This window comes from Pectobacterium carotovorum (assembly GCF_033898505.1).
GTDB classification, from domain to species: Bacteria; Pseudomonadota; Gammaproteobacteria; order Enterobacterales; family Enterobacteriaceae; genus Pectobacterium; species Pectobacterium carotovorum_J.
On record NZ_JAXAFK010000001.1, the window covers coordinates 979,678 to 1,037,348 of the forward strand.

At 54.7% G+C, this 57,671-nt stretch carries 57 protein-coding genes and 1 riboswitch (1 of these 58 running past the window's edge); of the genes, 46 read left to right on the plus strand and 11 right to left on the minus strand.

The window, feature by feature from the left end; translation table 11 throughout:
- Nucleotides 1-169: 169 nt before the first annotated feature.
- Together uvrB and R9X49_RS04270 are read left to right on the plus strand one after the other, a co-directional pair.
- Complete coding sequence (gene uvrB, locus R9X49_RS04265; RefSeq protein WP_319847324.1) at nt 170-2,182, plus strand: excinuclease ABC subunit UvrB; 2,013 nt, start codon at nt 170-172, stop codon at nt 2,180-2,182.
- Between the two features lie 28 nt (nt 2,183-2,210).
- Nucleotides 2,211-2,642, plus strand: coding sequence for a glyoxalase (locus R9X49_RS04270; RefSeq protein ID WP_319848576.1), 432 nt, complete (start codon nt 2,211-2,213; stop codon nt 2,640-2,642).
- On the opposite strand, the gene yvcK is transcribed toward R9X49_RS04270, so the two are convergent.
- Nucleotides 2,618-3,550 (minus strand): uridine diphosphate-N-acetylglucosamine-binding protein YvcK, encoded by a 933-nt coding sequence (yvcK, locus tag R9X49_RS04275; RefSeq protein WP_319847325.1) that lies wholly within the window; start codon nt 3,548-3,550, stop codon nt 2,618-2,620. The two genes, R9X49_RS04270 and yvcK, sit on opposite strands and share 25 nt — an antisense overlap.
- A 286-nt stretch (nt 3,551-3,836) precedes the next feature.
- A riboswitch (molybdenum cofactor riboswitch) is annotated at nt 3,837-3,985 on the plus strand.
- Here yvcK and moaA point away from each other — a divergent pair.
- The 6 genes from moaA (at nt 3,973) to R9X49_RS04305 (ending at nt 7,565) form a co-directional block, all read left to right on the plus strand.
- A complete protein-coding gene (moaA, locus tag R9X49_RS04280; protein WP_010297668.1) occupies nt 3,973-4,962 on the plus strand; it encodes a GTP 3',8-cyclase MoaA in 990 nt (329 codons plus the stop codon). It overlaps the preceding riboswitch by 13 nt.
- Before the next feature lie 34 nt (nt 4,963-4,996).
- Nucleotides 4,997-5,515 carry a molybdenum cofactor biosynthesis protein B gene (gene moaB / locus R9X49_RS04285; protein ID WP_319847326.1) on the plus strand — a complete coding sequence of 173 codons (519 nt, stop codon included), beginning with the start codon at nt 4,997-4,999 and terminating at the stop codon, nt 5,513-5,515.
- 18 nt (nt 5,516-5,533) lie between these two features.
- Nucleotides 5,534-6,049: a cyclic pyranopterin monophosphate synthase MoaC gene (gene moaC / locus R9X49_RS04290; protein ID WP_319847327.1), complete on the plus strand. Its 516-nt coding sequence runs from the start codon at nt 5,534-5,536 to the stop codon at nt 6,047-6,049.
- Nucleotides 6,046-6,291, plus strand: coding sequence for a molybdopterin synthase sulfur carrier subunit (moaD, locus tag R9X49_RS04295; RefSeq protein ID WP_319847328.1), 246 nt, complete (start codon nt 6,046-6,048; stop codon nt 6,289-6,291). Before moaC ends, moaD begins: the two co-directional genes overlap by 4 nt.
- 2 nt (nt 6,292-6,293) lie before the next feature.
- The gene (moaE, locus tag R9X49_RS04300; protein ID WP_271873635.1) at nt 6,294-6,746 is read left to right on the plus strand and encodes a molybdopterin synthase catalytic subunit MoaE; all 453 of its coding nucleotides are present in this window, start codon (nt 6,294-6,296) and stop codon (nt 6,744-6,746) included.
- A 111-nt stretch (nt 6,747-6,857) separates the two neighbouring features.
- Entirely contained in the window at nt 6,858-7,565 is a 708-nt protein-coding gene (locus R9X49_RS04305; RefSeq protein ID WP_319847329.1) for a Bax inhibitor-1/YccA family protein, read from the plus strand.
- 71 nt (nt 7,566-7,636) lie between these two features.
- On the opposite strand, the gene R9X49_RS04310 is transcribed toward R9X49_RS04305, so the two are convergent.
- The 4 genes from R9X49_RS04310 to hlyD are packed head-to-tail and all read right to left on the minus strand — an operon-like array spanning nt 7,637 to nt 12,714.
- Nucleotides 7,637-8,773, minus strand: a complete 1,137-nt coding sequence (locus tag R9X49_RS04310) for an ABC transporter permease (RefSeq protein WP_319847330.1) — start codon at nt 8,771-8,773, stop codon at nt 7,637-7,639.
- Between the two features lie 9 nt (nt 8,774-8,782).
- Nucleotides 8,783-9,958, minus strand: a complete 1,176-nt coding sequence (locus tag R9X49_RS04315) for an ABC transporter permease (protein WP_319847331.1) — start codon at nt 9,956-9,958, stop codon at nt 8,783-8,785.
- Nucleotides 9,951-11,693 carry an ATP-binding cassette domain-containing protein gene (locus R9X49_RS04320; protein ID WP_319847332.1) on the minus strand — a complete coding sequence of 581 codons (1,743 nt, stop codon included), beginning with the start codon at nt 11,691-11,693 and terminating at the stop codon, nt 9,951-9,953. The genes R9X49_RS04315 and R9X49_RS04320 overlap by 8 nt, the downstream gene beginning before the upstream one ends.
- Complete coding sequence (hlyD, locus tag R9X49_RS04325) at nt 11,686-12,714, minus strand: secretion protein HlyD (RefSeq protein WP_319847333.1); 1,029 nt, start codon at nt 12,712-12,714, stop codon at nt 11,686-11,688. Before hlyD ends, R9X49_RS04320 begins: the two co-directional genes overlap by 8 nt.
- A 535-nt stretch (nt 12,715-13,249) precedes the next feature.
- Here hlyD and R9X49_RS04330 point away from each other — a divergent pair.
- The 7 genes from R9X49_RS04330 to rhlE all read left to right on the plus strand — a co-directional run bounded on the left by R9X49_RS04330 (nt 13,250) and on the right by rhlE (nt 21,785).
- Nucleotides 13,250-15,373: a TonB-dependent receptor gene (locus tag R9X49_RS04330; protein ID WP_319847334.1), complete on the plus strand. Its 2,124-nt coding sequence runs from the start codon at nt 13,250-13,252 to the stop codon at nt 15,371-15,373.
- Nucleotides 15,363-16,382: an iron-siderophore ABC transporter substrate-binding protein gene (locus tag R9X49_RS04335; RefSeq protein WP_319847335.1), complete on the plus strand. Its 1,020-nt coding sequence runs from the start codon at nt 15,363-15,365 to the stop codon at nt 16,380-16,382. The genes R9X49_RS04330 and R9X49_RS04335 overlap by 11 nt, the downstream gene beginning before the upstream one ends.
- Nucleotides 16,379-17,368 (plus strand): iron ABC transporter permease, encoded by a 990-nt coding sequence (locus R9X49_RS04340; protein ID WP_319847336.1) that lies wholly within the window; start codon nt 16,379-16,381, stop codon nt 17,366-17,368. Before R9X49_RS04335 ends, R9X49_RS04340 begins: the two co-directional genes overlap by 4 nt.
- Complete coding sequence (locus R9X49_RS04345; protein WP_319847337.1) at nt 17,361-18,392, plus strand: iron ABC transporter permease; 1,032 nt, start codon at nt 17,361-17,363, stop codon at nt 18,390-18,392. Before R9X49_RS04340 ends, R9X49_RS04345 begins: the two co-directional genes overlap by 8 nt.
- A 12-nt stretch (nt 18,393-18,404) precedes the next feature.
- Entirely contained in the window at nt 18,405-19,256 is an 852-nt protein-coding gene (locus R9X49_RS04350; protein WP_319847338.1) for an ABC transporter ATP-binding protein, read from the plus strand.
- On the plus strand, nt 19,246-20,055 hold the full coding sequence (locus R9X49_RS04355) for an IucA/IucC family C-terminal-domain containing protein (RefSeq protein ID WP_319847339.1): 810 nt from the start codon (nt 19,246-19,248) through the stop codon (nt 20,053-20,055). The genes R9X49_RS04350 and R9X49_RS04355 overlap by 11 nt, the downstream gene beginning before the upstream one ends.
- Before the next feature lie 296 nt (nt 20,056-20,351).
- Nucleotides 20,352-21,785: an ATP-dependent RNA helicase RhlE gene (gene rhlE / locus R9X49_RS04360; RefSeq protein WP_319847340.1), complete on the plus strand. Its 1,434-nt coding sequence runs from the start codon at nt 20,352-20,354 to the stop codon at nt 21,783-21,785.
- 37 nt (nt 21,786-21,822) lie between these two features.
- Here the strand turns inward: rhlE and R9X49_RS04365 are convergent, their stop codons facing one another.
- The gene (locus R9X49_RS04365; protein ID WP_319847341.1) at nt 21,823-22,722 is read right to left on the minus strand and encodes a DMT family transporter; all 900 of its coding nucleotides are present in this window, start codon (nt 22,720-22,722) and stop codon (nt 21,823-21,825) included.
- Nucleotides 22,723-22,836: 114 nt separating this feature from the next.
- Between R9X49_RS04365 and R9X49_RS04370 the strand changes: the two genes are divergently transcribed.
- Nucleotides 22,837-23,709 (plus strand): AraC family transcriptional regulator, encoded by an 873-nt coding sequence (locus tag R9X49_RS04370; protein ID WP_319847342.1) that lies wholly within the window; start codon nt 22,837-22,839, stop codon nt 23,707-23,709.
- A 42-nt stretch (nt 23,710-23,751) separates the two neighbouring features.
- Here R9X49_RS04370 and pepT read toward each other — a convergent pair whose 3' ends face one another.
- Nucleotides 23,752-24,981, minus strand: a complete 1,230-nt coding sequence (gene pepT, locus R9X49_RS04375) for a peptidase T (RefSeq protein WP_319847343.1) — start codon at nt 24,979-24,981, stop codon at nt 23,752-23,754.
- A 153-nt stretch (nt 24,982-25,134) separates the two neighbouring features.
- Here pepT and R9X49_RS04380 point away from each other — a divergent pair, with 153 nt between their 5' ends.
- The gene (locus R9X49_RS04380; protein ID WP_319847344.1) at nt 25,135-26,730 is read left to right on the plus strand and encodes an ABC transporter substrate-binding protein; all 1,596 of its coding nucleotides are present in this window, start codon (nt 25,135-25,137) and stop codon (nt 26,728-26,730) included.
- 46 nt (nt 26,731-26,776) lie between these two features.
- Here the strand turns inward: R9X49_RS04380 and R9X49_RS04385 are convergent, their stop codons facing one another.
- Entirely contained in the window at nt 26,777-27,448 is a 672-nt protein-coding gene (locus R9X49_RS04385; protein ID WP_319848577.1) for an epoxyqueuosine reductase QueH, read from the minus strand.
- A 232-nt stretch (nt 27,449-27,680) separates the two neighbouring features.
- Between R9X49_RS04385 and dusC the strand changes: the two genes are divergently transcribed.
- From dusC to pbpG, 8 genes are all read left to right on the plus strand, one after another.
- Nucleotides 27,681-28,613 (plus strand): tRNA dihydrouridine(16) synthase DusC, encoded by a 933-nt coding sequence (dusC, locus tag R9X49_RS04390; protein WP_319847345.1) that lies wholly within the window; start codon nt 27,681-27,683, stop codon nt 28,611-28,613.
- Between the two features lie 175 nt (nt 28,614-28,788).
- A complete protein-coding gene (gene mmuP / locus R9X49_RS04395; RefSeq protein ID WP_319847346.1) occupies nt 28,789-30,201 on the plus strand; it encodes an S-methylmethionine permease in 1,413 nt (470 codons plus the stop codon).
- Nucleotides 30,194-31,141: a homocysteine S-methyltransferase gene (gene mmuM / locus R9X49_RS04400; protein WP_319847347.1), complete on the plus strand. Its 948-nt coding sequence runs from the start codon at nt 30,194-30,196 to the stop codon at nt 31,139-31,141. The genes mmuP and mmuM overlap by 8 nt, the downstream gene beginning before the upstream one ends.
- A 16-nt stretch (nt 31,142-31,157) precedes the next feature.
- Entirely contained in the window at nt 31,158-31,706 is a 549-nt protein-coding gene (locus tag R9X49_RS04405; protein ID WP_319848578.1) for a hypothetical protein, read from the plus strand.
- 401 nt (nt 31,707-32,107) lie between these two features.
- Entirely contained in the window at nt 32,108-32,650 is a 543-nt protein-coding gene (cyaB, locus tag R9X49_RS04410; RefSeq protein WP_319847348.1) for a class IV adenylate cyclase, read from the plus strand.
- 60 nt (nt 32,651-32,710) lie between these two features.
- Nucleotides 32,711-33,067 (plus strand): FMN-binding protein, encoded by a 357-nt coding sequence (locus R9X49_RS04415; protein ID WP_319848579.1) that lies wholly within the window; start codon nt 32,711-32,713, stop codon nt 33,065-33,067.
- A 36-nt stretch (nt 33,068-33,103) separates the two neighbouring features.
- Entirely contained in the window at nt 33,104-33,613 is a 510-nt protein-coding gene (locus R9X49_RS04420) for a DUF6622 family protein (RefSeq protein ID WP_319847349.1), read from the plus strand.
- 150 nt (nt 33,614-33,763) lie between these two features.
- Nucleotides 33,764-34,711 (plus strand): D-alanyl-D-alanine endopeptidase, encoded by a 948-nt coding sequence (gene pbpG / locus R9X49_RS04425; RefSeq protein WP_319847350.1) that lies wholly within the window; start codon nt 33,764-33,766, stop codon nt 34,709-34,711.
- Nucleotides 34,712-34,789: 78 nt separating this feature from the next.
- On the opposite strand, the gene R9X49_RS04430 is transcribed toward pbpG, so the two are convergent.
- Nucleotides 34,790-35,476: a glutathione S-transferase family protein gene (locus R9X49_RS04430; protein WP_319847351.1), complete on the minus strand. Its 687-nt coding sequence runs from the start codon at nt 35,474-35,476 to the stop codon at nt 34,790-34,792.
- 396 nt (nt 35,477-35,872) lie between these two features.
- Between R9X49_RS04430 and bglX the strand changes: the two genes are divergently transcribed.
- Nucleotides 35,873-38,179, plus strand: coding sequence for a beta-glucosidase BglX (bglX, locus tag R9X49_RS04435; protein ID WP_319847352.1), 2,307 nt, complete (start codon nt 35,873-35,875; stop codon nt 38,177-38,179).
- A 100-nt stretch (nt 38,180-38,279) separates the two neighbouring features.
- A complete protein-coding gene (idi, locus tag R9X49_RS04440; RefSeq protein ID WP_319847353.1) occupies nt 38,280-38,819 on the plus strand; it encodes an isopentenyl-diphosphate Delta-isomerase in 540 nt (179 codons plus the stop codon).
- 273 nt (nt 38,820-39,092) lie between these two features.
- Here the strand turns inward: idi and R9X49_RS04450 are convergent, their stop codons facing one another.
- Both R9X49_RS04450 and R9X49_RS04455 read right to left on the minus strand, forming a co-directional pair.
- On the minus strand, nt 39,093-39,755 hold the full coding sequence (locus tag R9X49_RS04450) for a LysE family translocator (RefSeq protein ID WP_319847354.1): 663 nt from the start codon (nt 39,753-39,755) through the stop codon (nt 39,093-39,095).
- 52 nt (nt 39,756-39,807) lie between these two features.
- Nucleotides 39,808-40,653 (minus strand): AraC family transcriptional regulator, encoded by an 846-nt coding sequence (locus tag R9X49_RS04455; protein ID WP_319847355.1) that lies wholly within the window; start codon nt 40,651-40,653, stop codon nt 39,808-39,810.
- 216 nt (nt 40,654-40,869) lie between these two features.
- Here R9X49_RS04455 and dinG point away from each other — a divergent pair, with 216 nt between their 5' ends.
- From dinG to R9X49_RS04550, 19 genes are all read left to right on the plus strand, one after another.
- Nucleotides 40,870-42,969: an ATP-dependent DNA helicase DinG gene (gene dinG, locus R9X49_RS04460; protein WP_319847356.1), complete on the plus strand. Its 2,100-nt coding sequence runs from the start codon at nt 40,870-40,872 to the stop codon at nt 42,967-42,969.
- Nucleotides 42,970-43,613: 644 nt separating this feature from the next.
- On the plus strand, nt 43,614-45,044 hold the full coding sequence (locus R9X49_RS04465; RefSeq protein WP_319847357.1) for a serralysin family metalloprotease: 1,431 nt from the start codon (nt 43,614-43,616) through the stop codon (nt 45,042-45,044).
- Nucleotides 45,045-45,148: 104 nt separating this feature from the next.
- Nucleotides 45,149-45,460 carry a protease inhibitor Inh/omp19 family protein gene (locus R9X49_RS04470; RefSeq protein ID WP_319848580.1) on the plus strand — a complete coding sequence of 104 codons (312 nt, stop codon included), beginning with the start codon at nt 45,149-45,151 and terminating at the stop codon, nt 45,458-45,460.
- 17 nt (nt 45,461-45,477) lie between these two features.
- Nucleotides 45,478-47,205, plus strand: coding sequence for a type I secretion system permease/ATPase (locus tag R9X49_RS04475; protein WP_319847358.1), 1,728 nt, complete (start codon nt 45,478-45,480; stop codon nt 47,203-47,205).
- 27 nt (nt 47,206-47,232) lie between these two features.
- On the plus strand, nt 47,233-48,561 hold the full coding sequence (locus R9X49_RS04480) for an HlyD family type I secretion periplasmic adaptor subunit (RefSeq protein ID WP_319847359.1): 1,329 nt from the start codon (nt 47,233-47,235) through the stop codon (nt 48,559-48,561).
- Between the two features lie 2 nt (nt 48,562-48,563).
- A complete protein-coding gene (locus tag R9X49_RS04485) occupies nt 48,564-49,904 on the plus strand; it encodes a TolC family outer membrane protein (RefSeq protein ID WP_319847360.1) in 1,341 nt (446 codons plus the stop codon).
- Nucleotides 49,905-50,143: 239 nt separating this feature from the next.
- Complete coding sequence (locus tag R9X49_RS04490; protein WP_319847361.1) at nt 50,144-50,473, plus strand: putative holin; 330 nt, start codon at nt 50,144-50,146, stop codon at nt 50,471-50,473.
- Between the two features lies 1 nt (nt 50,474).
- Entirely contained in the window at nt 50,475-51,086 is a 612-nt protein-coding gene (locus tag R9X49_RS04495) for a transglycosylase SLT domain-containing protein (RefSeq protein ID WP_319847362.1), read from the plus strand.
- The gene (locus tag R9X49_RS04500) at nt 51,076-51,750 is read left to right on the plus strand and encodes a hypothetical protein (protein WP_319847363.1); all 675 of its coding nucleotides are present in this window, start codon (nt 51,076-51,078) and stop codon (nt 51,748-51,750) included. The genes R9X49_RS04495 and R9X49_RS04500 overlap by 11 nt, the downstream gene beginning before the upstream one ends.
- Nucleotides 51,740-52,069, plus strand: a complete 330-nt coding sequence (locus tag R9X49_RS04505; protein WP_015839828.1) for a hypothetical protein — start codon at nt 51,740-51,742, stop codon at nt 52,067-52,069. The genes R9X49_RS04500 and R9X49_RS04505 overlap by 11 nt, the downstream gene beginning before the upstream one ends.
- On the plus strand, nt 52,062-52,373 hold the full coding sequence (locus tag R9X49_RS04510) for a hypothetical protein (RefSeq protein WP_225087733.1): 312 nt from the start codon (nt 52,062-52,064) through the stop codon (nt 52,371-52,373). Before R9X49_RS04505 ends, R9X49_RS04510 begins: the two co-directional genes overlap by 8 nt.
- A 263-nt stretch (nt 52,374-52,636) precedes the next feature.
- Nucleotides 52,637-53,104 (plus strand): Gp37 family protein, encoded by a 468-nt coding sequence (locus tag R9X49_RS04515; protein WP_319847364.1) that lies wholly within the window; start codon nt 52,637-52,639, stop codon nt 53,102-53,104.
- Entirely contained in the window at nt 53,101-53,298 is a 198-nt protein-coding gene (locus R9X49_RS04520) for a hypothetical protein (protein WP_107167957.1), read from the plus strand. The genes R9X49_RS04515 and R9X49_RS04520 overlap by 4 nt, the downstream gene beginning before the upstream one ends.
- The gene (locus R9X49_RS04525) at nt 53,288-54,715 is read left to right on the plus strand and encodes a phage tail sheath subtilisin-like domain-containing protein (protein WP_319847365.1); all 1,428 of its coding nucleotides are present in this window, start codon (nt 53,288-53,290) and stop codon (nt 54,713-54,715) included. The genes R9X49_RS04520 and R9X49_RS04525 overlap by 11 nt, the downstream gene beginning before the upstream one ends.
- The gene (locus R9X49_RS04530; RefSeq protein WP_048260796.1) at nt 54,715-55,239 is read left to right on the plus strand and encodes a phage major tail tube protein; all 525 of its coding nucleotides are present in this window, start codon (nt 54,715-54,717) and stop codon (nt 55,237-55,239) included. Before R9X49_RS04525 ends, R9X49_RS04530 begins: the two co-directional genes overlap by 1 nt.
- Nucleotides 55,240-55,295: 56 nt before the next feature.
- Entirely contained in the window at nt 55,296-55,592 is a 297-nt protein-coding gene (locus R9X49_RS04535; protein ID WP_052234710.1) for a 2Fe-2S iron-sulfur cluster-binding protein, read from the plus strand.
- Between the two features lie 139 nt (nt 55,593-55,731).
- On the plus strand, nt 55,732-56,052 hold the full coding sequence (locus R9X49_RS04540; RefSeq protein WP_015839833.1) for a phage tail assembly protein: 321 nt from the start codon (nt 55,732-55,734) through the stop codon (nt 56,050-56,052).
- Nucleotides 55,997-56,140: a GpE family phage tail protein gene (locus tag R9X49_RS04545; protein ID WP_086002476.1), complete on the plus strand. Its 144-nt coding sequence runs from the start codon at nt 55,997-55,999 to the stop codon at nt 56,138-56,140. Before R9X49_RS04540 ends, R9X49_RS04545 begins: the two co-directional genes overlap by 56 nt.
- A 222-nt stretch (nt 56,141-56,362) precedes the next feature.
- A protein-coding gene (locus R9X49_RS04550; protein WP_319848582.1) for a phage tail tape measure protein crosses the window boundary here: on the plus strand, nt 56,363-57,671 show its 5' portion. 1,178 nt of this gene lie beyond the right edge of the window; 1,309 of the gene's 2,487 nt are visible here — the first part of the coding sequence; the start codon lies at nt 56,363-56,365; its stop codon lies beyond the right edge, outside the window.

A 57,671-nucleotide genomic window follows, 5' to 3' on the forward strand; every position in this document is an offset into this window, starting at 1 on the left:
TGCGTCAGCGTGGTCGCTGTCAGTATGATAACGGTGCGACAAGGGATGCCGATGACGACCTACAGCCGTGCCTGAAATCGTCAGCTTGTGCCTTTTACCTGCCTCCGAGCATCCACCCACGAACATCGCATTGCGCGATGCGTAATAACGATAAGTAGCGTGCTTAACGATGAGTAAAGTATTTACACTGAATTCTGACTTTAAACCGGCAGGCGATCAGCCTGAGGCCATTCGTCGTTTAAAAGAGGGCCTGGAAGACGGGTTAGCGCACCAAACGCTGCTCGGAGTAACTGGTTCGGGTAAGACGTTCACGATCGCCAACGTGATTGCCGACCTCAATCGGCCGACGATGATGCTAGCGCCAAATAAAACGCTGGCGGCTCAGCTGTATGGCGAAATGAAAGAATTCTTTCCTGATAATGCCGTCGAATACTTCGTTTCGTACTACGACTATTATCAGCCGGAAGCCTACGTCCCGAGTTCGGACACCTTCATTGAAAAAGATGCATCGGTTAACGAACATATTGAGCAAATGCGTCTTTCCGCGACAAAAGCGTTGCTGGAGCGGCGTGATGTGATCGTCGTGGCTTCGGTGTCCGCTATCTATGGTCTGGGCGATCCCGATCTCTATCTGAAAATGATGCTGCACCTGACGCAGGGGATGCTGATTGACCAGCGTGCTATTTTGCGGCGTCTGGCTGAACTGCAATATTCCCGCAACGATCAGGCGTTCCAGCGCGGTACGTTCCGCGTGCGCGGTGAGGTGATCGATATCTTCCCAGCGGAATCTGACGAAATTGCGCTGCGTGTTGAACTATTCGATGAAGAAGTGGAGCGGCTATCGCTGTTTGACCCGCTGACAGGGCACGTCCTCCAGACGGTGCCGCGCTATACCATCTACCCCAAAACGCACTACGTGACGCCGCGTGAGCGTATTTTGCAGGCGATGGAAGACATCAAGGTGGAACTGGCCGATCGCAGAAAGGTGCTGCTGGCGAATGATAAGCTGGTGGAAGAGCAGCGGCTAAGCCAGCGCACGCAGTTTGATCTGGAGATGATGAACGAACTAGGCTATTGCTCTGGTATCGAAAACTACTCACGCTACCTTTCCGGGCGTGGTCCCGGCGAGCCGCCGCCGACGCTGTTTGACTATTTACCGGCGGATGGGCTGCTGGTCATTGATGAATCCCACGTTACCGTGCCGCAGATTGGCGGTATGTATCGCGGCGACCGCGCGCGTAAAGAGACGCTGGTCGAGTACGGTTTCCGGCTGCCTTCGGCGCTGGATAACCGTCCGATGAAATTTGAAGAGTTTGAAGCGCTGGCGCCGCAGACGATCTATGTGTCCGCGACGCCGGGTAACTATGAGCTGGAAAAATCGGGCGGTGAAGTGATCGATCAGGTGGTGCGTCCCACCGGGTTGCTCGACCCGATCATCGAAGTGCGGCCTGTGGCGACACAGGTGGACGACCTGCTTTCCGAGATTCGCCAGCGTGCGGCGGTTAACGAACGTGTGCTGGTCACTACGCTGACCAAGCGCATGGCGGAAGACCTTACGGAATATCTGGAAGAGCACGGCGAGCGGGTACGTTATCTGCACTCGGATATTGATACCGTCGAACGTGTGGAAATTATCCGTGATTTGCGCCTGGGTGAGTTTGACGTGCTGGTGGGTATCAACCTGTTGCGTGAAGGGTTGGATATGCCTGAAGTGTCGCTGGTGGCGATTCTGGATGCCGATAAAGAGGGCTTCCTGCGTTCCGAACGTTCCCTGATCCAGACGATTGGCCGTGCGGCGCGTAACCTGCGCGGGAAGGCGATTCTCTACGGCGACAAGATTACGCCATCCATGGCGAAGGCGATTGGCGAAACGGAACGCCGTCGTGAGAAGCAGGAGGCGTACAACACCGAGCACGGGATTGTGCCGCAGGGGCTCAACAAGAAAATATCCGATATTCTGCAACTGGGGCAGCCGACGAACAGAGGCAAAGGGCGAGGCAGCCGTAAAGCGGCAGAACCGGCCCCACGCTATGAGCTTATGACGCCGAAGGCCCTGGAGCTGAAAATCCGCGAGCTGGAAAGCAAGATGCTGACGCATGCGCAGAATCTTGAATTTGAAGAAGCTGCCGCCTTGCGCGATGAGCTACAGGCACTGCGCGCACAATTTATCGCTGCATCCTAACGATGCCAGCGCTCACTGAGGATCAATGATGGACCCTATTATACCGGGTGTTGAGGTGTTGTTTGTGGCGGGTTTCGGGCCGATCGTGAAATCGCTGTCTGCCAGCCATGCGCTCTATGTCGATACGCTGAAGTTACCGCTGAAGCCTGTTGCGGAAGGGAGCGACTATCTGGTGAGCGATGAAATGGATGGTGTGAAACATTTCGCCCTGTGGCCGCTGTCACAGGCCAGCGAATCCTGTTTCGGGCACGGGAACTGGCCTGCGGATCTTCCTGAACCGCAAAGCTGGCTGGAATTTGAAGTGGCAGACATGGCGGAAGCGACCGGTACGCTAAAAGCGCAAGGCTATGCGCTGCTGGTCGAGAACCGCCTTGAACCCTGGGGACAGCAGGTCACGCGTTTCCTGAGTCCCGAAGGGATTCTGATTGGCGTGACTTATACGCCGTGGCTGCGGGATTGAGAACCCAGCAGCTGTAGCGCACGATCGATAGCCTGGCGCAGTAGCTCACGGTCATGATGGTGAGGCACATCTGCTGCGGCCAGTTCTTGCTGCACGATCAGGCGGTCGCCCATCTGACTGACATCGACTTTCGGGCCGACTATCGCTACATCCACCACCGATTTACCCACTTTGTGTTCAATCCAGGACAGTTTCTCCGCCAGCGTCAGACGGGCGGCGGGGTTACTCTGCTCGCTGCCCAGATTGCCGATGTAGACCATGGGGGCGGGCGTGCGGCGGAGCGCCTGTGTCAGATCGTCCAGCAGCAGCAGCGGCATCAGGCTAGTCAGAAAACTGCCGGGGCCAATCAAAATCAGGTCGGCTTTGGCGATGGCATCAATCGCCTCGCGCGTGGCCTGCACCGTCGGGTACAACATCAAATCTTGCGGTAAAGCCGCCAGTTGATCGATCTCGACTTCGCCATAAACGGGGTTGCCCTGTTCATCAATCGCCATCAAATCGACCGGATGCTCGGACATCGGAATTAAAAAGGCATCCACCTTGAGCAGGTTGCGAATCAGATTGATGGCTTCCAGCGGGCGCACGCTCAGGTGATCGAGCGCTTTTAGCATCAGATTACCCAGATTGTGTCCGGCAAGTTCACCGTTACCGTTAAACCGGTACTCAAACATCGCAGACGCCACGCTGGGCGTAGTAATGAGTTGATTCAGGCAATTGCGGGTATCGCCCCAGGCAATGCCGCCTTCGGAGCGCCGGATGCGGCCAGTAGAGCCACCGTTATCCGTCGTCGTGACGATGCCGGTTAGCCGTGAACCCAGGGAAGAAAGTGAAGACATAACACGACCTAAGCCGTGTCCGCCTCCTAGTGCGACAACCCTGTCGAGGTCGGCCAACGTGCGATTGCGCATAGAAAACCTTATGAATAAGCCAGAGGAATATGAACGACATATGACGATCGTCGCTAAGGTAGCTGATTTCAGCTTAAAACGCGAAAAATCCTCACACGGGCATGACCTGAGACAATTTCTGCGGCGCATTTTCCCGTATGCTGTGCATCATAAGGTATTGAAAATTCGTTATATATTTATTTATATACCGGTTTTGAGAGTGGTTGACTGCGCTTTTTCGCAGTAGACTGTTCAATGAAATCACGATTCTTTATTGGTTGATCCACCGCTGCTTAACGGATAACCGATAGGAATCAAACTCCTAGCCTTGGTGCCTAAGTGATGCGCGTAGTGCGCGTGATACGGTGCCCTGGCCGTGGCCTTCGCGGTCACCAGGGTGCGAGGTAGAAATGCCTGCATCTCCCGTATTTGGAAAGGTGTTTATGGTGAGTCAACTGACTGATGCGTTTGCGCGCAAGTTCTACTATTTGCGTCTGTCTATCACAGACGTCTGCAATTTTCGTTGTACCTACTGTCTGCCGGATGGTTATCAGGCCAATGGCACCAATCCGCATCGCTTTTTGTCACTTGATGAAATCCGGCGCGTCAGCCGCGCTTTCGCCGAATTGGGGACGGAAAAAGTTCGCCTTACTGGCGGTGAACCGTCTCTGCGCCGTGACTTTGTCGATATTATCGCCGCAATCCGCGAAAACCCCGCGATTCGTACGCTGGCCGTGACCACCAACGGCTATCGTCTTGCGCGGGATGTTGCGCAGTGGCGCGATGCGGGACTAACCGCGCTGAACGTTAGCGTGGACAGCCTGGATGCACGCCAGTTTCATGCGATTACCGGGCAGGATAAATTCCGGCAGGTGATGGACGGCATTGATGCCGCATTTGACTGCGGCTTTGCCAAGGTCAAAGTCAACACGGTGCTGATGCGCGATGTGAACGCGGGCAGCCTGCAAACCTTCCTTGACTGGATTAAACACCGTCCGATTCAACTACGCTTTATTGAGCTGATGGAAACAGGGGAAGGGGGCGACGTGTTTCGCCGTCACCACGTTTCCGGCGAGGTGATTCGCCAGCAGCTGTTACAGCAAGGCTGGCAACAACAGCAACGCGCACGCAGCGACGGCCCGGCGCAGGTGTTCAGCCATCCTGACTATCAGGGCGAAATCGGGCTGATTATGCCGTATGAGAAAGATTTCTGCCTGAGCTGTAACCGTCTGCGGGTTTCTGCTGTGGGGAATCTTCATCTGTGCCTCTTTGGTGAACAGGGTATTCCACTGCGTGATTTACTGGCCGACGATCGCCATCTCGATGATTTGAAAATGCGTATCTCGGGCGGGCTGTCGGCGAAGAAGCAGACCCACTTCCTGCATGAAGGGAATAGCGGCATCACGCAAAACCTGTCATTTATCGGCGGTTAATCCGCGACATCACTGATTTTTAAAGGAGCCTGGCATGAGCAAAGTCAGCAGCGAATTCGTTTCTCTCAACCTTGCGGTACTGACCGTTTCCGAGCGCCGTACGGCAGAAGATGACACCTCCGGTGACTATCTGCGCGAAGCAGCGCAGTCCGCGGGGCATCGTATTGTCGATAGCGCCATTGTGAAAGAGAACCTGTACCAGATTCGGGCACAGATCTCGGCGTGGATTGCCAGTGACAATGTGCAGGGCATTCTGATTAATGGTGGAACGGGCTTTACCGCAGGGGATGTGGTGCCGGAAGCCATTGGTGTTTTGTTCGACCGGGAAATCGAAGGCTTCGGCGAACTGTTCCGTATGGTGTCGTATGAAGATATCGGTACGGCGACGCTGCAATCCCGTGCGCTTGCCGGTCTGGCGAATCAGACGGTGATTTTCGCGATGCCAGGTTCGACTCGCGCCTGTCGAACTGCATGGGAACGCATCATTCAGGAACAGCTGGATGCGCGCCAGAAGCCGTGCAATTTTTACCCGCACTTGAAAAAATCCTCTTAACGATAAGCCTTATTCACTATGTCATCATCTAAATCCATGGCGCCATCATCTACGCCACAATTGACCCACATTAACGCCGCTGGCGAAGCCGCGATGGTGGATGTTTCCGCTAAAGCGGAAACCGTGCGCGAAGCCCGCGCGGAAGCTTTCGTTGAAATGGCGCCGCAGACGCTGGCAATGATTATTGCCGGCAGCCATCACAAGGGCGATGTGTTCGCCACCGCACGCATCGCTGGCATTCAGGCTGCGAAACGCACCTGGGAACTGATTCCGCTTTGTCACCCGCTGCTGCTGAGCAAGGTGGCTGTCGAGCTGGAAGCGCAGCCGGAACACAATCGGGTACGCATTGAATCTGTTTGTCGCCTGACGGGGAAAACTGGCGTAGAGATGGAGGCGCTGACGGCAGCCTCTGTCGCCGCGCTGACTATCTATGACATGTGCAAGGCCGTGCAGAAAGACATGGTGATTGGTCCGGTGCGCCTGCTGGCGAAAAGCGGCGGCAAATCCGGCGATTTTACGGCGGAGGGAGCATGATTAAGGTGCTGTTTTTTGCGCAAGTCCGTGAACTGATCGAGACAGACAGCCTGTCGCTGCCTGCCGAGTATGCCACCGTAGAGGACGTAAGACAGGTGCTGTGCCAGCGTGGCGCACGCTGGGCGCTGGCGCTGGAGTCGGGCAAGCTGCTGGCCGCGGTGAACCAGTCGCTGGTTGAGCTGACTCACCCGCTACAGGACGGTGATGAAGTGGCGTTTTTCCCACCGGTAACAGGGGGCTGATCGTGACAGAAACGCGTATTCGGGTCGGTGAAGAGAACTTCAGCGTAGGGGATGAATATCAGTGGCTGGCGCAGTGTGATGAAGACGGCGCGGTGGTGACGTTCACGGGTAAGGTGCGTAATCACAATCTGGCGAAAGACGTCAGTGCGTTGACGCTGGAACATTACCCCGGCATGACGGAAAAGGCGCTGGCGGAGATTGTCGAGTTGGCCCGTGAGCGCTGGGAACTGCCGCGTGTGAGCGTGATTCATCGGGTGGGCGCACTCTATCCGGGCGATGAAATTGTGTTCGTTGGCGTCAGTGCGGCCCACCGCAGCGCGGCGTTTGATGCCGCCCAATTTATTATGGATTATCTGAAAACCCGCGCACCGTTCTGGAAGCGTGAAGCAACGCCGGAAGGCGAACGCTGGGTGGAATCACGCGACAGCGATAAACAGGCTGCGCAGCGCTGGTAGTCCATTTCTGTGTTAGGATAAAAGGATGGCGGGGAGGGCGCTTCAGTCTCATTCCCCCAAACAGGCGGTTCGCGCCGCGTTAATCAGATAACTTTATGCAAAGGTAGCATCATGGACAGATATCCACGCTCGGGTTCAATCGTTGAGCGCTCGCAGTCTGGTCTCCAGGCCTATATGGCACAAGTTTATGGTTGGATGACCTGCGGCCTGCTGCTGACGGCGTTCGTATCTTGGTACGCGGCGAATACGCCTGCCGTACTGAATTTTATCTTCTCCAGCCAGATCACCTTCTTCGGACTGATCATTGCCCAACTGGGGCTGGTCTTTGTGATTTCCGGCATGGTACAGCGTCTGAACGGTGCGGTCGCCACGTCGCTGTTTATGCTCTATTCCGCGCTGACGGGGCTAACGCTCTCCAGCATCTTCATTATGTATTCCGGTGAATCCATCGCCAGCACCTTCGTTATTACGGCGGGGATGTTTGGGGCAATGAGCCTGTACGGCTACACCACAAAGCGGGATTTGAGCGGTTTCGGCAGTATGCTGTTTATGGCGCTGATCGGGATTGTGCTGGCTTCGCTGGTGAACCTGTGGCTGAAGAGCGAAGCGCTGATGTGGGCAGTAACCTATATTGGCGTGGTGGTGTTTGTCGGGCTGACCGCGTATGACACCCAGAAGCTGAAAAACATCGGCGAGCAACTGTCCGTTGATGACAAAGACAGCTTCCGCAAATACTCCATTGTAGGCGCGTTGACCCTGTACCTCGACTTCATCAACCTGTTCCTGATGCTGCTGCGTATTTTTGGTAACCGTCGTTAATTCTTGCTCATCTATCTGGCGTGGTTTCCTGCGCCAGATAGCTTCCTACCTATTATTTCCCTTACTCGCTATTACGCAATATTCCGTCGGAAAATGGCATAGGCCGCCGAGCCGGTGGTTAGCGTGATGATGAACAGCGGCCAAAGGCTTCCCCAAATAATGCTGAAATCTGCATCCTTAAGGTAAATCTGCTTGGTGATGTCGGTAAAGTGACGAATCGGGTTAACCCAGGTGAGGTGCTGCAACCAGATCGGCATGTTCTCAACCGGTGACACATAGCCGGAAAGCAGAATCGCGGGCATCAGGAAGACAAACACGCCGATAAACGCCTGCTGTTGCGTTGAGCAGAGTGAGGAAATCAGGAGGCCGAAGCCCACCAGCGACAGGCCGTAGATAAGCATCGTGGTGTAAAACAGCAGCAGCGATCCGGCGAAGGGAATATGGAAAATCAGTATGCCCGCCAGCAGCACGATCGTGGCCTGAAACGTGGCGACAATCAGCGCGGGGACGGCTTTGCCAATGAAAATCTGACTGGTGGACAGCGGTGAAACCAGTAACTGTTCCAACGTACCCTGTTCTCGCTCACGTGCCACGGAAAGCGCCGTAACAATCAGCACGCCGATGGTGGCAATCATGGCAATCAGCGACGGTACCACAAACCATTTGTAGTCCAGATTCGGGTTATACCAGTGACGCACCACCATCTCACTGTTGTTTGGATTGGAAGTGCTCTGATTCGCGCCGCTTTGAGCCGGTCTGGTCGCCAGCAATGCCAACTGATAATCCCGCACGATGTGCTGCACATCGTTCGCGGCGATCTGCGCGCTGTTGGAGCGTCTGCCGTCGAGAATAAGCTGAAGCGATGTGCTGTTCTCGCTGGCGATATCGCGTGAAAACTGCGGCGGGAAGCGCAGGATCAGAAGCGCACGTTGATTATCAAGCGTCGGTGCAATGTCCTGCGAGTTATGCAGCATCAGCACGTGAGAAAAGGACTTCGCCTTGGCAAAGCGCTGCGTCAACTCTATCGCGTGGGGGCCGTTATCTTCGCTGTAAACCGCAATGGTCGCGTTGGTCACATCGAGCGTCGCGGCGAAAGGAAATAGGGAAACCTGAAGGATAACGGGTAGCACCAGAATAGAGCGCGTTTGCGGATCGCGCAGCAGCGATTGCAGTTCCTTAATAATCAACGTCCACAGACGATGCAGCATAATCGCTCCCTAATCCAGCCTGCGCCGGGTTTGCCAGGCCGTTAGGCCAATAAAGACCAGCGCGGAGAGAATGAGAAACAGCAGGTTAGTCATCAGCACCGTACCGATATTCCCCGCGAGAAACAGCGTTTGCAGCGTGCTGACAAAATAGCGCGCCGGGATGAGGTACGACACGCCGCGGACGAATTCAGGCATGCTGTCGATTTCAAAAATAAAGCCGGACAGCATGATGGCTGGCAGAAATGCTGCATTCAGCGCCACCATCGCGGCGTTGAACTGGTTGCGGGTGAGGGTGGAGATTAGCAGCCCCATGCCTAGCGTGCTGGCAAGAAACAGGCTGCTAATAACGAACAGTAAAATCAGCGAGCCGCGATAGGGCACCTGCATGATGAAGGTGGAAACCAGAATACACAGCGTCATGGCGATCATCCCAAGAAAGTAATACGGGATGAGTTTGGACAGCAGCAGTTCGGTACGGGTGACCTGCGTCGAGAGCAGCGCCTCCATCGTCCCGCGCTCCCACTCGCGGGCGATGACCAGCGACGTGAGGATGGCACCAATTACCGTCATGATGATGGTGATCGCGCCGGGGATGATGAAATGCTGGCTGATGGCGGCCGGATTAAACCAGTAGCGCGATTGCACCTCGATAAGCTGCTCGAACGTATCGCCGCGATCTTCTGCCCGCTGCTGCTGCCACAGCAGCCAGATACCTTCTGCGTATCCCTGCACAAAATTTGCCGTGTTGGGTTCGCTGCCGTCGGTGATGACCTGGATCGGCGCGCGATCGCCCGGCCGCGCTAGCCGCTCGGCAAAGTCGGTGGGGATGACGATCAGGCCGCGAATGCTGCCAGCCTGCATCTGCTGAATTAGGTGCTGACGATTATTACTGATGGTCGGCTCGATAAACGGCGATGCTGCAAAGGTGTTCGCCAGATCGCGCGCGTCCTTACTCTGCTGTTCCATCAGGATACCGACGTGCAGGCGGCTGGAATCCAGATTAATGCCGTAGCCAAAAATAAACAGTAACAGCAGTGGAATCACGAACGCGATCAGCCCGCTGCTGGGATCGCGCAAGATTTGTCGTGTCTCTTTCAGGCACAGCGCCCGCAGACGACGTGTGGAGAAATGCGTGCTACCGTGCTGGCTTGTGCTGTCCTGCTCAACGCTATTCTGTTCAACCACGTTCTGCCTCCCCGTCGTACGCCTGAATCAGCGTGATAAACGCTTCTTCCATCGTTGGCGATGGCGTCTGTGCGCTGGCCGCCTGCTGTTTCAGTTGGTCCGGCGTGCCGCTGGCGATCAGCTTGCCGCGATACACCAGTCCGATGCGATCGCAGTATTCGGCTTCGTCCATGAAGTGCGTGGTGACCATCACGGTGACACCGCGGTTGACCATGCCGTTGATATGTATCCAGAACTCGCGCCGGGTCAGCGGATCGACGCCGGAGGTCGGTTCGTCGAGAAACAGAATGTCGGGCTCATGCATCAGCGCACAGGCCAGCGCCAGCCGCTGTTTGAACCCTAGCGGCAGAGCGTCCGGCGTCTGGCGATAAATGGGCTGAAAGTTAAAGGCGTCGGTCATTCCGGCCATTTTATCGCGCTGTGCCTTGCCCTTGAGCCCATAGACGCCGGAGAAAAACCGCAAATTCTGTTCGACGGTCAGGTTGCCGTAGAGCGAGAACTTCTGCGCCATGTAACCCAGATGCTGGCGGGCTTTGCCGGAGCTGGTTTTCAGATCCATATCGAGCACCAGCGCTTTGCCGTCAGTCGGCACCAGCAGGCCGCACATCATCTTGAATGTAGTCGATTTTCCCGCACCGTTCGGGCCGAGCAGGCCGAAGATTTCTCCCCGTTTCACCTGAAAACTGACGTGATCGGTCGCGGCGAAATCACCAAATTTTTTCGTCAGCGCCTGGGCTTCAATCACTGTTTCACCACCGCTGACGTCAATCTGCGGCATGATGCTCGCCAATGATGAATCGCTGGCTGGGCCACCGCCCAGCAGGTCGATAAAGGCATCTTCAAAGCGCGGTTCGGTGTTGTGCAGGCAGCCTGCTTCTAGCTGCAAGGCGGAGAGCAGCGATGCTCGATCCGCGTCGGGTTTTAGCATCAGCCTGACGTACTGCCCTTGAATCACACCGTCGCTGACCTGTGGTAAACGCAGCGCGTCCTGCAACACATCCCGATGTCGGCGATCGCCGGTATCAATCAGAATACAGCGTCCGGCCATGCGTGCGGTCAGATCGCGCGGCGCACCGCGATACAACAGTTCGCCTTCGTTCAGTAGCAGCACATCCCGACACTGTTCCGCCTCATCGAGATAAGACGTGCTCCACAGGATCAACATGCCGTCGTCAGCCAGTTCGTGCACCATATGCCACAGTTCACGGCGAGAAATCGGGTCGACGCCGACGCCAGGCTCATCCAGCAGGAGTATCTTAGGCTGCCCGAGCAGCGTACAGGCCAGCCCCAGTTTCTGTTTCATGCCGCCGGAGAGTTTGCCTGCCAGTCTGTCGGTAAAGCGGGTCAAGTCGGTAAACGACAGCAGGCGATCGAAGGTTTCTTTGCGTATTTCGCCGATAATACCGCGCAAGTCGGCATACAGCGTCAGGTTTTCCATGACCGTCAGATCTTCATACAGGCCGAATTTTTGCGGCATATAGCCCAAAATGGCATGCAGTTGACGATCCTCCTTGATGGGATCCAGATTCGCCACGCGCAGCGTACCGCTGCTGGGGGTTAACAGCCCCGCCAACATACGCAGCAGGGTGGTTTTACCCGCACCGTCTGGGCCAACCAGCCCGGTCACGGCGCCGCTGCGTATCTCGGCGGTAAGGCTGGCTAGCGCGGGCTTTTCCTGTCCGGCAAAGCGTTTTTCCAGCCCGTCCAGCGCGATCTGCGCAGGAGAATTAGTCATGGCGAACGGGCTCGTGAGTGCGATTGGCCTCTTCCGCGCGCACATCTTCAAAGCGTAGCGTGACCGGCATCCCTTGCCGTAATCCGTCATCGGGATCGGTAACGACAATGCGCAGTCGGTAAACGAGATCGGTGCGGAGATCTTCGGTTTCGACGCTTTTCGGCGTGAACTCGGCGCTTGGTGAGACAAAACCGACTTTGCCACGGTAGGGCTGATTGGGGCGGCCATCGGTGTAAATCAGCATGTGGCTACCGGGTACGACGCGGCCGAGATCTTTCTCGCTCACGTAGGCGCGTACCCAAACCGGGCGAGTGAGGGAAAGGGTGAAAACGGTACTGCCCGCCGCCAGCATGCTGCCTTTTTCGGCGGCGCGGGTGAGGATCACGCCGGGAGACGGCGCCAGCAGTTCGGCATCCTGCTTATCCAACTCTGCCTGTGCCAGCCCGGCTTCGGCCTGTGCTACTGTGGCCTGCGCGGCGGCAATTTCCTGCGGTCGGTTACCGCGTTCGAACTGGCTCAGCTTGTCTTTCGCTGCCTGTAGTGCTGCAAGCGCTTGATTGCGTGATGTTCTGGCATCGTCCAACATGTTGGCGGAAATGGCGCGCTTATCCCACAGCCCCTGCTGGCGCTGGTAGAAGCTGTTGGCGTAATCATAAGCCGCCTGACTCTGGACAGCCTGAGATCGTACCTGCGCGATCTCTTCCTGTCGGTAGCCTTCCTGCGCCAACTGAAGCTGTGCCTGTGCGCTGGCGAGATTTGCCTGCGCCTGATGCTGTGCATTCTGATAAGGCGCGGCATCAAGCGTTGCCAGCGGCTGGCCGGCCTGCACCGTATCGCCCTCATCAACGTTCAACCCGGCCACTCTGCCGCCAACGCGGAAGGCCAGATTGACGGTGCGGATATCCACATTGCCGTAGAGCGTTAACGGTTTTTCCTGCTGTTGCTGGTGGTGATAAAAGCCATAGCCTGCACCGAGCAGGACAAGAACGATGGCGGCGAACGCCAGTTTTCTCTTGTTCATCACGCATAGTTCCTTGTTTATCAAGAATAGCTCCTTGTTCATCAACGGTGATCTTGGCAACGGTAGCGATCCCGCAGGCCGTTCAGAGGATGCGTCGTCTCTTATTTCTGGAGGCTATTAATCATATGACGGGTTACAGAGGTTTATGGCGATTTAGAGTGATCGAGTTCACAAAAATACATTGCATTCGGCCGATACTTTCAGATACCTCCACTTGTGTTGTTTTTATGTATTTGATTTTAAATAAAAACATTAGGAATGTAGCAATATTGTAATTTATTTCATTGAATGATAATAATTGTTATTAGCAATTACATAGCAAGCAGGCGGCATTGATGCAGTGCATAGGGCGGAAAGCCCCTGTGTTCAATGCCTGAGCCGGTAATAACCCGCCAAGATGTTTCGCGTGCAGCGAAGCATTTTGGCGTTTTTTTGTCTGTGCCGAGGTGGTTGTTTTCAGATAAGCGCCTCGTCACAAGTGGTGATTTTTATTCACGGTTGGATACATAACCAAAGGGGAAGGACAGTGAACCAGATGCGCACTTTACTCGCATTGATGCCATGCGTGCTGATTGCTCCGACGTATGCACAGGATGACACGACCAAAAAGGGTGAAGCGAGCGGTGATGAGATGGTGATTACCGCCTCACGCTCGAATATCCAGCAGCAGAAAGCGCCGCAGGTGGTTACGGTAATCACCAAAGAGCAAATCGAGCAGCAGATGCAGGTCACCTCCGACTCGTCGCAAATTCTGAGTAATCTGCTTCCTTCGTTCTCCCCCAGCCGTCAGAAAATGAGCGGCAGCGGTGAAACCTTCCGTGGGCGTGCAGCTCTGGTGATGATCGACGGCATTCCGCAATCTAATCCGCTGCGTCCGACCGGGCGTGAGATGCACACGGTAGACTACTCGATGGTCGAGCGCATCGAAGTGATTCACGGCGCGAATGCCACCAACGGCATGGGCGCGACGGGTGGGGTAATCAACATCATTACCCGTCGGCCGGAAAACGGTTCATTTAATCAACACGTCAACGTGCAGACGACGATCCCGACGGAAAAGATTCGCGGTGAAACCGCCAGCTATAAAACCACGTATCGGGTCGATGGGCGCGAGGACTATCTCGACTACCTGTTCGCGATTGGCTATGAGAATCAGGGATTATATCTGGACGGCAATAACCGACCCATCGGCGTGGATAATACGCAGGGCGATACCATGGACTCCCGCGCTTACGACCTGTTAGCGAAAGTCGGCTACTGGCTGGATGACTATCAGCGCATTCAACTGAGCGTGAATCGTTATAACATCAAAGGTGAAAATAACTACCTCAGCGTAGATGGTATTCGTACACAAGGTATTCCAACGACGTCGGTACGCGGCACACCGCCGGGTGAAGCGCCGAATAACAGTATTTGGACAACCGGATTAACCTATGAACACCACGATCTGGCAGGGATGAAACTGTCCGCGCTGGTGTTTAATCAGCGCTATGAGGCACTGTTTGGTGCAACCTTGTCGGATACCTTTCAGGATACGTCCATTGCTCCTCTAAATACGTTGTACGATCAGTCCCGATCGGTTGCCAATAAGTACGGAACCAAGCTGGCGCTGACCAAAGATGACCTGCTGGATGATACGCTGAAAGTCACGGTGGGTTTCGATACGCTGTACGATAAAGGCAAGCAGGATCTCTATCTGACCAAGCGCACCTATGTGCCGGAGATGGAGTACACCAACTATTCACCGTTTATTCAGGGTGAATATCAGCTGCTGGAGAATGTCACGCTGCACGCGGGTGTACGCCATGAAATTGCCAAGCTTCAGGTTAATGATTATCGAACACTGGCATCAAGTACGAATTTATCTCCGAATAATAGTGTAAGTGTCGAAGGTGGCAGTCCGAAATTCAATGAAACGCTATATAACGCCGGTATCGTCTATGCGGCGACGGATTCTCTGAGCCTGTTTGCTAACTACTCGGAAGGATTTGGCATGCCGGACGTTGGCCGTGCACTGCGTGCTATTGAACAGCCGGGTATTAGCCTGAAGAATTTTGACGGCTTCAAGCCGATTGTCACGGATAACGTAGAAACGGGATTCCGGTTTAAGAAAGGTCGTTTCGATCTTGAAGCAAGCTACTATGAATCCAAGTCGAAACTGGGTGAGCGCGTCAGGCAGCAAGGCGATTTCTTTGTGTCCGATCGTCAGCGTACTCAGATTCGTGGTGTCGAAGTGAGCGCAGGTTACCAGATCAATGAACGGCACAAGGTGAATGCTTCCTACGCGCACAGCGAAGGGAAGTATGACAGTAACGGCGATGGCAAGGTGGATAAAAAATTCAACGGCCTGAATATCGCGCCGGATCGCCTGATTACCAGCTGGTCGGCGAACTGGAACGACCAATGGAGTTCGTTCATGCAGGCGAATTATGCCTTCGGCCGCAGCTTTGACGATGCAGGCATGGCGTTTGACGGCTACCTGCTGATGGATGCGGCGGTGGGCTACAAGCTGCCGTATGGCCGGCTCAACGTGGCGGTGGCTAACCTGCTGGATAAGCAGTACATCACCTACTATTCACAGGCCGCACTCAATAACAACACGCGCTATTTCTCTGGGCGCGGTCGCACGGTGACGCTGGGTTATTCGATTGATTTCTAAGCTTAACCGATTGAATCACGTCCTCCATTCAGCAACACGGCAGCGTTTTACGCTGGCCGTGTTGTTGTCTTTTCTGCTGGTGACGCTGGCGCAGGCGACGGAACCACCGCGTCAGATTAGGCATGCGCTGGGCGTGACCACGGTGGCAGGGACGCCGTTACGTGTTGTGACGCTGTTTCAGGGCGCGACGGACTCCGCTGTGGCGCTGGGAATCCAACCGATTGGCGTGGTGGAATCGTGGACGGAGAAACCGATTTATCGCTACCTTCGCCCCGCGTTGCAGGGGGTGACGCTGGTTGGGCTGGAAACGCAGCCCAGTCTGGAAACCATCGCGTTACTCAAACCCGATCTTATCGTGGCGTCTACATTTCGGCATGAGAAAATCTACGGTCTGCTGTCGCAGATCGCCCCGACGATTGCGCTGGATAGGGTGTCGGAATTTAAAGAAACGGTACAGATGATGGGCGTCGCGCTGAACAGGGAAGATAAGGCGCGCGAGATTTTATCCCACTGGAATCAGCGCGTGGATACGCTGCGCGACCGCCTGAAAGCGCGATTCGGCGAACGTTGGCCGCTCAGCGTTTCCATTCTCGAATTCCGTGAAGATCACATGCGTAGCTATCTGCCCGCCAGCTTTGCCGGATCGGTGCTGTCGGAAATCGGCTTTGTCTGGTCGCGGCCGGAAAGCTATACGTCAGGCGTGATGCAAAAGCTCACGAGTAAAGAGAGCATTCCAGTGGTGGACGCCGATCTGTTCTTTGTTTTACTGCGTTCAGGCAAGCCCGCGGTGGCGCAGAACTATCGCGACTGGCAGGCTCACCCGCTTTGGCAGCGGCTGCATGCGCCTCAGCAGAAACAGGTGTATCCGGTGGATAACGTAGCCTGGAGCCTGTCTGGCGGCATTTTGGGGGCGAATAATATGCTGGACGACATCGAACGGCAGTTTGCTGGTAAGACCGAACCTGCCGATAAAAAGCGCGATGTCGCAGAGGAGAGCACTACGCGATGAGACAGAGCATCGTGACGGCAGCGGGTATCGCATTACTGCTGCTGAGTATTGTCGCCAGTTTGATGTTGGGACAGACGACGACTTCATTTGGCACCGTGTTCAACGCGCTGTTCCATTACGATCCGCAGCAGATCGACCACATACTGGTGTTGACGACTCGCCTGTCGCGAACGGTGATTGCTATCGTCGTCGGTGCCAGCCTTGCCGTAGCTGGAGCCTTAATGCAGGCGCTGACGCGCAATCCGCTGGCCTCGCCGGGGATATTCGGTATTAACGCCGGTGCCATGTTTGCCATCGTCCTGCTGTCTTCGCTGTTTACCTTTTCCTCGCAGATCGCGCTGGCGTGGACGGCCTATCTGGGCGCGGCCGTTGCGGGCGTGATGGTGTATGTGTTGGGAACGCTGGGCAATGCCCGTTCCAGCCACTTACGCATTGTGCTGGCCGGCGCTGCGATTAGCGCACTGTTTATTTCGTTCACGCAGGCGCTGCTGGTGATCAATCAGGACGGGCTGGACAGCATGCTGTTCTGGCTGGCTGGTTCAGTGTCCGGGCGCAACCTGTCGGTGCTGCTACCGCTCCTGCCGTACTTTGTCATTGCGCTGTTCCTTACGCTGCTGCTGGCGCGTCACCTGAATATTTTGGTGGCGGGCGATGAGATCGCCAAAGGATTGGGGCAGAGGACTGCGCTGGTGCGAGGATTGTCCGGGCTGTGCGTGATCGGGCTGGCGGGAGGCGCGGTGGCAATCGCCGGAAATATCGGTTTTGTCGGGCTGATTGTGCCGCATATTGTGCGTCGCGTGCTGTCAGCCGATCACCGCTGGCTGTTGCCCGGTTGCGCTATTTTCGGTGCCACGCTGCTGCTGCTGGCCGATGTTGTCGCGCGTTTGCTGGTTGTGCCGCAGGAAGTACCGGTTGGTGCAATGACGGCGCTGCTGGGCGCGCCGTTCTTCATTTATCTGGCGAGAAAGGGGATGCGGCATGGGTAAGGTGTGGACCATGCGTGTGGGCAATATTTCGCGCCAGATTGATCGCCGTACCTCTGCGGTGGCGCTCTCTCTCCTGCTGGTGGTGTTAGCCGTCATGTTTCTCTCGCTGTCGCTGGGTGAGGTGGTGATGTCTCCTGCGCAGGTGGCGTCGGCGCTGCTGGGAAAGGCAGACAGCGGCGTGCACTTTATCGTCAACGACCTGCGCTTGCCGCGTGTGCTGTTAGCGCTGTTGGTGGGGGGCGCGCTGGCGATATCCGGCTTGATTCTGCAAAGCATTGTACGCAATCCGCTGGCCTCGCCGGATATTCTGGGGATTACCAGCGGTGCATCGGCAGCGGCGGTATTCTTCCTCTCGTTCCTGGCGACGGCGGTAAGCCAGCGCTGGCTGCCGCTGGCAGCAATGGGCGGGGCGTGGGTGACGGCGGTCGCGATTTATCTGCTGGCCTGGAAGCAGGGCGCATCGCCGCTGCGGCTGGTGTTGGTTGGCGTTGGGCTGTCCGCCATTATGGGTGCGGCGGTGACGGTGATGCTGGTGTTTAGCCCAATAGGCACCACGCTGACGGCCTATGTGTGGCTGACGGGCAGTATTTATGGTGCGCAGTGGCAGCAGGTGTCGGCGCTGGCGGGTTGGTTGCTGCTCGGTGCCCCGTTTCTGGTGGGGCTGGCGCGGCACGTTAACGTGCATGAGCTGGATGACGCGCTGGCCTGCGGTGTCGGCCAGTCTGTCGGACGCATTCGGCTGGCGCTGCTGACGCTGAGTGTCGCGCTGGCAGGCGCGGCGATTGCCTATGCAGGCGCGATGGCGTTTGTTGGCCTGCTGGCCCCGCACATTGCGAAAAAGCTGGCGAGCCGTTCATTTCCCGGTTTGGCGCTGGTGTCGGCGCTGACGGGCGGCTTATTGGTCATGGTGGCTGATTTGATCGGCCGCACGGCGTTCTTACCGTTGGATCTGCCGGCCGGCATTTTTATCTCCGTGCTCGGGACGCCTTTCTTTATCTATTTATTGCTTCGGCAACGTTATTGAGATTGCAAGATTATGCCAGAGAATGTGCAGCCAACACGCCTCTCCCCAACTGACCGCGAGGCGATTACCAGCCAGTCGTTGACGCTGAGTTACGAAAAACAGGTTGTGATTGATGCGTTGGATATCACGCTGCCAGCCCAGAAAATTTCGGTGCTGGTGGGCAGTAACGGCTGTGGCAAGAGCACGCTATTGAAGTCGTTTGCCCGCCTGCTGAAACCCACGAGCGGCACGATTATTGTCAACGGAGCGGATATCCATCGGCAATCCACCGTTGAGGTGGCGAAGTCACTGGCGATTCTTCCACAAATGCCGACCGCGCCGGAAGGCCTGACGGTCTATCAACTGGTGAAGATGGGACGTTACCCGCACCAGTCGTGGCTGAAGCAGTGGTCGACAACGGATGAAGAAAAAGTGCTTCAGGCGTTGCGCAGTACCGGCGTGCTGGCATTAAAGGATCGCGCGGTGGATTCGCTGTCCGGTGGGCAGCGCCAGCGCGTATGGATCGCGATGACGCTGGCGCAGGATACCGATATTGTCCTGCTGGATGAACCGACGACCTATCTCGATCTGGCGCATCAGATGGAGGTGCTGGATTTGCTACGTGAGTTGAACCTCCAGCAGCAGAAAACCATCGTCATGGTGCTGCATGATTTGAATCTGGCGTGTCGCTATGCTCATCACATGGTGGCCGTCCATAATCGAACGGTATTTGCGCAGGGCAACCCGCGCGACATTCTCACGGAAGCTACGGTAAAAACGGTGTTTAACCTGAACTGTCGCATCATTGACGACCCGTTCTTCGGCACGCCGCTGTGTATTCCGTTTGGTCGTGAAGCTGTGGAGACCACAGCCGATGTCGGCTAATCGCCTAACGGCGCAGCAGTGGGCGATGCTCTCCGGCACGCTGCAATTAACGGATGCCTCGCAGCGGGCAGGGCAGGCGAGTTGCCCGAGCCGCAGGGTGTTAGATCCCGACTATTGCCGTTGGCTGCTGGAAACGCTGACGCCACCGCTGCTGTCGCCATCGATCAAGATTACTGCTTCGCTGCTGGCAAAGCGCATCGGGTTCTTAACCACGGCCGCCAGCCTGTACGCCATGTCGGTGTATAACAAAGGGCTGAACATGACGCTGGATAACAGCGTGCTGGAATTCGGACACGCTCACCTGTGGACATCGACCATGCCGCTGTACGATCTCACCGTATCCCAGCCGGAGCTGGGGCTGCGGGATGCATGGCGCAATAGCCTGTTCGACACGCTGTTTGCTCAACACCTGTCGCCGATCCTGCATACGCTGGCGACGGTGTCGGGCGCGCCGCGGCGCATCCTGTGGGAGAACGTCGCGGTACGGGTGTTTTCATTATACGAGCAGCGCATTGAGTGGGACGATCCGGCGGCGGTGTGCGCACCGGGAATGACGCTGGCGCAGCAGGTGCAGCAGGACTTTGACGCCTTACTGGCTGCGCCCGGTGAACGTTTCGGCTGTGATGATAATCCGCTGACGCCGTTCTTTCGTCCGAAAACGCGGGTTCCCGTCGCGGGGCGCTCGGTGAGCTTTCGTGACGTGCGCTTTCGCCGCACCTGCTGTTTTTATTACAAGGCGTCGCAGCCACAGGAATACTGCCAAAATTGCCCATTACTGCGCCCCGCTAGAAAAACGTAGGGAACGTTTTTCAACGTCGCTTGCGACGGCCCGTAGGGTGGCGGGCAGAAAGCTCGCCATACAAAAACGGGCTGACACAGATAAAAATCCCTTAGTGCTCAGAATCTCTGCTACAATCGGCGGCAGTCATGCACCGTAGTTGTGCCCGTTCATCGTGGTTGTTGCGTATGTCGTTGTTACGTGAAGTGTTACGTAAATTGTTGCGTTAATAGTGGCCCGCCAAACCCGTCTTACTGACCCTCTGAAAACTACACCGGCTGCTGTCCGGTCAGAGCGGATCTGGAGTTGTTCTTTTTATGTCATTTGATTCTCTCGGCCTGAGTGCCGATATTCTGCGCGCGATTGAAGAGCAGGGTTATCGCGATCCTACCCCTGTTCAGCGTCAGGCTATCCCTGTCGTGCTGGAAGGGCGCGATTTGATGGCCAGTGCCCAAACGGGTACGGGTAAAACGGCGGGCTTTACGCTGCCATTATTGCAACTGCTGAACAGCCGTGAAGCGCAGAATAAAGGGAAAGGCCGCCGTCCGGTTCGGGCATTGATTCTGACGCCAACTCGTGAGCTGGCAGCGCAGATTGATGAGAATGTGAAGGCGTACAGCAAATATCTGCGCCTGCGTTCACTGGTCGTATTCGGTGGGGTGAGCATTAACCCGCAGATGATGAAACTGCGCGGCGGCGTGGATATTCTGGTGGCGACGCCGGGGCGTCTGCTCGATCTGGAACACCAGAACGCCGTTGACCTGTCACAGATTGAGATTCTGGTACTGGATGAAGCGGACCGTATGCTGGATATGGGCTTCATTCACGATATTCGTCGTGTACTGGCGAAGCTGCCTGCTAAACGCCAAAACCTGCTGTTCTCCGCGACCTTCTCTGATGAGATTAAAGCGCTGGCGAACAAGTTGTTGACTAATCCAGCCTCGGTTGAAGTTGTGCGTCGTAATACGCCGTCTGAACTGGTGACGCAGCATGTCCATTTTGTCGACAAGCGCCGCAAGCGTGAACTGCTGTCACAGCTGATTGGTGAAAATAACTGGCAGCAGGTACTGGTCTTTACCCGTACCAAACACGGCGCTAACCATCTCGCTGAGCTGCTGGAAAAAGACGGTATTACCGCTGCGGCTATCCACGGTAATAAAAGTCAGGGGGCGCGTACGCGTGCGCTGGCGAACTTCAAAGACGGCAGCATTCGCGTGCTGGTCGCGACCGATATTGCCGCGCGTGGTCTGGATATCGACCAACTGCCGCACGTGGTGAACTATGAGCTGCCAAACGTGCCGGAAGATTATGTTCACCGTATCGGTCGTACCGGTCGTGCGGAAGCAACGGGCGAAGCGCTGTCGCTGGTGTGTGTGGATGAGCACAAGCTGTTGCGTGACATTGAACGCCTGCTGAAGCGTGAAATTCCGCGTATCGCTATCGAAGGTTACGAGCCGGATCCGTCTATCAAGGCCGAGCCGATTGTGAATGGCCGCCAGGGCAATCGTGGCGGTGGCGGGGCGCGTAACGGGTCGCCTCGTGCGCAGTCTGGTGCGCCGCGCGGACAGTCCGAGCGTAGTCAAGGTCAGGGTGAACGCCGCTCGGCCGATGGCAATCGTCAGCCGCGTAAAGCCGGCGGCAATAGCGATAGCACGTGGGGTGGTAATAAAGGCAACAGCGGTAAGGGCAATGGCGAAGGACAACGCCGCGCGCCACGTCCGCAAAACCGCAGTAAGCCAGCGGACAAGTAAAATAGATAGGGAGCCAGTGGCTCCCTTTTTTATCGCGTTATTTCGCCGTGGCAGGCTGTGCAGCCGTGCGACGTGGGCGGTAGAACATCACCGCGTTGCCCGCCAGAATCAGCAGCAGGCCGATAAGCGCGTTGGGCCGCCACTGGTAATTTTCAAATAGTGTTGAAATCGACAGCGCCACCAGCGGAAAGAGCAGCGTGGTGTAAGCCGCCTGGCTGGCACCGATGCGACCGATCAGGCTAAAGTAAGCACCGAAGCCGATGACTGAACCAAAGATCGCCAGATAGAACAGTGACCCCAGATAGCTGGTGCTGTATTCCGGTGCGAAGTGATATCCCTGCATCAGGCTGAACAATCCCATCCATAGCGCCCCATATCCCATGCCCCAGCCGTTGGTAGTCATGACGTCGCGACCCTGTCGCTGGTGCTGGGCGCTAATCATATTACCGAGTGAGAAGCAGTACGTGCCCAGAACGCTCAATCCCACCCCCCACAGTAGATAGGGCTGCGCGTCGATCTCCGTCAGATCGTGCCAGAACAGTGCGACGATGCCGATAAGTCCGAGCGGTGTGGCGATCGCCACGTTGCGCGTTAATGGCTGCCCGAAGAACAGACGGCTGTTAAAGGCGTTAAACAGCACCGCCATCGAGAAAATGATGGATTCCAATCCGCTCGAAATCCAGGCGATGGCGTGGTAAAAACAAAGAAAGTTGACGCCGAATACGCATAGCCCTTGTACCATACACAGCAGATGAGCGCGTGGCGAAAGCGGACGCAGGCGGCGCGTCAGAGCCAGAAACGTCAGCAAGATGGCCGATGCCAGCGCAAAGCGCCAGAACACGGACACTTCGGCAGCGACCTCGCCCTGTTGCAGGCTGATGGCGATCCAGGTCGTGCCCCAAATCAGAACGACAGAAAAGTAGAGTAGGGTATTCATTGAGTGATTCCGCATGAGTGCATGTCGGCAGTATGGCGCATGCGTTTGTCGCGGGCTTTCAGCTCCTTGCGGTGAATAACAGAATCTTGCGGTTAAGTGAAAACGGAGGCAGCAATGCATCGTTATAAAGCGTTCGATACCATGCTGCATCATAAAACCGAGCTGCGTGACACCGTTGAGCTGACGTCCGGCGTACGGCTGGCCTCCTGGTTTAACCGCCACGATCGCGTCACGATGGAAAACACCGAACACCATACGCTTAGCCTTTATATCGCGGATGGCTATGAGAGCTACCATCAAACGGCGGACGGCTGGCATAACGGCGGCGGGCCGGATCGTTTCTGCCTGATGCCGAAACAAAGCGTCTCGACCTGGGATATCCGTGGCGACCTCAGTTTTGTTCACCTGTATTTTGACGATACGCACCTGCGACAGTTGGCAGAGCAAACCTGGGATCGCAGCCCGGCATCGATCTGCACGGAAGAACGGATATTTGGCAGCGATCCGCTGATTACCTCGCTGTATCGACAGTTTCTACTGAATAACCGCTGGGATGACCCGGCGAATCAGCTTGTTCTTGGCAGCGCGGCGACGCTGTTGATGATTCAGGTGCTGCGTGGTTACACCCAGTTGCAATGGGAGCTGCCGACGGTACGCGGCGGGCTGGCACCCGCGGTACTGCGGCGCAGCAAAATGCAGATTGACGCGAATCTCGATCAGCCTCTGACGCTACAGATACTGGCGGCGGAAGCGGGGCTTAGCGAGTTTCACTTTGCGCGCATGTTTCGCCAGAGTGTGGGAATGGCGCCGCATCAGTATGTCCTGAAACAGCGGCTGGCCCGCGCTGAAGTGCTCGTGCGACAGGGTACGCAGCCGATCACGGATATCGCGCTGGCCTGCGGGTTCAGCTCTGCCAGCCACCTCAGTCATCAATTCAAAAAGGAATACGGCCTGACGCCGTCGGCGCTGCGGTCGGCGCAGAAGTAGGTGGGGCGGACAGATGTCCGCCTTTCTCTTTTCTGGACGCGATTATTTCGCCGCCAGCAGGCATAAATTCAACGCCACTTCATACGACTTCACAAATGACGGCACGGGTAAAAACTCAAACCGCGAGTGGAAATTGTGCGCACCGGTGAAGAAGTTTGGCGTCAGCAATCCTTTGGCGGACAGCGCCGCGCCGTCCGTGCCCCCGCGCATTGGCGTCACTTTGGGTTCAATGCCCAGCGTGTCCAGCGCAGCAAACAGCAGGTCGATAGCCCGGCGATCGTCGGTAATGGCGTTGCTGATATTGCTGTAGATATCGGTGAGGCTGAATGTCACGCTACCCGTCGGGTACTGTGCGGCAATCTTCTCTGCGATCGTGGCGATCTGCTGTTTCCGCTGTTCAAACGCAGCTAAATCGAAATCGCGGATAGAGGCTTTAAGCTTCGCTTCATTGGCATTCGCCGTCAGATCGTTAAACCAGATATAGCCCTCGCGTCCTTCCGTATGCTCCGGCGTCTGTTGGCGATCGAACTGGCTGATAAAGTCATGCGCCATAAGCAGCGGATTGACCAGTACGCCTTTCGCCGACATCGGGTGCGCGGGCACGCCGGTAAAGCGAATTTCCGCCGAGGCTGCATTGAAGTTCTCATACACCACTTCACCCAGTTCGCAGCAGTCGATGGTGTAGGCAAAATCGACATCGAAGCGTTTGAGATCGAGCGCTTTCGCACCGCGCAGCCCAATTTCTTCGTCCGGCACGAAGGCCACCACGATATCGCCGTGCGGCGTGGCATCGCTCAGATTTTCCATCAACGTCATCACCACGGTAACGGCAGCCTTGTTGTCCGCGCCGAGTACGCTGGTGCCGTCGCTAAAAATAATGTCCTGCCCGATATACGGCAGAATTTCCGGGTGTTCGGCCGTGCGCAGCCAAATGTCCTGTTTGGCATTCAGACACAGATCTTCGCCGGTAAAGCGCAGTGTCTGCGGGTGAATATGCGGCGACAGGCCGACGTCAACCGTATCGATATGGGTGATAAAACCGATGCGCGGCGCGGACGGACAGTTGCCCGGCTTCACGGCCGTCACGGTGGCGTGCTCATCAATCACGACATCCTGTAGACCCAGCGCACGCAGCTCGTCCGCCAGCACTCGCGCCATCTCATGCTGTTCTGGGGTGCTGGGCAGCGTTGTCGAGCTGGCATCGCTTTGGCTGGAGACGGCGAGGTAACGGTAAAAACGCGTGCTGAGCTGATGAGCCAGACTGTCTGTCATAACGAATCCTTTTTATTCAGTACGTTTATTCAGTGATAGCGTTGATTGTTATCCTAACGTAGAAATTATTTCATTTGAGGGTTTTATTTGTCATTTTATTGTCATGACTTTTATAACCGTGCGATGGAATACAAATAACAAGCGAGGTCTGGGATGAAAAAAGCAGGAGTACGATTCACATTGGCTGCGTTGACGCTGGCTGTCGCCTCAGCGGCCTCGGCGAATACGCTGGTATATTGCTCAGAAGGATCGCCGGAAAACTTTAACCCACAGCTTTACACGTCTGGTACCAGCGTGGATGCCAGCGCGGTGCCGATTTATAACCGTCTGGTGGATTTCAAAGTTGGTACTACGGAGCTGATACCGAGTCTGGCGGAGCGCTGGGATATCAGCGCCGATGGGCGCGTGTATACCTTCCATTTGCGCAAAGGCGTGCAATTCCAGAGCAACAAATATTTCAAACCTTCGCGTGATTTTACTGCCGACGACGTTATTTTCTCCTTCATGCGGCAAAAAGATCCGCAGCACCCTTATCACAACGTCTCGAAAGGCACCTATGCCAATTTTGAAAGTCTGGCCTTTGGTTCGCTGATTCAGAGCATCGAAAAAGTGGACGACCATACGGTGCGCTTTACGCTCTCCCATGCAGAAGCGCCGTTTCTGGCCGATTTAGCCTGGTACTTCGCGTCTATCCTCTCTGCGGAATATGCCGACGCGATGCTCAAAGCCGGGACGCCGGAGCGTGTGGATATGGAGCCGATTGGTACCGGGCCTTTTGAATTAGCGCAGTATCAAAAAGATTCTCGCATTCTGTTTAAGGCGTTTCCCGCCTATTGGGAAGGCAAAGCGAAGCTGGATCGGCTGATTTTCACCATCACGCCAGATGCCTCCGTGCGTTATGCCAAGCTGGAAAAGAATGAGTGTCAGGTGATGCCGTTCCCTAATCCCGCCGATCTGCCGCGCATGAAAGAGAACAAGGATATCGTGCTGATGCAGAAAGCGGGATTGAATACCGGCTTCCTGTCGTTCAATACCCAAAAAGCGCCGACGGATAATGTGAAAGTGCGGCAGGCGTTAACGATGGCGATTAATAAGCCCGCGATTATCGACGCCGTTTTCCAGGGTACCGGAACGGCGGCGAAAAACCTGCTGCCGCCGGGCGTCTGGAGCGCTGACAGCGACCTGAAAGACTATGACTACGATCCTGAGAAGGCGAAGGCGTTGCTGAAAGAAGCGGGCTTGGATGAGGGAACCACGATTGAACTGTGGGCGATGCCGGTGCAGCGTCCGTATAACCCGAATGCCCGCCGGATGTCGGAGATGATTCAGGCCGACTGGGCGAAAGTCGGCGTGCAGGCCAAAATTGTCACCTTCGAGTGGGGGGAATACCTGAAGCGGGTGAAAAGCGGTGAGCATCAGGCGGCGTTGATGGGCTGGACAACGGCGACGGGCGATCCTGATAACTTCTTCGGGCCGCTCTTTACCTGTACGGCGGCCAACGGTGGTTCTAACTCGGCAAAATGGTGTTATGCACCGTTTGATAAACTCATTATCGAAGCGCGCGCTTCACAGGATCACGAGCAGCGTATTGCCCTATACAAGCAGGCGCAGCAGATGATGCACGATCAGGCACCCGCCGTCATGATTGCGCATTCCACCATCTTTGAACCAGTCCGCAAGGAAGTGACCGGCTATGAGGTCGATCCGTTCGGTAAGCATATTTTCTATCAGGTCGATGTGAAGAAGTAAGACGCAGAGAGTCCGGCACGCAGTGCCGGATTCTGGTGTGATGCGGTTACTCGGTTTCGTCGCCGTAATACAGTTTACCGATGCGGATAATATCGCGCCCCTGTGATTTACGATGCTTATTGGAATCGCGCAGGGAGTAGATGCAGCCGCAATACTCCTGTTGGTAGAAACGTTCACGTTTGCTGATTTCGATCATACGCGACGAGCCGCCGCCTTTACGCCAGTTGTAATCCCAGTAGGTGATGCCGGGATATTTCTGCGCGGCGTTCTGGCCACATTCGTTAATCTGCTGCATGTTTTTCCAGCGGGAAATCCCCAATGAACTGGAGATAACGCTAAAGCCGTTTTCTGCGGCGTACAGCGCCGTGCGCTCGAAACGCATATCAAAACACATGGTGCAGCGAATGCCGCGTTCGGGCTCCCACTCCATGCCTTTGGCGCGTTCGAACCAATTATCCGTGTCGTAATCAGCATCGATGAAAGGCACGTTATGTTGTTCGGCGAAGCGGATGTTTTCCTCTTTGCGGATCAGGTATTCACGCTGTGGGTGGATGTTAGGGTTATAAAAGAAAATGGTGTAATCGATGCCAGAAGCGGTGATGGCTTCCATGACTTCACCAGAGCAGGGCGCGCAGCAGGAGTGCAGCAACAGCTTGTCGGCATTATTCGGCAGAGAAAGCTGTGGACGTTGCAGCGCAGCGGTTTTGACGTTCTGCATAGTTTTGACATTCGACATAAGAAATAGTCACTTCGTTGTGGTCCGCAAGGACGGTATTGGCACAAATTCGTAACGAATTATTGATGATAGGCTCACAAGAGGCAACCTCCGAGCCCGCCCGGCGTTATCTTTCCCGTTGCGTTCCCCGTACAATACCCCCTAAGATTGCCTGCTTTTTTAGCCGTGCAATGAATGGCTGTGATTAACGATTGAATGGTTACCGAGTAGCGTTATGCGTGTTCTGCTTGCCCCGATGGAAGGGGTTCTCGACTCATTAGTGCGGGAACTACTGACCGAAGTAAATGATTATGACCTGTGCATCACCGAGTTTTTACGCGTGGTGGATCAGTGCCTGCCGGTGAAGTCCTTTTATCGCCTTTGCCCTGAATTGCACCACGCTAGCCGCACGCCGTCCGGCACGCTGGTGCGCGTACAGCTACTGGGGCAATATCCACAGTGGTTGGCGGAAAATGCGGCGCGGGCCGTTGAGCTAGGTTCGTATGGCGTCGATCTTAACTGCGGCTGCCCGTCGAAGCTGGTGAACGGCAGTGGCGGCGGAGCGACGCTGTTAAAAGATCCCGAGCTGATTTATCAGGGTGCGAAAGCCATGCGTGAGGCGGTGCCTGCCCATTTGCCGGTCACGGTGAAAATACGGCTGGGTTGGGATTCCGGCGATCGCCAGTTTGAAATCGCCGACGCGGTGCAGCAGGCGGGCGCAAGCGAGCTGGTCGTGCATGGCCGCACCAAAGAAGACGGGTATAAAGCCGAATGTATTAACTGGCAGGCAATAGGGAAAATCCGCCAGCGATTGCGGATTCCGGTGATCGCCAACGGCGAAATCTGGGACTGGCAGAGTGCGCAGGACTGCATGGCGACAACGGGTTGCGACGCCATCATGCTCGGGCGGGGGGCACTAAACGTGCCGAATTTAAGCCGCGTGATTAAGTATAACGAACCCCGTATGCCGTGGCCTGAGGTTATGCTGCTACTCCAAAAATACGTGCAGTTGGAAAAGCAGGGCGACACGGGAATGTATCACGTCGCACGCATCAAACAGTGGCTCGGCTATTTGCGTAAAGAGTACGACGACGCCACTGAATTATTCAGCGAGATTCGCACCTTGAAGACCTCAACAGATATTGCACGCGTGATTGGTGAGCCGTAGGCGCTCACCGTTTCCTCATTTTCTACCTGCCCACAGGCTTCGTGTTCTCATCGCGTTGTGCAGATTTAACGCACCCCATCACTCTCGCGCTGGCCTGTACTTTACTTTACGAATCGGTTGACGGTATAACACTCCATCTATCTGGAAGTTTAGACGTCTATAAAGAAAGGTCATCATGGAACAACACGCATCAGGCACGGAAGGGCAGTTTAAGCGCACCATGAAAGCTCGCCACTTGGTGATGCTTTCGCTCGGCGGCGTCATCGGTACCGGCCTGTTTTTTAATACGGGCTACATTATCTCCACGACGGGGGCGGCCGGGACGCTATTGGCGTATCTGATCGGCGCGCTGGTGGTGTATCTGGTGATGCTTAGCCTGGGGGAACTGTCCGTCGCGATGCCGGAAACCGGGGCGTTCCATGTCTATGCTTCCCGCTATCTTAGCCCGGCTACGGGCTATACCGTGGCGTGGCTGTATTGGCTGACATGGACGGTCGCGCTGGGCTCAAGCCTGACCGCTGCCGGTTTTTGCATGCAGTATTGGTTCCCGCAGGTGCCAGTCTGGACCTGGTGTCTGCTGTTTTGTGTGCTGATCTACCTGTTGAATATCGTGTCGTCCCGCTTCTTTGCCGAAGGGGAATTCTGGTTCTCGATCGTTAAAGTTGTCACGATTCTCGCCTTTATCGTGCTCGGCGCTGGCGCGATGTTCGGTTTTATTCCTATGCAGGACGGTTCACCTGCGCCGTTCTTCCAGAACATTACCGCGTCTGGCTGGTTCCCACATGGCGGCCTGCCGATCTTGATGACGATGGTGGCGGTAAACTTCGCTTTCTCCGGTACGGAGCTGATCGGTATTGCGGCAGGGGAAACCGAGAACCCACAGAAAGTGGTGCCGATGGCGATTCGTACGACCGTCGCGCGACTGGTGATCTTCTTTCTGGGCACGGTGCTGGTACTGGCGGCGATGATCCCGATGGAAGAGGCTGGTATCGCGAAGAGCCCGTTTGTGCTGGTATTTGAAAAAATTGGTATTCCTTACGCCGCTGATATTTTTAATTTCGTGATTTTGACGGCGATCCTGTCTGCCGCTAACTCAGGGCTGTATGCCTCGGGGCGTATGCTGTGGTCGCTGTCCAACGAAGGCACGCTGCCGCGCCGTTTTTCTCGCCTGACGCGCCGTGGCATTCCACTCTTTGCGATTTCCGTCAGTATGCTGGGCGGCCTGCTGGCACTGTTTTCCAGCGTGGTCGCACCGGATACCGTCTACGTCGCGCTGTCTGCGATTTCCGGCTTTGCCGTGGTGGCGGTGTGGCTGAGCATCTGTGCATCGCACTATATGTTCCGCCGTCACCATATCCGCACGGGAAAACCGCTTTCCGACCTGCAATATCGTGCACCCTGGTTCCCTATTACGCCGATTCTTGGTTTCCTGCTGTGCTTACTGGCCTGCGTCGGACTGGCGTTTGATCCAAGCCAGCGAATTGCGCTGTGGTGTGGAATTCCGTTTGTCGCGCTGTGCTACGGTGCTTATTATTTCACGCAGTCAATGAAGAAGCGTGGATTAACAGGAGTGGAAGACATTGCGTAAAAATACGGTTACCGAACTGCTGGCGACGGCCCCCACGATTGTGCTGGATGGTGCGTTGGCAACCGAACTGGAAGCGCGCGGCTGTGATTTAACGGATCCACTGTGGTCGGCGAAAGTCCTGGTTGAAAACCCGGCGCTGATTTATCAGGTCCATCTCGACTATTTCAAGGCAGGAGCGCAGTGCGCGATTACGGCCAGCTATCAGGCGACGCCACAAGGGTTTGCGGCGCGCGGCTATAGCGAAGCAGAGTCGCTGGCGCTGATTGCCAAGAGCGTGCAGTTGGCGGCACAGGCGCGGGATGATTACCATCGCGACAATCCACAATCTGGGTCGCTGCTGGTTGCGGGGTCGGTGGGGCCATACGGCGCCTATCTGGCGGATGGCTCGGAGTATCGCGGTGATTATCAGCTGCCGCAGGCTGACATGATGGCGTTCCATCGGCCGCGTATGGCGGCGCTGTTGGAGGCGGGAGCGGATCTTCTGGCCTGTGAGACGCTTCCGTCTTTTGCGGAAATCGAGGCGCTGATTGCGTTACTGGCGGAGTTCCCGCAGGCGCAGGCCTGGTTCTCCTTCACGCTGCGCGACAGTGAACACCTCAGCGATGGTACGCCACTGCGCACGGTGCTGGCGCGGGTCAATGCCTGTTCGCAGGTGGTTGCCGTGGGGATCAACTGTATTGCGCTGGAAAACGTGACGCCAGCATTGACGCACTTGTCTTCGCTGACGGATTTGCCGTTGGTGGTTTATCCCAATTCCGGCGAGCAGTATGATGCGGTAACGAAAACCTGGAGCAACGCTCACGATGCCACCTGTTCGCTGACGGCGTATCTGCCCGAGTGGCAAGCGGCAGGGGCACGTTTGATTGGCGGCTGCTGCCGAACTACGCCCGCTGATATTGCCGGTATTGCACGCTGCTGCCAGCATGAGAGTCAGCACTAAATAAGGGGATGCCGTGATGGGAAATGATGTGAACCTGCAACATGCGTACTCGCTTGCCAGACAGCGCGTCGCGCCGGAGGTGCCGGTAACGGTGCTGTGCATTGGCGAACAGCAGACGACGGTTGTCTGCGGGACGGCATCACAACCGTCGGCAATTCTGCAACTGACTATCGGTTTTGATAAAACGGCGGCGACGTTTTTCAAGCATCTTCCCCCAACGCCAGACGAAATGGAGCTGGCGATCATGGCGGTAGAGGATGAAGTGACGCGGATTCGCCACGATATTCCTGCGGGTTCCGTTCTGTTTTCTTTCGATCCTGCGTTGGTCACTATTGCACAGATTTCGGGAGCAGAAGAAGAGGATGCTGGCTGGTGCTTGCCGCAGGATGATATGGAGCGGACATTTAAACGGCTGGAACGCGTCATGCTGGGGAGTCCAGCGACCTGGGAGGGCATCCCGCTTGAGAACGCTTTCTCTGCCCGATTGCTGATTTTACGTGAGTTTATGCACCATCATGGCTTCGATTCTGCACTGATTTTGCTATTACCTGCGGTTGTTGCGTGAAGAACTAGCGGTTTTTGCCTTCTCAGCTACTATTAACGGCGGTCAGCGTCCAGCAAGGGGGCTGACCGCATTTTTTTGCTGGGAAACCTCCGATGGCATTCGTCAACTGGCATTCTCTGACAGGAAATTGCGTTCAGGATATCTGACGTTGTAAGGTAATAATGCGGTTTTATTATCAAGGTCGGTAATGTTATCGCAGTGCCAGCATGTGACAGGACGTACGGTGTAAATCAAGGAGGGTGAGAGGACGGCCATTGGGCCATATTATGTTACCTGTATGATCTATTTTACGGATGACTGAATCATTATTATCTTGAATTTCCGTACAACAGCGTAATAAAACGCTGTTCAATGTGGCGGGAATCAATGTTATTTCAGGGAGTCCAGTGAGGGGAAAGAACATGGTTGAACATTTCACAGGGAAATATGAAGTCGAACTTAAATTTCGCATCGACGATATAGCCGTTTTCCGGAATACGCTTTTTAGCCTTCACCCAGAGGCTTTCGTCTTTGAAAATAAAGAGCACGATGTTTATTACGATGATGCAGAGAATCGCCTGCAGCAGCAAAATATCAAAATGCTGGTGCGCCGCATGGAGCCATCGGGGATTAAGCTTTGGATCGTGAAAGGGCCGGGCGTCGATCGCTGCGAAGCGGTTAACGTTGAGGGCTTTGAAAAAACCGACAGCATGCTACAGACGTTAGGGTATCGACCGCTTTTTGAAATTCATAAAATCCGCAGCATCTACTTTTTAAACGCTTTCCACATTACGCTCGATTATATTGAATCGCTTGGTTATTTCGTGGAAATATCGGTGATGACCGATGATGAAACCCAGTTGAAAGCACTCAGAGATCGGTGTATAGAGTGTGCACTGCGGCTTCAATTGTCATTGGATAATATTGAAACGAAATCTTATTATCAATTATTAGGTTTTAATTAACTGTTATTTTATGGTTATTGAATTGTTGTTTTTATTGTTCGATTTAGGCATGGGGAAATGATGAAGAAATTTATTTCGGCGGTACTGGCCACAGTAGTAATGGCTTTTTCTCTGTCCGTTTATGGCAACGATGTGGCGCAATATAAAGACGGTACCTACATCGGTACAGCACAGGGCAAGGCGGCAGAAGTTGAGGTTACTGTCAGTATTAAAGAAGGCAAGATTGCCAACGCTGAAGTGCTGAAGCACGGCGATACCGAAGCGATGATGCTGAGTGCGACGGATCAAATCGTGCCGGAGCTCATTGAGAAGCAGGATATTAACAAGGTGGATGCGGTAACAGGGGCAACGTTATCGAGTCAGGGCGTGATTAACGCGGTGAAACAGGCGCTCGAACAGGCAAAAGTCACGCCGTAATCGTCACTGTTACCGCTGAGGAAGGAATCTACCGCCGTGGAAGACCTGCTGATTATTCTGCGTCATACGCCTTATTGGGTGTGGATCGTTTTGGGTTACCTGATTTATGCCGGAATAAAAGCCAGCCAGCCGAGGCGACAATCGCTGACGCGGATGTTGGTTGTGCCGATAGTTTTCATGGTGTGGGGCGTTAGCGCGATTTTTCATGCGCTGCTGATCCCGCTTGCGGCGTCAGGGGGATTTCTGCTGACGTTGATCGTTGGGCTGGGCATTGGGTGGACGTGGGGGAAAACGTCAGGCGCTTATCTGCCGGAATCACGCGTTTTTCAGCGCACGGGTTCATGGTGGCCGCTGGGATTAATGCTGCTGACGTTTTGTTCTCGTTTCTATTTTTCCGTTCAGCTGGCTCGGTTTCCCGCGTTGGCGCATGACCCCGCATTCTGTCTGTTGTCCGGCGCGGCAAGTGGGATTACTGCTGGAATATTTAGCGGCGTCAGCCTGCGTTTGCTCAACCAGATGCGCAAAATTAGACCGTCTCTGACGTAATGCTATAAAAAACAGTGGGTTGATAAAACCGTTTGTCAAAATTTGTCACAAAGCTTTTTCTGCTGCATGAGTGCGTGGGGAAGGGCGGTAAATTATAATGCCGATGCCTATCCCTTTCATTTAACAGAATACTGTTTAAGTTATTGAAGAATGACTAAAAATTTTAAGCTTTCTCTTTGTGGCCTGTTGCTGCTATCAACCCATGCTGTGATGTTGCCTCAGGCTATGGCGAAAGCGCCGACGTACTCCGCCGGCACTGCGCATCAGGAAATTGCTTCCGGTAGCGCCATGGTGGTGGATTTGCGTGATAACCACATCCTGTATTCCAGTAACCCAGATGTGGTAGTGCCGATTGCTTCGGTGACCAAATTGATGACGGCGCTGGTGGTGCTGGATGCCAATCAGCCGCTGGATGAAATTATCTCTGTTGATATCAGCCAGACGAAAGAAATGAAAGGGGTGTACTCGCGCGTTCGTCTGAATAGTCAGATCAGCCGCCATGACATGCTGCTACTGGCGCTGATGTCATCAGAAAACCGGGCGGCGGCCAGCCTGGCGCACCACTATCCGGGCGGTTATCAGGCGTTTATCCGCGCGATGAATGCCAAAGCCCGTGCGCTAGGTATGACCCACACGCGTTATGTAGAGCCAACCGGGCTGTCCATCAATAACGTCTCGACCGCCCGCGATCTCACTAAACTCCTGATCGCCAGCAAGCAATATCCGCTGCTGAGCCAACTGAGTACCACACAGGAGAAAACGGCGACGTTCTCTAATCCGACGTACAGTCTGCCGTTCAGAAACACGAACCATCTGGTTTATAAAGCGGACTGGAGCATCCAACTGACTAAAACGGGCTTCACGAATCAGGCGGGGCACTGTCTGGTGATGCGGACGGTCATTAATCAGCGGCCTGTGGCGCTGGTGGTGCTGGACGCATTCGGTAAATACACGCACTTTGCCGATGCTAACCGTCTGCGTAAGTGGATGGAAACTGGCAAAGTCAGCGAGGTGCCTGCCGCGGCGCTGAGCTACAAGAAACAAAAATCGCTAGCTTCTCGCCAACCGCAGAGCATGGCGAGTATCGAAACCGAATAACTCAGTACTCCCCTTCCTGATGGCTTGGAAGGGGATATCTTGACGGTGGTTGAACAAGCCACCGCCTACGACGGGCTGTCACGCTTGAGCGCGCAGATCCTCTATCACTTCTCCCGCTTTTTTCACTTCTTCGTCATGATCATCTTCACGCCAGGTTTCCGCTAAGGCGTCCTGTAGCCAGCGCTGCATGGCGGGCTGAGCTAGCAGGTGGTCACAATAGGCAGTGGCTTCCGGTGACACGGGAAGCTGATAGGTTTTGATACGGAACACAACCGGTGCAAAGAAGGCGTCCACCGCCGAAAACTGTTTTCCTGCCAGAAACGGCCCGCCAAAGCGCGTCAGACCTTCCTGCCAGAGTTCGCAGATGCGGTTAATGTCGTTGCTGAGAGCGGGAGATATTTCGTTCATTTTGACGCGTACGCCGCAGCTCATGGAGCAGGTGTTGCGCAGCGCGGTAAAGCCAGAATGCATTTCGGCCGCGGCACAGCGTGCCCAGGCACGGGTTTTGGCATCGGCAGGCCAGACGCCGGGATGCTGCTCAGCCAGATATTCGGTAATCGCCAATGAATCCCAGACGAGGGTTTCGCCATCGATCAGGCAGGGGACTTTTGCCGTCGGCGAAAAGGCCTTAAATGCTGGCTGCGCCATGCCCGGTGCAAAAGCGACCAGTTTCTCTTCGAAAGGAATCGACAGCGTTTTCAACAGCACCCACGGACGCAGTGACCAGGACGAATAGTTTTTATTGGCGATATACAACTGATACATGTCTGATGCTCCTTGTGTTAACGAAGCCCTAGCATTAGCACGAAAGGCGGTAGAAATCATCCTCTTCACCGCTGCTCTGCCATCGGTTGAATGCGCTATTCGTAGGATTATCATGCAGGCGGAAAGCGGGAATGTGAATTATGCGTATCGCTTAGCATTATTCTTGCAGTTTTTATTAAATGAAATCTCAATAAATGCACTATATTACGCGCTGTGCATTTGAGTGCGTCGGTGCGGCAGCCACTATCGGGAAGCCTTATTCGCTTAAGGCCGGAGAAGGTGTTTTTCGCCTTGTCAGAGAAGGGATGTGACCGTCGGAATCTTCAACCTGTCTTGTGCTTCAGCGCCTTATTCTGTTTTGCTCTGACGCCTGGATTGACTGGGTCTTTATAACGAATGAAATGGCTTACTTCACTGACTATAGCAATTGGACTTGCTTGTAATCCGGCGTTTGCGCAGGAATTGACGTCTGCGCCGGCATCAATATCGCCTTCACATCAGCAACGCGATGCGTTTGTCACCGATCTGCTGAAGAAAATGACGCTGGAAGAGAAGATCGGCCAGCTCCGATTGATCAGCGTCGGGACGGATAACCCGAAAGAAGCCATTCGGGAAATGATCAGAAACGGCCAGGTTGGCGCGATTTTTAATACGGTAACCCGCCCGGACATTCGTGCGATGCAGGATCAGGTCATGCAGCTCAGCCGCCTGAAGATTCCGCTATTTTTTGCCTACGACGTGGTGCACGGCCAGCGCACCATTTTCCCTATCGCACTGGGGCTGGCTTCCAGCTGGGATATGAGCGCAATTGAGAAAAGCGCACGCGTGGCGGCTTATGAAGCGACGGAAGACGGCCTGAACATGACCTGGGCGCCGATGGTGGATATCACCCGCGATCCGCGCTGGGGCCGCGTGTCGGAAGGCTTCGGTGAAGACACCTGGCTGACCAGCAAAATTGCCGGTGTGGTTGTGAAAGCCTTTCAGGGCGATGACGTAACCGGACGCCACTCGCTGATGACCAGCGTAAAACACTACGCGCTCTACGGCGCAGTGGAAGGCGGACGCGACTATAACACCGTGGACATGAGCCCTCAGCGCATGTTCCAGGATTATATGCCGCCTTACAAAGCAGCGATTGACGCGGGTAGCAGCGGTGTGATGGTGGCGTTGAACTCCATCAACGGTACGCCAGCGACGGCAAACAGCTGGCTGCTGAAAGATGTTCTGCGCGATCAGTGGAATTTCAAAGGCATCACCATTACCGATCACGGTGCGATTAAAGAGCTGATTAAGCACGGCGTGGCCAGCGATCCGCGTGATGCATCGCGTCTGGCGGTCAAATCGGGTATCGGCATGAGTATGAGCGACGAGTATTTCGTCCGTTATCTGCCAGACCTGGTGAAAAGCGGGGCGGTAAGTATGCAGGAGATCGACGATGCCTGCCGTCAGGTGCTGAACGTAAAATATGATATGGGGCTGTTTGAAGATCCGTATCGTCATCTGGGGCCAGTCGGTTCCGATCCGGTGGATACCAATGCGGAAAGTCGCTTGCACCGTCTGGACGCGCGTGATGTGGCGCGTAAGAGCCTGGTGCTGTTGAAAAACCGTCTGCAAACGCTGCCGTTGAAAAAAGAAGGCACGATCGCCGTGGTAGGGCCATTGGCTGACAGCCAGCGCGATACGATGGGAAGCTGGTCTGCTGCGGGCGTGACGAAACAGACGATTACCGTTTATCAGGGGCTGAAGAATGCTGTCGGCGATAAGGCCACCATTCTCTATGCTAAAGGTGCCAACGTCAGTAATCACAAAGGCATTATCGACTTCCTGAATCAGTATGAAGATGCCGTGCAGGTGGATAAACGTCCGCCGCAGGTGATGATCGATGAAGCCGTTGAGGCTGCGAAGAAAGCGGATGTCGTGGTTGCTGTCGTCGGTGAAGCGGCAGGCATGGCGCATGAAGCCTCCAGCCGCTCGAACATCGACCTGCCACAAAGCCAGCGTGATCTGATTGCAGCACTGAAAGCGACGGGCAAACCGCTGGTTCTGGTGCTGATGAACGGTCGTCCTCTGGCACTGGTGCGTGAAGATCAGCAGGCCGATGCGTTACTGGAAACCTGGTTCAGCGGTACAGAAGGCGGCAATGCGATCGCCGATGTGCTGTTTGGCGACTATAACCCGTCCGGTAAGCTGCCGATGTCCTTCCCGCGTTCTGTTGGTCAGATCCCGATTTATTACAATCATCTGCCGTCAGGCCGTCCTTACACGCCGGAAAACCCAGGCAAATATACGTCTCACTACTACGATGAAGCCAATGGTCCGCTCTATCCGTTTGGTTACGGCCTGAGCTATACCACTTTCAGCGTGTCAGATGTGCGTCTGTCGAGCCAGACCATGAAGCGTAACGGAACGATCGACGCCAGTGTGACGGTGAAAAACACTGGCAGCCGCGCAGGGGAAACGGTTGTGCAGCTGTACGTGCATGATGTGGTGGCTTCCATCAGCCGTCCGGTGAAAGAGCTACGTGGTTTTGAGAAAGTGATGCTACAGCCGGGAGAGTCCCGCACGGTCACCTTCACGCTCGATCAGGATGCGCTGAAATTCTACAATGCCCGCATGCAGCAGGTGGTGGAACCTGGCAAGTTCGACGTGATGATTGGTCTGGATTCACAGCGTGTGAAGAGCGGGAGTTTCACCCTGCTATAATGATGTTTGTCTCGCCGCCCAGAATTCGGGTGGCGGGACGAATTGTGCTGATCGTAATACAGTGTGACTGTTGGAGAATAAGGTATTGCAGGAGAAGGGTATGCCGTTGACTGAAGTGGTGCTGGTTGATGAAAATGACAAGCCAACGGGCGTAATGGAAAAGCAGGAAGCACATGTAAAAGGAGCATTACATCGTGCGATCACCGTCTATATTTTCAATTCTCGCCAGCAGCTGTTATTGCAGCAGCGGGCGGAGGAGAAATACCATAGCGGCGGTTTATGGAGCAATACCTGTTGTAGCCATCCTGCGCCCGGTGAAGAGACGTTACAGGCGGCACATCGCCGTTTGTATGAAGAAATGGGATTACGCTGTGCGCTGACGCCGATGTTTACGCTCACCTATCGCCTACCGCTGGATAACGGGCTGATTGAGCATGAATTGGGGCATGTGTATTTTGGCGTGACGGATGATCTTCCGAGGATGAATCCCGATGAAGTGTCGAACTATGAATACCAGTCAATAGACGACATTGCACAGCGGATGGTGGAGACGCCCGAACAGTTTACGGCCTGGTTCCAACTGACCTTCGCGCGTATTCCTGAGTACTGGCAGACGTTTCAGTCTGAGCAACCAAATTAATTAAAGTGATGCGAATTGCCGCGTTTCCGTGCGGCACCGTTCGTGCAGTCGGCGGGTGCTGTGGGTCGAAAGCCTCAGCCTGCATGCTCGATAATAATGTAGCCCACCAGCATCATGCCGGACATACCACCTAAGGCGAGAAAGGCAAAGAGACCGATAATACCGATTTTTTGAAGAGTCATCAGGTTATCCTTTTGTTAATTGCCTCGAATTATAATGCCTTCAGCCCATGAAACAAGATCGAAACGCTCCGCGCTTTTTAAATACACCACATTAGCGAAATAAAAGCAGCGCACCAAAAAACATCAGAATGACGCCAGCACCGCGTTCAATCGGGTTAAGCCAACGCGTTAAACGCTGCTGAATCAACGGACGAGCGATCAGCGCGGCGATCAGCAGATCCCACACCAGAACGACAGAAAACATCCAGCTACCGCTGACGAATTGCTGCGTGGGTGTCACATTTTGCCCAAGAATGCTGGTCATCAGGCTGATGTAGAACAGCATGTTTTTGGGATTCAGTAGCGCCGAGCCGAGTCCCAGCAAAATTTGTTTATGCAGCGTCGGGCAGCGGTCGGACTGTTGTTCCACCTGTAGTGAGATCACTGAACGACTTTTCACTAACTGATAACCCACCCAGAGGAGATAAGCCGCCCCGGCTAACTCGATGAGGGTAAACAGCGTAGGCGAATGTTGAATGCCCGCCCAGCCGATTGCTGCCAGCAGAATGTAAATACCGTTACCCAGCGCGATGCCCAGACAAATTCCCGCGCTGCCGCGCAGCCGGTAGCGAATGGCGTAGGCCGTCAGCAGAAAGAAATCCGGGCCAGGGCTCAGTAGCGCGACAAAATGCGCCAGCGCCAGAGCGGGAAAATGAGTGGGAAAGAGAGAATCAGCGGAAAAAAGGGTATTGATGAACGTGGCATTGATGAACATGGTATGTCTGACCTCAATAAGTAATCGAGGCCAGTCTAGACAAGGCGTTCCGCTATTTATTGTCAAATATTGATCGCGCGTACTGACCCGGCGTCGCGGCGGTGTATTGCACAAATGTTTTGTGGAAATGGCTTTGATCGCAGAAGCCGCTTTGATAGCTGGCATCAACCAATGGCGTGCCTTGTTTCAGCAGCGATTTGGCATACTCAATGCGGGCATTATTCAGGAATGCCATCGGTGTAATGCCGGTATCGTGACGAAATTGTCGCACGATGGTTTCACGTCTCAGGCTTAGCTCCTCCGCCAGCGTTTCCAGCGAGGGCGCTTCTTGCAAATTATTCAGCAAACGTTCGCGCACATGGCGCGTCGTGGTTTGCGACACCTGATGCGGTAATGCTGGCAAACAGGATGGCGCGGGCAGGCAATATTGTCGCCAGACGGGGCTCAGCATCGCTTTGAGCTGGTTATCTGCCGATGTAATGTCTCCCAGAGACAGCAGGGCAATGACGTGCTGATAATGCATAAACAGGTCGGGATCGCGCAAGACGACGCAGTTGCAACGCAAGGTATCTACCTGATAACCACAGTGAGTCGCGATTTGATCGAGACACCATTCCGCATCCAGATACAGCATGTGATAACTGCGCGTTTTTCCGGGCAGCGGATTACAGCTGTGCGGCTGTTGGGGATCGATAAAAATCAGATCGCCAACCTGTAAGTGGTGAATGTCGTTACGGTAATGGCAAAGCGTTTCGCCGTGTTCTATCGCCCCAATCGAAAATTGCGCATGGCTGTGTGTTTTATAGGCATGGCTGCTGTGGTGCGTGCTGCGGCTTTCAACATGCGGTAATCGTGGCGAAAACCAGTACGATTGGTTAATGGCGTGGACCGAAGACATAATTTACCGAAGATAGAGTCGTTGCTGAAGATGAGTTGTGGCCGAAGATATAATGCACCGCTCGCGATAACGGCTGTGTTTGATAAAAAGAATAGCTTACCCTAATCGCTGGATAGAAGATTGTCGAGACCAGAATTATCGCGCACGTGATATCGGCTGACGTCGCCGGGCGTCTGTGGGACAATGGCGGTCAGATTACACAGATACAGAGTATGCATGACGCTGTCCCCCGCAATAAAATTGCAGATTGGTCAATGGTATAAGGCCCTGCAAGCGCAAATCCCGGATTTTATTTCCCGCGTTCCCCAGCGACAGATGATTGCCGAAGTGGCGAAAACACTGGCGGGCGATTACCCGCGCCATCTGGCTATTGAAGCGCCAACCGGCGTCGGGAAAACGCTGTCTTACCTGATTCCGGGTATTGCGGTGGGGCGTGCGGAGGATAAAACGCTGGTGGTCAGCACCGCGAATGTGGCATTGCAGGATCAGATTTACAGCAAAGATTTGCCGCTGTTGCAGAAGTTTATTCCCGAACTGAAATTTACCGCCGCATTTGGCCGTCGTCGTTATATTTGCCCACGTAATCTGGCGATGCTGGCAACCGATCCTGACGCGCAGGGGGATTTACCGCTCTTTCTGGACGATGAGCTGATGTCCGCCAGCAAGGAGGAAAAGCGTACCTGTGTGCGGCTTGAGAAAGCGCTGCAAGGCCATGCCTGGGATGGGCTGCGCGATCATTATCAGGATTCACTTGACGATAGCCTGTGGCAGAAGCTGAGTACGGACAAAGCGAACTGTCTCGCGCACAACTGCCATTACTACCGCGAGTGCCCGTTCTTCATCGCACGGCGTGAGATCGAACAGGCCGATGTTGTGGTGACCAACCATGCGCTGGTAATGGCGGCGATGGAAAGCGAGTCGGTACTTCCTCCCCCTAAGAATCTCCTGCTGGTGCTCGATGAAGGGCACCACATTCCTGACGTTGCCCGCGATACGCTGGAGATGTCCGGTGATATTCATCCAGCTTATATGATGGCGCAGTTGGAACAGCTGGTGCAGCTCATCGGGCAATGTATGGCGCAGTTTACCCCTAAATCACCGCCGCGACTCGCTAACAGCGAACGGTTAACCAGCCACTGTGAGGAGATCCGCGAGTGCGTGCTGTCTTTCTCGCAAATGTGCGGTCTGTTTCTTCCCCATGACGGGCAGGAAACCGAGTACCGCTTTGCGATGGGCAAAATGCCGGATGAAATGCGTGAACTCTGCGTACGGTTGTTCAAACTGACCGACACGCTGCGGGCGCTGGCGGAGTATATGCTTAACGACCTCAGCGAAAAAACCGGGAAGCATGACATGGTGCGGGTCTATCATGCTCTGCTGAAAATGAGTCGCCAGCAGGGCTACCTTGAGTCTATGAGTAAACTGTGGCGGCTGGCGGCAATGGAGAAATCCTCTAATGCGCCGGTTTCTAAATGGATTACGCGGGAAATGCGTGATAACCAGCCGCATCTTCATCTGCACTGCGCGGGGATCCGCGTCTGCGACCAGCTTGAAAGGCTATTGTGGAGTAAGGTGTCGCACGTCGTGGTGACCTCGGCAACGCTGCGCTCGCTGAACAGTTTCGCGCGCCTACAGGAGCTTTCCGGCCTGGGTGAGCAGGAAGGGGACACGTTCATCGCGCTGGATTCGCCGTTCAACCACCGTGAGCAGGGGCGTTTGGTGATTCCCAAAATGCGCTATGAACCGCTGATGGAATCGGAAGCGCAGCATGTTGCTGAAATGGCGCAGTTTTTCCGGGCGGAGCTAAAGCAGGATAAGCATAAAGGTATACTGATGCTGTTTGCCAGCCAGCGTGCCATGCAGCTGTTTCTGACGCAGGTTACCGATTTACGCCTGATGCTGCTGGTTCAGGGAGATAAGCCGCGTTACAGGTTGGTCGAGCTACATCGCCAGCGGGTAAAGGAAGGCCAGACTAGCGTGTTAATTGGCTTACAGTCCTTTGCGGAAGGGTTGGATCTGAAAGGGGATCTCCTGTCTCAGGTGCATATCCATAAAATCGCGTTTCCGCCTATCGACAGTCCGGTGATTCTGACGGAAGGCGAGTGGTTAAAAAGTCTCAAACGGCATCCGTTTATCGTACAAAGCCTGCCCAGCGCCTCGTTTAACCTCATCCAGCAGGTTGGACGCCTTATTCGCAGCCATGACTGCTTTGGTGAGATCGTCATTTACGATCGTCGCCTGTTGACCAAAGGCTATGGCGCACAACTGCTGGCGGCGCTGCCCGTTTTCCCGATTGAACAGCGGGATATGCCATAGCAAATTCCTATATATTCGTTTGCAGAATAAAGGGGTAATTAATCCCTATTTAGCGCTATATTTTTTTATTCTTATTTGTTAGATTTGTCTCGGAACAGCAAGGATGCCGTTAATGTGTGTGACAATTTATGTCATTATGCAGTGCGGTTTTTATCAACCAGGGACAGGTACCATGATGAAAATTAACGCAGCGAATAAAATTTCCTTCCTTTTCAAAAACGAATGCGGTCTGGCATCCGTTTCTCTTGCTGTCCATATCAATACCAATAATAAAAATTAGTCACCGTGACTTTATTATTTATCATTTGATAATAACGAAAATAATTGGCGTTATTTCTTAATTATTTCCTTATAGAGATAATTTTTATTTATATGAGTTTTTTATATAAATATTTTTATACCCTAAATAATTCGAGTTTCAGGAAGGCGGCAAGCGAGGGAATCCCGATGAGCTTACACTGGTAAGTGATTCGGGTGACTGAACGCGGCCAACGCACATGCAACTTGAAGTATGACGGGTATAGTGAGCTTTATCTACCCAGGAGACGATTAGCCCGCAACCACGCGCGGTACATGCAATACCTCGATTGCATGAAGGGATTTAGGATTCTGATCATCCCGATCAGACTTATGGAGAAGAAAAGATGGCTTTACGAGATGAAGATAAGGATACCGCGGAATCGGCATTGCATGCAGCGGGTACGGGATATAGTGATGTGTACGATCTGTATAATTACCACTCCCGTGGCGATGGACAGCTTAATGGCAAACCCTCGTTCACAAGCGATCTGGCAGCCAAGGAAATTGTTCGCGACGGTCTGACCTGGAATGGCACGAACGTATTCGGTAAATCCGCTAATCTGACCTATTCGTTCTTACAGAACGTGCGGTCTATCCCTTCTGGCGATCAAGGCTTTGTGAAATTCAGCGCCGCTCAGGAGCAGCAAGCTAAACTGTCTCTGCAATCGTGGTCAGATGTCGCCAATATCACGTTTACTCAGGTTAGCCCTACCCAAAAGGCCACCATCACGTTTGGTAACTACACCCGTGATTCAAGCGGTCGTATGGACTACGATACTCAGGCTTACGCTTATATGCCGGGTAACCATTCGGCAGCGGGCAGCGCCTGGTTTAACTACAACTCCGACACGGTGCGTAACCCGGCGACGGAATACGGCAAGCAGACGCTGACGCATGAAATCGGTCATGCGCTGGGCCTGAACCACCCAGGTTCTTACAATGCTGGCGAAGGCAACCCGACCTACCGCGATGTGACCTATGCGGAAGATACGCGCCAGTTCAGCCTGATGAGCTACTGGAGTGAGCAGAACACCGGAGGGGATTTCCAGGGGCACTATGCCGCAGGTCCGCTGATTGATGACATCACGGCAATCCAATATCTGTACGGTGCAAACATGAACACGCGTACCGGTGACACGGTATACGGTTTCAACTCTAACACCGGCCGTGATTTCTATTCAGCGAATAGCAGCAGTGACAAGCTGATCTTCTCTGTTTGGGATGCGGGTGGCACGGATACGTTTGATTTCTCTGGCTACAGAAACGATCAGCGTATCAACCTGAATGAAGGCGGATTCTCTGATGTTGGCGGCCTGAAAGGTAACGTCTCTATCGCCCACGGCGTCACGATCGAAAACGCCATTGGCGGCTCCGGCAACGATATTATTATCGGCAATGATGCGAATAATGTCCTGAACGGCGGTGCGGGTAATGACGTCATTTACGGCGGCGGCGGTGCAGATACGCTGACGGGCGGTGCGGGCAAAGATATTTTTGTTTACGCCAGCGCGAGCGACTCCTCCTATAAAAACGGTTATGACACCATCACGGACTTCCAACGCGGCATCGACAAAATCGACCTGTCAGCGTTGAATCAAAATAAAGATTTGCAGTTTGTTGATGCGTTCACTGGACGTGGCAATGAAGCCCTGCTTGACTGGGATGCGGGTAGCAATACCACGAATCTGTGGCTGAATTTTGCGGGTCAGACCACACCAGACTTTGTTGTACATATTGTTGGTCAGCCTTCTGCGGCAACCGATTTTATCGTGTGATGTAGCAAGGACGGGGTTTCCCCGTCCTTTTCTGTTATCGACTAGGGGCCACTATGAAAAAATTAATCATCGCGGCGCTGTTAAGTGCAATAAGCGGAGGATGTATGGCAAGTAGTCTGAAATTGCCTTCAGCAAGTGAACTAAGCGGCGTATGGCAATTGCGTGGCGGGGAACAGCAGTGTGAGGTTGTGCTGCACAATACGCCGTTAGTGGATAACACCTGGCGTCTTGAGGGTGATGCAGTGTGTTTAAAAGCGCTGCTGTCGGACGTGCCTGCCGGGTGGCGGCCGACGCCGGACGGTATCACGCTGACGAAAGAACAGGGCCAGTCCGTGGCGTTCTTTAGCAAGGAAAAAGAGGGCTATACGCTGACATTGCCTGATGGCGGTACACGGACGTTGCATAAACAGCCCTGACAGGAGAGGCAAACGCAGTGAGTCAACTAGCAAATAAGGAACGTTCGTTGTTGAGTATACTGCGTCCTTTCCGGCGCAGCTTTTGGAGCATTGGGATTTTCAGCGCCATCGTTAATCTACTGATGCTGTCGCCTTCTATCTATATGCTTCAGGTTTACGATCGCGTACTGGCGTCCGGGAATGGCACCACGCTGCTGATGCTTACCCTGCTGATTGCCGGGCTGGGAGTATTCATGGCGGCACTCGAATGGGTGCGTAGCCTGGTGGTCGTCAGGCTCGGGACCCGGATCGATCTACAACTGAATCAACAGGTGTTCAACGCCGCGTTTGAGCGTAATCTGGAAGCCGGTGAGGCCAAAGCGGGTCAGGCGCTGAACGATCTCACGTTACTGCGGCAGTTCATTACGGGCAACTCACTGTTTGCCTTCTTCGATATTCCCTGGTTTCCCTTCTTTTTATTGGTGCTGTTCCTGATCCACCCGGTTCTCGGCCTGCTGGCGCTGGGAGGGACCGTGGTGCTGGTGCTGCTGGCGTGGCTGAATCAGTATCTCACCACGTCGCCTTTGGAAGAGGCTAACCATGAAGCGCTACAGGCGACGCATCTTGCGGATACGCAACTGCGTAATGCGGAAGTCATTGAATCGATGGGGATGCTGCCTAATTTGCGCCGCCGCTGGCTGGGGCAACACTACCGCTTTATTACGCTGCAAAATCTGGCAAGTGAACGGGCTGCGGTTGTCGGCGCGGCATCCAAACATGCGCGTGTTTTTCTGCAATCGCTGATGCTCGGCGTGGGGGCCTTGCTCGCGATTAAGGGCGAGATTACGCCGGGCATGATGATTGCCGGGTCAATTCTTGTCGGGCGTGTGCTGAGTCCTATCGATCAGTTTATTGGTATTTGGAAACCGTTAAGCAGCGCCCGTCAGGCCTGGCATCGACTGAGTCGTATCATGGCGGCATATCCGCCGAAAGCGACGCCGATGGCGTTGCCTGCGCCCGTTGGCCAACTCAGCGTCGAGAATGTTCTGTTGCAGACGCCGCAAGGGGCATCAAGATTGCAGGATATCCATTTCTCGCTTCAGGCGGGCGAAACGCTGGCGATTCTGGGGGCATCGGGTTCAGGTAAATCCACGCTGGCGCGTCTACTGGTGGCGACGCAAACACCGACACGTGGCAAGGTTCGATTGGATGGCGCCGATCTCAGCCAGGTGGATAAAACGGCATTTGGCCCGGCGATGGGCTACCTGCCGCAGGATGTGCAGCTCTTTAAGGGCACGCTGGCGGAGAATATTTCCCGCTTTGGCGAACATGATGCGGAAAAGATTGTGGCGGCGGCGAAGCTGGCTGGCGTCCACGAAATGATTCTTAGCCAGCCGCAGGGATATGACACCCCTCTCGGCGCTGACGGCAACGGGCTGTCGGGCGGGCAACGGCAGCGCATCGCTCTGGCGCGTGCGGTGTATGGCGAACCCTGCCTGCTGGTTCTCGATGAGCCGAACTCCAGTCTTGATAACGAAGGTGAAATGGCACTGGCGCAGGCGATCTCGCATCTTCAGAAGCGGGGGGCGACGGTGGTTCTGATTACGCATCGTCCGGCATTAACGACGCTGGCGCATAAGATTCTGGTGCTTAATCAGGGTAGGCAGCAACGCTTTGGGCCTGCGCGCGATATTCTGAGCGAACTGCAGCCGCGCCGTGCTGCCAATCAGGCACAAATGGCCCCTTCTGCCGCTGTCCAGCGGTAACATGGAATGACGAAAACAGGGAAAGACATGTCCGCATCAGAAATAAGCGAAGAGAGTATGAACCAGACGGCGCAGCGTGATGAAAAACGTGCGGTGCGTCTGGGATGGTTGCTGGTGCTTGCCGGGTTTGGTGGTTTTCTCCTGTGGGCACTGTTTGCACCCTTGGATAAGGGTGTAATGGTGAATGGCAGCGTCGTGATTTCCGGTAACCGCAAGGTTGTGCAGCACAACCAGGGCGGCATTGTCGATAAAATTCAGGTGAAAGACGGCGACAGAGTCGAGGCTGGCCAGATTCTGTTAACGCTGAATGAGGTCGATGCGCGTTCGGCGAGTGAAGGGCTGGATGGTCAGTATTTACAGCTGGTGGCACGGGAAGGTCGGCTGCTTGCCGAGCAGCAGCGCCTGAGTGACATGGTGATGACACCTCGTTTGCAGCCGCTAGCCGAGAAGCCGGAGATGAACATGATTACGGCATTGCAGCGTGATTTACTGCGCAGCCGTCAGCAGTCGCTCAGGCTTGAAGCAGAAGGGATGCGTTCCAGTATTGCAGGCATGGAGGCGTCACTCAGCGCTCAACGTCAGGTGATGACCAGCAAACAGAAGCAGCGAGAGACGCTGGAACAACAGCTGCAAGGGCTGCGTTCACTGGCGGCGGAAAACTATGTCCCGCGTAACAAAATGCTGGAGAACGAACGTTTGCTGGCGCAGCTTAACGGCGATATTGCCCAACTGGCGGGGGATATTAATCGTACCCGCCGTGATATTGAGCAACAAACGCTGCTGATTGCACAGCGCCAGCAGGAATACGACAAAGAAGTGAACAGCGAGCTGGCGGAAGTGCGGGCGCTGCTGAGCGATGTGGGCAGCAAGAAGGAAAAAGCCGATTTCAATCTGGCGAATATTCAGATGCGAGCGCCCGTTTCCGGCACGGTGGTCGGGTTGAAAGTGTTTACGGAAGGCGGTGTGATTGCGCCGGGACAGACGCTGCTGGAGATTGTGCCGGACGATCAGCCGCTATTGGTGGATGCACGTCTCCCTGTGGAGCTGGTGGATAAGATCTGGCCGGGGCTACCTGTCGAGCTACAGTTCGTCGCGTTTAACCAAAGTACGACGCCGCGCGTAGCGGGAACGGTCGAGCTGCTGTCCGCTGACCGACTGCTGGATGAGCGAGACGGTTCCCCTTATTACAGCCTGCGCGTGATGGTGGATGATGCAGGAAAACGCGCGCTGGAGGGGCTGGAAATCAAACCCGGTATGCCGGTACAAGGGTTTGTGCGTACTGGAGAGCGGTCATTCGTCAATTATCTATTTAAGCCTTTAATGGATCGCCTGCATCTGGCATTAACGGAAGAGTAATTATGCAAAGGATCGCGATAATCGTGCTGTTTGGACTGCTTTCTTCGGGCGCCAACGCATTAGGGCTGCTTGATGCCTGGGAATTGGCGCTGCGTAACGACGCTCAGTTTCGTGCGGCGGGGTTTGAGCGAGCGGCGGGTCAGGAAGAGGAAAATATCGGGCGCGCCAATCTGCTCCCCAATCTCCAGTATGGCTATAGCGCTAACCGCAGCCATTCCAAAGTCACTCAAACGGATAGCTTCACGGGTAACACGCTAAAACGCGATTATGACAGCTATACATCCACGCTGTCGCTGCGCCAGCCACTGCTGGATTACGCAGCCTGGGCGCGTTATCAGCAGGGCGTTGCCCGTACATTGATGGCCGATCAGCGTTTTCGCGATCGCAGTCAGGATCTGATGGTGCGGTTATATAAAGCCTGGAGTAGCGCGCTACTGGCGCAGGAAAAGCTGCAATTGCTGGATGCGCAACAGCGGGCGTATCAGGAACAGTTGGCGTTAAATAAACGCCTCTTGCTGGCGGGCGAAGGGACGTTAACGGACGTGCGGGAAACGGAAGCGCGTTTTACGCTAATTGAGGCACAGCGGATTGAGCAGCAGGATAATCTGGATGCCGCGATGACCGATCTGGAAAATATGACGGGCACGGCGCTGGATATCACGGCGCTGTATCCTTTGACGCTCACTCAACTGCCGTCTGCGGAATCAGGCAGGCAGACGCTGGCGCAGTGGCGCGATCTTGCCGTGCAGCACAATGCCAAACTGGCGACGCAGCGCGAAGGGCTGGCGGTCAGTCGTTATGAAATTGAACGCAGTCGCGCCGGGCATTTACCCACGCTGTCGCTGGTGGCATCGTCGCGCAATAGCCGTTCGGAAAGTGAATACAACTACAATCAGAAATACGACACGCAGAGTGTCGGTTTGCAGCTGAACGTTCCTCTTTATTCTGGGGGTTCTGTCTCGGCATCGATGCGGCAAGCCGCAGCGGAATATCAGCAAAGTCAGGCGGAACTGGACGATCAAACCAAGCAAACGCTGGCGGAATTGAAAAAGTACTACAACCTGTACAACAACGGGTCGGCGAAAATTAAGGCCTGGCAAATGACGGCTTCGTCGGCACAAGAAGCGGTCAACGCTACGCGATTAAGCGTCGCGGGCGGTGAACGTATCAATCTGGATATTCTGCTGGCCGAACAGGATTGGTATAACGCCCGACGAGAGCTGGCGGAAGCGAAATACAGCTGGCTTCAGGCGTGGCTCTTACTGCGCTATACCGCAGGTACCCTGAACGAGAAAGATATTCTGGAACTGGCGGCCTGGTTTCAGCCAGCAACGAATCCATGAGGTAAGAGCGAGACCATCAAAAACTAAAGCAGATGACAAAATCATCTGCGGATAATCGGATAGTTTTTTGTCAGCAGCAACGTCTACGCACATGCCATGTGAAGTATGACGAGTGCATGACGACGATAAATGGTTCAATTTTGTAAGGTATTGCGCCTCAGGAATACTTAAACTCCTTTAAAATCATAACGCATCCTCATTTTGCATAATGGCCTCCGTTCTTATCAGGAGGCTTTATTGTGAAAAAAATCAAAAAACCGCGTCTTACCGGCTGGATTGTAACATCCGCTTTCCTCTTTGCTGTTATCGGGCTGATTTCACCGCAGCAGCTTCCCGTCACCATCTATAAGCTCTCGCTTATTTCACTCGCCGCAGTATTAGGTTATTGGCTGGATCGCTCGCTGTTTCCTAAAGCGCGCCCCGGTTTGTTCCTCGAACAAGGGGATGAATCTGCGCCGCGCGGACGTTTCCCGGTTCGGGACGGCCACCACACCGTGTTTGCCGCTGCGATGCTGCGGCGTGCGCTGATTGTGTCAGCCGTTTGCATCGGCGTAGCGATGGGGTTGTGATATGCGACACCTTCTCATCATGCTGCTTGTTAGCCCGATGCTTTTTAGCGCGACGGTCTACGCCGACACGATCCCTCGTGCCGCGCAGGCGTACCGCAGTGACGTGATCCGCAGCGCACGGCTGGATTGGGGCATGAATGCCCCAATCGCTGACTTTGCGGCGCAACTGCATCAGGAAAGCGGCTGGAATCCACGGGCCGTTTCACCCGTCGGCGCACAGGGGCTGGCGCAGTTTATGCCGGCCACCGCTGACTGGTTTAGCGGTATCGTTCCTGAACTTCTTGCAAATCAACCGTTTAATCCCTCCTGGGCTATCCGCGCGCTGACGGGCTATGACCGCTGGCTGTGGACGCGAATTAGCGCCAGCAATGACTGTGAACGCATGGCAATGACCTTGTCGTCCTACAACGGCGGGCTTGGCTGGTTACAGCGTGATAAACAGCGCACGAAGATCGCCGAGAAAGACATCCTCCGCTGGTTCGGCCATGTGGAAACCGTCAATGCAGGGCGCAGCGCGGCCAACTGGCGAGAGAACCGCCATTATCCTGACCGCATTTTGCATCAGCTGGCGCCACGGTATCTGAGCTGGGGGAGGGCGAGCTGTGTGGAATAGCCTGTTTCTTACTAGCCTGAAATCCCTTTTTTCGCCACGCGTGGTCACCGTCCTGATTGCCGTTGTGCTGCTACTCGCGGTCTACCTGACCGGCCGTAATCAGGGTTACCAACTGGCGCAGGCATTGGGGGATGCCGCGCTGGCGAAACAGCAGGCGGCGTTTAATTTGCTACAGCAGCAGCAGGCTGAAACCCAGAACCAGCTATTACGCGCGGCGGCGGAACAATACCAGCAACAGGTAGAACGTGGGAATCAACTCGAACAGCGCTATCTGGCAGCGCGTCAAAAACTGGCGGCGGATAACGCCGTTCTGCAACGGAAGATTGATCATGTTACTCAGCAATACATTGACGAAAAAGGCAAAGTTCAGCCTGTGCAGTGCGTGTTTACTCGTGGCTTCGTGCAGCATTACAACGCCGCTTTCGGTCTGTCCGCCGACGGTGCCACAGACATTACCGCCGCTGCCCGCCGCACTGGCGCAGCGTCCGGTTCCGGCGCAGCCGCTGACGCCGAATTACAACCTTCAGGCGTCTCCCAGCGCGACATTCTCGCCAACATCAGCGACAACGGAGAACGCTATCAGGCACTAAGCGCGCAGGTTAACGCGCTGCTGGATTACATCGAAGCGTTACAACAGGCAGGGGAGGTAACACGTGAAGATTGAAGTGGAGTTTTGGTCGCTGGTCGGCCTGCTGTTGTCATTTATGAGCTTCCTGTTTGCCGCTGGGAGGATTCTGCTCACGCAGATTGAAAAGCGGTTAAACGAGCGTTTTGCCGCGCTGGAAAACGCGCGGCAGAAGAGCGAACAAGGGTGGACGCGGCTGGAGCGCGAGTTTCTGGAGTTCCGTGCTGATTTACCTCTGACTTACGTGCGGCGTGAGGATTACATCCGCGGCCAGACGGTCATCGAAGCCAAGCTGGATGCGCTTTATAACAAACTGGAGTTAGTGCAGCAGCGGCATGTGGGAGGCAATCATGGCTGACACGCAGCGTATTCGGCAGGAATCGATGCGTTGGCATTTGCTTATCGCATTAAATAAGACACGCCCTTATACCGCGAATGAAATGTTCCTGCTGGCGCTGATGCAGCGGCTGTATGCCGATGCCTCAGCGCTGGAGCTGCGTCATGCGCTGGATTACCTGGCCGATCGCAAGATGGCGGTATTAACCAAGGAGGTGAGCGGCGTCTGGCTGGCAAATCTCACCCGTCTTGGCGTGGATGTCGTGGAATATGCGGTTGATTGTATGGTTGGCATCGCCCGGCCGGAAAAATACTGGGATCGGTAATCCCATTGCATTGCTTGCTCTTCTGTCTTTTCGCGTTGTCAGCGTTGCCATATTTCTCTGCGCCAGCACGGTTGTGTTGGCGTTTTTTTTATCGAAATAACTTTTATTTTTCATATGGTTAATTGTTGTTTTTCAAATAAACCACTTCGCTGTTTTTTCTAAAACAGATTAAAAGCCGCAGGCAACCGTTACCCGGATACTAGCGCCATCAACACGATGCGTCGCCAAAACAGAGCGCCATCAACACAGCGGGTGAAACGGATATGAATACCAGACCAATGATCGATGCGGTGATAGCTCGCCTCCAGCAGCACTTACCTGCACGGCGGATTGTGTCCTGCCCAGAAAACATTCTGAACAGGCCAGATCTCCCGACGCCCGGCGATGTGCTGGTGGGGTATCGCGGCTCCGAGTTTTCCGCACCGGAAGATGCGGATTCTCCGGTTCAGACGCAGCGGCCACAGCTGATGGTGGCCGTGCTGCTGCCGGAGCTGGATGGCGAAGACGGCGTGCTGGCCACGCTCGATATCGTCCGTCAGGCACTGGGAGGATATCGGCTGCCTGACTGCCATCGCGCTATTCGATTAGTACGCGACCGCTACGTGGATTACACCGAAGGACGCTGGCATTACGCCATCGATTGCACCACAGAAACCCTTTTTATCGAAGACCGCGAGCAGACGGATGGTCCACTGCTTACCACGGTTAATTATGAGGAGAAAGACGCATGAAATACCGCTACACCGGCCCCGCCAGCGGCGTCACGCTGGCAGATGGTCAGGAAATCCTGCTTTGGCCCGCTCAGGTGACTGAACTGCCGGCAGATCATGAGTATGTAAAAACGCTGATCGCGCTGGGCTATTTGCTGCCTGTCGCGGGTCAGGTTCTGGCTGATAGCGCAACGGAGGTGACCCTTGGCCGCTAATTATTTACACGGTGTAGAAACCATTGAAGTTGAAACCGGTGCTCGTCCGGTAAAAACCGTCAAATCTGCGGTGATTGGGCTGATTGGTACGGCGCCGCAGGGTGCGGTAAATGACGTCACGCTGTGCCTGTCTGAAAAAGACGCGGCACAGTTTGGTAGCCAGTTCGGCGGCTATACCATCCCGCAGGCGCTGGATGCCATTTACGATCATGGTGCGGGTACGGTTCTGGTTATCAACGTGCTGGATCCGGCGAAACACAAATCGTCTGTGAGCGCAGAAAAAGTCACCTTTGACAAAGCGACCGATACGGCACAGTTGGCGAACCGCGTGGTTGCCAAGCTGGTCCTGACGGCGGCAGAAGGCAGTCAGCCGTTTGTCGAAGGTCAGGACTATACGCTGGATGCACAAACTGGCGTCCTGAAAAACCTGGGCAAAAATATCGATGCCGCCGCTGTGGTTAGCGCGTCTTATGACTTTGCTGATGTCACGAAAGTGACTGCCGCCGACATCATCGGCAGCATCAACGCCGCGGGCAAACGTACCGGTATGAAGCTGTTGAACGATACCTACAACCTGTACGGCTTCTTTGCCAAGATTCTGATTTCGCCGGTGTTCTGTACGCAAAATAGCGTAACGACCGAGCTGATCGCACTGGCGGACAAACTGGGCGCGATTGCCTACATCGATGCGCCAATCGGTACCACTTTTGCGCAGGCGCTGAGCGGCCGTGGCCCGGAAGGCACGATCAACTTCAACACCAGCTCTGAACGCGCTCGCCTGTGCTATCCGCACGTCAAAGTGTACGACGCGGAAACCAACAGCGAACGTCTGGAGCCGCTGTCGGCGCGGGCTGCGGGTTTGCGTGCCAAAGTCGATTTGGAAAAAGGTTTCTGGTGGTCATCATCCAATCAGGAAATCAAAGGGATCACCGGCGTAGAGCGCCAACTGTCCGCAATGATTGACGATCCGCAGAGCGAAGTGAACCTGCTGAACGAGCAGGGCATCAGCACCATTTTCAACAGCTACGGCTCCGGTCTGCGTCTGTGGGGCAACCGCACCGCAGCCTGGCCAACCGTGACGCACATGAAGAACTTCGAAAACGTGCGTCGTACTGGTGATGTGATCAACGAATCCATCCGCTATTTCAGCCAGCAGTACATCGACATGCCGATCAATCAGGCGCTGATCGATGCGCTGGTGGAATCCGTCAACGCCTACGGTCGCAAGCTGATCGGTGATGGCGCACTGCTGGGCTTCAAGTGCTGGTTCGATGCCGCGCGTAACGAACAAACCGAACTGGCGGCAGGGCACCTGTTGCTTAACTACAAATTCACTCCGCCGCCGCCGCTTGAGCGACTGACCTTTGAGACGGAGATCACCTCGGAATACCTGGTAACGCTGGAGGGCACTAACTGATGGCCGGGAAAATTGAAGTAAACCGTATTACTAACGCCAACATCTACATCAACGGCACCAACCTGCTGGGGCGTGCGCAGGAAATCAAACTGCCGGATGTCTCCATGATTATGCAGGAGCACAAGGCGCTGGGCATGGTCGGCAAGATCGAACTGCCTGCGGGCTTCGACAAGCTGGAAGGTGAGATCAAATGGAACTCATTCTACCGCGAAGCGATGCTGGCGGCGGCGAACCCTTACCAGTCGCTGGCGCTACAGTGTCGCTCCAGCGTGGAACGCTACGGCTCACAAGGCCGTATCGAAGAAGTGCCGCTGGTTACGCACATGACCATCATGTTCAAAAAGAATCCGCTGGGCACGTTCAAACAGCACGAAAACCCAGATTTTAGCAGCGCGTTCAACTGCACCTACATCAAGCAGGTGATGAACGGTGAAGATCTGCTGGAACTGGATTATATGTCCAACATCTTCATGGTGGGCGGCGTGGATCAACTGAACAGCTACCGCGCCAATATCGGCGGTTAATTTATCTTCCAGGCCCGCCAGTGGGGCGGGCGTTTCTATCAATCAATGAGGTGACTATGTCAGCAAAAGTATTTGATATTATCGACTTGGAAAATAATATTCATTTTCAATGCCGCGAAGATGTCTACATTTTGGATGCTGCGGAAGAAGCGGGTTTTGATTTACCGTATTCCAGCCGTGCTGGCGCGGATCCTTCATCGGTAGCACGTTTGATTTCTGGTCAAGTCGATCAAAGCGATGGTTCCTATTTAGATGACAACCAGAAAGCGGCCGGCTTCTTTCTGACTGATACCTCTTACCCGCTAAGCAATTGTGTTGTTCGCTTCTATGCAGAAGATGAGCTGCATCATTAATTATCAATGTTCGCGTTATCGTAATGAAAGGGGCTTCGGCCCCTTTCTTATGCCCGCCATTTTCGTTTTCTAATTCACTTTAAAATCGTTATTCCGCACCATACGCGATACTGCTCCCGACATTTACTAAGGAGCCGTTATGCACACTGAAACCTATTCTCTGCAATTCCCTTATACCACCTCTGCTGGTCAACGCGTGGAGTCCATTTCGCTCAAGCGTCTGAAAGTCAAAGACATCAAAGCAGTGAAAAAAATCAGCGATGACCCAAGCAACTGGGACGACGCGCTGCTGTCACGCATGACCGGTCTGGTGCCGGAAGACATCGATGAGATGGACGCGCAGGACTACATGGCGCTGCAAAAACGATTTCAGCAACTACTTGGGTTGGATAACGCAGCCGGCGCTGCTGTGGAAAGCGCAAGCCCTGCTGGCGAGGTGGTTTCGCTTTCAGCCGAGTGAGATTGATGCGCTTGAACTGGACGACTTTGAACACTGGCTGGATGAAGCCAGCGAACAGATAAAACGTGAGAACGGTGAGGAAGACTGATTACTGACAGGATTAATTAGGCCACCATCCACCCAACCCGGCCAGCGACAGGACGCTGGCCGTTTTCCTCCCTCACCACCTGTCTTCTTCCCCCGCTTATCGCTCGTCCTTTTCCTCGTTTTATCCCCGGTTTGTGATGGGGAAACCACACTGGAGCGGCGCAAGCCGCCGTCTCCGATCCGCCCCGCAAGGGGCTTTTCTGAATGAGAGTGAACCGTGGATATGCTTTTAAACGGTGTCATGCTGGGCAGGGCGTTTGGCGCCACGCTGGATGACACAAAAAAATCGCTGCAGCCACTTAGCGATAAACTCAAACAAGCTGAGGAGTGGCAACGTCTGTTTAATCAGTCGCTGGAGCGTTTTGGCAATGTCAGTTTGCGTAGCACACAAGTGACGTCCCGACTGAGCCAGTCACTAAGTAAATTGGTAACCAATCAGGAACGGCTGGAGAGTATCCAGTCACGTCAGGAAACGCTACGTAGCCGTCGTGGTGAACTCGCCGAGGATTTTCAGACTAAGCGTGCGCAGTTTGATTCTGTCATGAAGCCGATTGTGGCGTCGGTCACACGCTATGCGTCGTTTGAGACGCAGTTGCGTGGCATTAGCGTTGCTCATGGGATATCGAGTGAGCAAGAAAAGTTGATGGGGCAGCGCCTGCGTCAATCTTCTCAACAGGTGAACCAAAAGCCAGATGCATTGCTCGGTAGTGCCGGGCAACTGCTTGCTTACGGCATGTCACCGGATCAGGCAACGGATGTTGCGGCAGTTTTAGGGGAAACGTCAACGGCCTCTGGCGCGGCGTTGTCCGATCTTACTGCACTGTCGGCCACATTAGATGACGTGTTTAACCTGAAAGGTGCTAAGGCGCTGGAGGAATCCTTCTCCCGTATGCTGGCGGGCACTAAACAGGGGTTCTCCATGGCGTCGATGACGCAATATGCGACTGCGCTGGCTCCAGGATTTACGGCAATGGGAGCGACGGGCAATCAGGCGCTGAGTCAGTTGGTTTCCAGTCTGAGCGCGACAAAAGGCGCGGATACGGAAGCGAACACGGCTGCCCGGCTGGAGAGCTTTATGAATGCCGTGGGACGAACCGACATTGCCGACAGTTACTACAACGCGGGCGTAGATTATAACGCGTCACTAAAAAGCTATATGAAAGGCGGCTATTCACAGTACGACGCTGCGGTTCAGATTAGTAACCAATTCATCGACAGCAAAGGTAGCCAATTCCAGCAACTGTGGGATAAGGCAAGTAAAGCGGGCAACGTCGACGCACAGCAAAGTTTAATGCAGAGCTACGGGCTGCAGGAGGTGTTCCGTACGCCAGAAGCGGTAAATCATGCGATGTCGATGAAACAGAACTGGCAGAGCTATCAAGCTAACCAGCAGGTGATGAATAGCCCGGCCGCTACGCAAACGCTGGGTCTCGACTTCGCCCGACAGAATGACACATTGACCGCGCGCTGGAATCGAATGACAACGTCGTTGCTGAATATTGCACTCAATGTGGGTGAAGCGCTGGTGCCAG

Coding starts and splice junctions, on each gene's coding strand:
- moaD (WP_319847328.1), top strand. CDS start 6,046: ATGATTAAGGTGCTGTTTTTTGCGCAAGTCCGTGAACTGATCGAGACA.
- R9X49_RS04305 (WP_319847329.1), top strand. CDS start 6,858: ATGGACAGATATCCACGCTCGGGTTCAATCGTTGAGCGCTCGCAGTCT.
- R9X49_RS04330 (WP_319847334.1), top strand. CDS start 13,250: ATGCGCACTTTACTCGCATTGATGCCATGCGTGCTGATTGCTCCGACG.
- R9X49_RS04320 (WP_319847332.1), bottom strand. CDS start 11,693: ATGACTAATTCTCCTGCGCAGATCGCGCTGGACGGGCTGGAAAAACGC.
- R9X49_RS04430 (WP_319847351.1), bottom strand. CDS start 35,476: ATGTATCAGTTGTATATCGCCAATAAAAACTATTCGTCCTGGTCACTG.
- R9X49_RS04535 (WP_052234710.1), top strand. CDS start 55,296: ATGTCAGCAAAAGTATTTGATATTATCGACTTGGAAAATAATATTCAT.
- R9X49_RS04515 (WP_319847364.1), top strand. CDS start 52,637: ATGAATACCAGACCAATGATCGATGCGGTGATAGCTCGCCTCCAGCAG.
- pbpG (WP_319847350.1), top strand. CDS start 33,764: ATGACTAAAAATTTTAAGCTTTCTCTTTGTGGCCTGTTGCTGCTATCA.
- R9X49_RS04355 (WP_319847339.1), top strand. CDS start 19,246: ATGTCGGCTAATCGCCTAACGGCGCAGCAGTGGGCGATGCTCTCCGGC.
- R9X49_RS04310 (WP_319847330.1), bottom strand. CDS start 8,773: ATGCTGCATCGTCTGTGGACGTTGATTATTAAGGAACTGCAATCGCTG.
- moaB (WP_319847326.1), top strand. CDS start 4,997: ATGAGCAAAGTCAGCAGCGAATTCGTTTCTCTCAACCTTGCGGTACTG.
- R9X49_RS04465 (WP_319847357.1), top strand. CDS start 43,614: ATGGCTTTACGAGATGAAGATAAGGATACCGCGGAATCGGCATTGCAT.
- dinG (WP_319847356.1), top strand. CDS start 40,870: ATGACGCTGTCCCCCGCAATAAAATTGCAGATTGGTCAATGGTATAAG.
- R9X49_RS04510 (WP_225087733.1), top strand. CDS start 52,062: ATGGCTGACACGCAGCGTATTCGGCAGGAATCGATGCGTTGGCATTTG.
- bglX (WP_319847352.1), top strand. CDS start 35,873: ATGAAATGGCTTACTTCACTGACTATAGCAATTGGACTTGCTTGTAAT.
- moaC (WP_319847327.1), top strand. CDS start 5,534: ATGTCATCATCTAAATCCATGGCGCCATCATCTACGCCACAATTGACC.
- R9X49_RS04385 (WP_319848577.1), bottom strand. CDS start 27,448: ATGCAGAACGTCAAAACCGCTGCGCTGCAACGTCCACAGCTTTCTCTG.
- R9X49_RS04380 (WP_319847344.1), top strand. CDS start 25,135: ATGAAAAAAGCAGGAGTACGATTCACATTGGCTGCGTTGACGCTGGCT.
- R9X49_RS04340 (WP_319847336.1), top strand. CDS start 16,379: ATGAGACAGAGCATCGTGACGGCAGCGGGTATCGCATTACTGCTGCTG.
- R9X49_RS04495 (WP_319847362.1), top strand. CDS start 50,475: ATGCGACACCTTCTCATCATGCTGCTTGTTAGCCCGATGCTTTTTAGC.
- mmuP (WP_319847346.1), top strand. CDS start 28,789: ATGGAACAACACGCATCAGGCACGGAAGGGCAGTTTAAGCGCACCATG.
- R9X49_RS04530 (WP_048260796.1), top strand. CDS start 54,715: ATGGCCGGGAAAATTGAAGTAAACCGTATTACTAACGCCAACATCTAC.
- R9X49_RS04350 (WP_319847338.1), top strand. CDS start 18,405: ATGCCAGAGAATGTGCAGCCAACACGCCTCTCCCCAACTGACCGCGAG.
- R9X49_RS04540 (WP_015839833.1), top strand. CDS start 55,732: ATGCACACTGAAACCTATTCTCTGCAATTCCCTTATACCACCTCTGCT.
- uvrB (WP_319847324.1), top strand. CDS start 170: ATGAGTAAAGTATTTACACTGAATTCTGACTTTAAACCGGCAGGCGAT.
- R9X49_RS04345 (WP_319847337.1), top strand. CDS start 17,361: ATGGGTAAGGTGTGGACCATGCGTGTGGGCAATATTTCGCGCCAGATT.
- R9X49_RS04485 (WP_319847360.1), top strand. CDS start 48,564: ATGCAAAGGATCGCGATAATCGTGCTGTTTGGACTGCTTTCTTCGGGC.
- idi (WP_319847353.1), top strand. CDS start 38,280: ATGCCGTTGACTGAAGTGGTGCTGGTTGATGAAAATGACAAGCCAACG.
- R9X49_RS04455 (WP_319847355.1), bottom strand. CDS start 40,653: ATGTCTTCGGTCCACGCCATTAACCAATCGTACTGGTTTTCGCCACGA.
- R9X49_RS04450 (WP_319847354.1), bottom strand. CDS start 39,755: ATGTTCATCAATGCCACGTTCATCAATACCCTTTTTTCCGCTGATTCT.
- yvcK (WP_319847325.1), bottom strand. CDS start 3,550: ATGCGCAATCGCACGTTGGCCGACCTCGACAGGGTTGTCGCACTAGGA.
- R9X49_RS04415 (WP_319848579.1), top strand. CDS start 32,711: ATGAAGAAATTTATTTCGGCGGTACTGGCCACAGTAGTAATGGCTTTT.
- dusC (WP_319847345.1), top strand. CDS start 27,681: ATGCGTGTTCTGCTTGCCCCGATGGAAGGGGTTCTCGACTCATTAGTG.
- moaA (WP_010297668.1), top strand. CDS start 3,973: ATGGTGAGTCAACTGACTGATGCGTTTGCGCGCAAGTTCTACTATTTG.
- hlyD (WP_319847333.1), bottom strand. CDS start 12,714: ATGAACAAGAGAAAACTGGCGTTCGCCGCCATCGTTCTTGTCCTGCTC.
- rhlE (WP_319847340.1), top strand. CDS start 20,352: ATGTCATTTGATTCTCTCGGCCTGAGTGCCGATATTCTGCGCGCGATT.
- cyaB (WP_319847348.1), top strand. CDS start 32,108: ATGGTTGAACATTTCACAGGGAAATATGAAGTCGAACTTAAATTTCGC.
- R9X49_RS04365 (WP_319847341.1), bottom strand. CDS start 22,722: ATGAATACCCTACTCTACTTTTCTGTCGTTCTGATTTGGGGCACGACC.
- R9X49_RS04370 (WP_319847342.1), top strand. CDS start 22,837: ATGCATCGTTATAAAGCGTTCGATACCATGCTGCATCATAAAACCGAG.
- R9X49_RS04270 (WP_319848576.1), top strand. CDS start 2,211: ATGGACCCTATTATACCGGGTGTTGAGGTGTTGTTTGTGGCGGGTTTC.
- R9X49_RS04470 (WP_319848580.1), top strand. CDS start 45,149: ATGGCAAGTAGTCTGAAATTGCCTTCAGCAAGTGAACTAAGCGGCGTA.
- R9X49_RS04480 (WP_319847359.1), top strand. CDS start 47,233: ATGTCCGCATCAGAAATAAGCGAAGAGAGTATGAACCAGACGGCGCAG.
- R9X49_RS04520 (WP_107167957.1), top strand. CDS start 53,101: ATGAAATACCGCTACACCGGCCCCGCCAGCGGCGTCACGCTGGCAGAT.
- pepT (WP_319847343.1), bottom strand. CDS start 24,981: ATGACAGACAGTCTGGCTCATCAGCTCAGCACGCGTTTTTACCGTTAC.
- R9X49_RS04405 (WP_319848578.1), top strand. CDS start 31,158: ATGGGAAATGATGTGAACCTGCAACATGCGTACTCGCTTGCCAGACAG.